The sequence below is a fragment of the Pseudomonas sp. SWRI99 genome, assembly GCF_014270125.1.
Lineage (GTDB): Bacteria > Pseudomonadota > Gammaproteobacteria > Pseudomonadales > Pseudomonadaceae > Aquipseudomonas > Aquipseudomonas hamedanensis.
Window position 1 is genome coordinate 227,555 of the sequence record NZ_JABWQR010000003.1, and the last position, 57,640, is coordinate 285,194.

General features: G+C 59.8%; 52 protein-coding genes (1 of these 52 only partly in view). 28 read left to right on the forward strand and 24 right to left on the reverse strand.

Annotation, left to right across the window (positions count from 1 at the left end):
- Positions 1–457, forward strand: partial view of a valine--tRNA ligase gene (locus tag HU743_RS03995; protein ID WP_186647041.1) — the final stretch only. It extends 2,390 nt beyond the left edge of the window; 457 of the gene's 2,847 nt are visible here — the last part of the coding sequence; its start codon lies beyond the left edge, outside the window; the stop codon is at positions 455–457.
- Positions 458–504: 47 nt separating this feature from the next.
- On the opposite strand, the gene HU743_RS04000 is transcribed toward HU743_RS03995, so the two are convergent.
- Positions 505–693, reverse strand: coding sequence for a hypothetical protein (locus HU743_RS04000; RefSeq protein WP_186630872.1), 189 nt, complete (start codon positions 691–693; stop codon positions 505–507).
- On the opposite strand from HU743_RS04000, the gene rlmF reads away from it, so the two are divergent.
- Positions 692–1,711, forward strand: a complete 1,020-nt coding sequence (rlmF, locus tag HU743_RS04005; protein ID WP_186551286.1) for a 23S rRNA (adenine(1618)-N(6))-methyltransferase RlmF — start codon at positions 692–694, stop codon at positions 1,709–1,711. The two genes, HU743_RS04000 and rlmF, sit on opposite strands and share 2 nt — an antisense overlap.
- 212 nt (positions 1,712–1,923) lie before the next feature.
- Here rlmF and HU743_RS04010 read toward each other — a convergent pair whose 3' ends face one another.
- Entirely contained in the window at positions 1,924–2,205 is a 282-nt protein-coding gene (locus HU743_RS04010) for an HU family DNA-binding protein (protein WP_003221909.1), read from the reverse strand.
- 395 nt (positions 2,206–2,600) lie between these two features.
- Between HU743_RS04010 and yejK the strand changes: the two genes are divergently transcribed.
- Positions 2,601–3,605: a nucleoid-associated protein YejK gene (yejK, locus tag HU743_RS04015; protein ID WP_186618774.1), complete on the forward strand. Its 1,005-nt coding sequence runs from the start codon at positions 2,601–2,603 to the stop codon at positions 3,603–3,605.
- Complete coding sequence (locus HU743_RS04020) at positions 3,605–3,955, forward strand: glutaredoxin family protein (protein ID WP_186647043.1); 351 nt, start codon at positions 3,605–3,607, stop codon at positions 3,953–3,955. Before yejK ends, HU743_RS04020 begins: the two co-directional genes overlap by 1 nt.
- 139 nt (positions 3,956–4,094) lie before the next feature.
- On the opposite strand, the gene HU743_RS04025 is transcribed toward HU743_RS04020, so the two are convergent.
- From HU743_RS04025 to HU743_RS04045, 5 genes are all read right to left on the reverse strand, one after another.
- A complete protein-coding gene (locus HU743_RS04025) occupies positions 4,095–5,030 on the reverse strand; it encodes a glutathione S-transferase family protein (protein WP_186647045.1) in 936 nt (311 codons plus the stop codon).
- A gap of 84 nt (positions 5,031–5,114) precedes the next feature.
- Positions 5,115–5,417: a GIY-YIG nuclease family protein gene (locus HU743_RS04030; RefSeq protein ID WP_186551291.1), complete on the reverse strand. Its 303-nt coding sequence runs from the start codon at positions 5,415–5,417 to the stop codon at positions 5,115–5,117.
- A gap of 39 nt (positions 5,418–5,456) precedes the next feature.
- Complete coding sequence (locus HU743_RS04035) at positions 5,457–5,927, reverse strand: nuclear transport factor 2 family protein (protein ID WP_186647046.1); 471 nt, start codon at positions 5,925–5,927, stop codon at positions 5,457–5,459.
- 206 nt (positions 5,928–6,133) lie between these two features.
- Positions 6,134–7,438 carry a CynX/NimT family MFS transporter gene (locus HU743_RS04040; RefSeq protein WP_186647048.1) on the reverse strand — a complete coding sequence of 435 codons (1,305 nt, stop codon included), beginning with the start codon at positions 7,436–7,438 and terminating at the stop codon, positions 6,134–6,136.
- Positions 7,428–8,087 (reverse strand): FadR/GntR family transcriptional regulator, encoded by a 660-nt coding sequence (locus HU743_RS04045; RefSeq protein ID WP_186618770.1) that lies wholly within the window; start codon positions 8,085–8,087, stop codon positions 7,428–7,430. Before HU743_RS04045 ends, HU743_RS04040 begins: the two co-directional genes overlap by 11 nt.
- Before the next feature lie 166 nt (positions 8,088–8,253).
- Between HU743_RS04045 and HU743_RS04050 the strand changes: the two genes are divergently transcribed.
- Together HU743_RS04050 and HU743_RS04055 are read left to right on the forward strand one after the other, a co-directional pair.
- The gene (locus tag HU743_RS04050; protein ID WP_186551296.1) at positions 8,254–8,565 is read left to right on the forward strand and encodes a type II toxin-antitoxin system MqsR family toxin; all 312 of its coding nucleotides are present in this window, start codon (positions 8,254–8,256) and stop codon (positions 8,563–8,565) included.
- Positions 8,562–9,050 (forward strand): type II toxin-antitoxin system MqsA family antitoxin, encoded by a 489-nt coding sequence (locus HU743_RS04055; RefSeq protein WP_186647049.1) that lies wholly within the window; start codon positions 8,562–8,564, stop codon positions 9,048–9,050. The genes HU743_RS04050 and HU743_RS04055 overlap by 4 nt, the downstream gene beginning before the upstream one ends.
- A 55-nt stretch (positions 9,051–9,105) precedes the next feature.
- Here HU743_RS04055 and HU743_RS04060 read toward each other — a convergent pair whose 3' ends face one another.
- The 4 genes from HU743_RS04060 to HU743_RS04075 all read right to left on the reverse strand — a co-directional run bounded on the left by HU743_RS04060 (position 9,106) and on the right by HU743_RS04075 (position 13,268).
- Complete coding sequence (locus tag HU743_RS04060; protein ID WP_016771581.1) at positions 9,106–9,870, reverse strand: amino acid ABC transporter ATP-binding protein; 765 nt, start codon at positions 9,868–9,870, stop codon at positions 9,106–9,108.
- Between the two features lie 13 nt (positions 9,871–9,883).
- On the reverse strand, positions 9,884–10,978 hold the full coding sequence (locus tag HU743_RS04065; protein ID WP_186618768.1) for an amino acid ABC transporter permease: 1,095 nt from the start codon (positions 10,976–10,978) through the stop codon (positions 9,884–9,886).
- 10 nt (positions 10,979–10,988) lie between these two features.
- Positions 10,989–12,170 carry an amino acid ABC transporter permease gene (locus tag HU743_RS04070; RefSeq protein ID WP_186647051.1) on the reverse strand — a complete coding sequence of 394 codons (1,182 nt, stop codon included), beginning with the start codon at positions 12,168–12,170 and terminating at the stop codon, positions 10,989–10,991.
- 66 nt (positions 12,171–12,236) lie between these two features.
- Positions 12,237–13,268 (reverse strand): amino acid ABC transporter substrate-binding protein, encoded by a 1,032-nt coding sequence (locus HU743_RS04075; protein ID WP_186551300.1) that lies wholly within the window; start codon positions 13,266–13,268, stop codon positions 12,237–12,239.
- 467 nt (positions 13,269–13,735) lie between these two features.
- On the opposite strand from HU743_RS04075, the gene HU743_RS04080 reads away from it, so the two are divergent.
- The 5 genes from HU743_RS04080 (at position 13,736) to HU743_RS04100 (ending at position 19,015) form a co-directional block, all read left to right on the forward strand.
- Complete coding sequence (locus HU743_RS04080; RefSeq protein WP_186551301.1) at positions 13,736–14,392, forward strand: alpha/beta fold hydrolase; 657 nt, start codon at positions 13,736–13,738, stop codon at positions 14,390–14,392.
- A gap of 97 nt (positions 14,393–14,489) precedes the next feature.
- Positions 14,490–15,968, forward strand: a complete 1,479-nt coding sequence (gene rhlB / locus HU743_RS04085; RefSeq protein ID WP_186647052.1) for an ATP-dependent RNA helicase RhlB — start codon at positions 14,490–14,492, stop codon at positions 15,966–15,968.
- Between the two features lie 116 nt (positions 15,969–16,084).
- On the forward strand, positions 16,085–17,038 hold the full coding sequence (locus HU743_RS04090; RefSeq protein ID WP_186647054.1) for an ornithine cyclodeaminase family protein: 954 nt from the start codon (positions 16,085–16,087) through the stop codon (positions 17,036–17,038).
- A gap of 131 nt (positions 17,039–17,169) precedes the next feature.
- Positions 17,170–18,297, forward strand: coding sequence for an FAD-binding oxidoreductase (locus tag HU743_RS04095; protein ID WP_186647055.1), 1,128 nt, complete (start codon positions 17,170–17,172; stop codon positions 18,295–18,297).
- Between the two features lie 91 nt (positions 18,298–18,388).
- The gene (locus HU743_RS04100; protein WP_186551305.1) at positions 18,389–19,015 is read left to right on the forward strand and encodes a PAS domain-containing protein; all 627 of its coding nucleotides are present in this window, start codon (positions 18,389–18,391) and stop codon (positions 19,013–19,015) included.
- Positions 19,016–19,139: 124 nt separating this feature from the next.
- Here the strand turns inward: HU743_RS04100 and HU743_RS04105 are convergent, their stop codons facing one another.
- From HU743_RS04105 to HU743_RS04130, 6 genes are all read right to left on the reverse strand, one after another.
- The gene (locus HU743_RS04105; RefSeq protein WP_186647061.1) at positions 19,140–19,916 is read right to left on the reverse strand and encodes an ABC transporter substrate-binding protein; all 777 of its coding nucleotides are present in this window, start codon (positions 19,914–19,916) and stop codon (positions 19,140–19,142) included.
- Positions 19,917–20,163: 247 nt separating this feature from the next.
- On the reverse strand, positions 20,164–20,616 hold the full coding sequence (moaE, locus tag HU743_RS04110; protein ID WP_186647063.1) for a molybdopterin synthase catalytic subunit MoaE: 453 nt from the start codon (positions 20,614–20,616) through the stop codon (positions 20,164–20,166).
- A gap of 2 nt (positions 20,617–20,618) precedes the next feature.
- Positions 20,619–20,861, reverse strand: coding sequence for a molybdopterin converting factor subunit 1 (moaD, locus tag HU743_RS04115; RefSeq protein WP_186647065.1), 243 nt, complete (start codon positions 20,859–20,861; stop codon positions 20,619–20,621).
- Positions 20,858–21,331: a cyclic pyranopterin monophosphate synthase MoaC gene (gene moaC, locus HU743_RS04120; protein WP_007972660.1), complete on the reverse strand. Its 474-nt coding sequence runs from the start codon at positions 21,329–21,331 to the stop codon at positions 20,858–20,860. Before moaC ends, moaD begins: the two co-directional genes overlap by 4 nt.
- A gap of 177 nt (positions 21,332–21,508) precedes the next feature.
- A complete protein-coding gene (locus HU743_RS04125) occupies positions 21,509–22,903 on the reverse strand; it encodes a PhoH family protein (protein WP_186551309.1) in 1,395 nt (464 codons plus the stop codon).
- A gap of 337 nt (positions 22,904–23,240) precedes the next feature.
- Positions 23,241–24,365, reverse strand: a complete 1,125-nt coding sequence (locus HU743_RS04130) for a polysaccharide deacetylase family protein (protein ID WP_186647067.1) — start codon at positions 24,363–24,365, stop codon at positions 23,241–23,243.
- Positions 24,366–24,681: 316 nt separating this feature from the next.
- On the opposite strand from HU743_RS04130, the gene yaaA reads away from it, so the two are divergent.
- From yaaA to HU743_RS04195, 13 genes are all read left to right on the forward strand, one after another.
- Complete coding sequence (gene yaaA / locus HU743_RS04135; RefSeq protein WP_186647069.1) at positions 24,682–25,461, forward strand: peroxide stress protein YaaA; 780 nt, start codon at positions 24,682–24,684, stop codon at positions 25,459–25,461.
- Positions 25,462–26,272: 811 nt separating this feature from the next.
- Positions 26,273–27,589, forward strand: a complete 1,317-nt coding sequence (locus HU743_RS04140; RefSeq protein ID WP_016771595.1) for a UDP-glucose/GDP-mannose dehydrogenase family protein — start codon at positions 26,273–26,275, stop codon at positions 27,587–27,589.
- 105 nt (positions 27,590–27,694) lie between these two features.
- Positions 27,695–29,176 (forward strand): mannuronan synthase, encoded by a 1,482-nt coding sequence (alg8, locus tag HU743_RS04145; protein ID WP_186551313.1) that lies wholly within the window; start codon positions 27,695–27,697, stop codon positions 29,174–29,176.
- Positions 29,177–29,211: 35 nt separating this feature from the next.
- Entirely contained in the window at positions 29,212–30,381 is a 1,170-nt protein-coding gene (locus tag HU743_RS04150) for an alginate biosynthesis protein Alg44 (protein ID WP_186618756.1), read from the forward strand.
- Positions 30,382–30,390: 9 nt separating this feature from the next.
- Positions 30,391–31,899, forward strand: a complete 1,509-nt coding sequence (gene algK, locus HU743_RS04155; RefSeq protein ID WP_186647071.1) for an alginate biosynthesis TPR repeat lipoprotein AlgK — start codon at positions 30,391–30,393, stop codon at positions 31,897–31,899.
- Positions 31,896–33,377 carry an alginate export family protein gene (locus tag HU743_RS04160; RefSeq protein WP_186647073.1) on the forward strand — a complete coding sequence of 494 codons (1,482 nt, stop codon included), beginning with the start codon at positions 31,896–31,898 and terminating at the stop codon, positions 33,375–33,377. Before algK ends, HU743_RS04160 begins: the two co-directional genes overlap by 4 nt.
- 26 nt (positions 33,378–33,403) lie before the next feature.
- Positions 33,404–34,990 (forward strand): mannuronan 5-epimerase AlgG, encoded by a 1,587-nt coding sequence (gene algG, locus HU743_RS04165; RefSeq protein WP_186551317.1) that lies wholly within the window; start codon positions 33,404–33,406, stop codon positions 34,988–34,990.
- 10 nt (positions 34,991–35,000) lie between these two features.
- On the forward strand, positions 35,001–36,467 hold the full coding sequence (locus tag HU743_RS04170; protein ID WP_186647075.1) for an alginate O-acetyltransferase: 1,467 nt from the start codon (positions 35,001–35,003) through the stop codon (positions 36,465–36,467).
- 8 nt (positions 36,468–36,475) lie between these two features.
- Entirely contained in the window at positions 36,476–37,600 is a 1,125-nt protein-coding gene (locus HU743_RS04175; RefSeq protein ID WP_186647077.1) for a mannuronate-specific alginate lyase, read from the forward strand.
- A 247-nt stretch (positions 37,601–37,847) separates the two neighbouring features.
- Positions 37,848–39,413 carry an MBOAT family protein gene (locus tag HU743_RS04180; RefSeq protein WP_186647079.1) on the forward strand — a complete coding sequence of 522 codons (1,566 nt, stop codon included), beginning with the start codon at positions 37,848–37,850 and terminating at the stop codon, positions 39,411–39,413.
- 10 nt (positions 39,414–39,423) lie between these two features.
- The gene (locus tag HU743_RS04185) at positions 39,424–40,596 is read left to right on the forward strand and encodes an alginate O-acetyltransferase (protein ID WP_186551321.1); all 1,173 of its coding nucleotides are present in this window, start codon (positions 39,424–39,426) and stop codon (positions 40,594–40,596) included.
- A gap of 14 nt (positions 40,597–40,610) precedes the next feature.
- Complete coding sequence (locus HU743_RS04190; RefSeq protein ID WP_186551322.1) at positions 40,611–41,267, forward strand: alginate O-acetyltransferase AlgF; 657 nt, start codon at positions 40,611–40,613, stop codon at positions 41,265–41,267.
- A 101-nt stretch (positions 41,268–41,368) separates the two neighbouring features.
- Positions 41,369–42,820 (forward strand): mannose-1-phosphate guanylyltransferase/mannose-6-phosphate isomerase, encoded by a 1,452-nt coding sequence (locus HU743_RS04195; protein ID WP_186551323.1) that lies wholly within the window; start codon positions 41,369–41,371, stop codon positions 42,818–42,820.
- Between the two features lie 83 nt (positions 42,821–42,903).
- Here the strand turns inward: HU743_RS04195 and HU743_RS04200 are convergent, their stop codons facing one another.
- From HU743_RS04200 to HU743_RS04210, 3 genes are read right to left on the reverse strand one after another with little or no spacing between them, the layout of a single operon-like run.
- Positions 42,904–45,300 carry an RHS repeat-associated core domain-containing protein gene (locus HU743_RS04200; protein WP_186647081.1) on the reverse strand — a complete coding sequence of 799 codons (2,397 nt, stop codon included), beginning with the start codon at positions 45,298–45,300 and terminating at the stop codon, positions 42,904–42,906.
- A 15-nt stretch (positions 45,301–45,315) separates the two neighbouring features.
- Positions 45,316–45,669 carry a hypothetical protein gene (locus HU743_RS04205; RefSeq protein WP_186647083.1) on the reverse strand — a complete coding sequence of 118 codons (354 nt, stop codon included), beginning with the start codon at positions 45,667–45,669 and terminating at the stop codon, positions 45,316–45,318.
- A gap of 38 nt (positions 45,670–45,707) precedes the next feature.
- Positions 45,708–48,539 (reverse strand): RHS repeat protein, encoded by a 2,832-nt coding sequence (locus HU743_RS04210; RefSeq protein ID WP_186647085.1) that lies wholly within the window; start codon positions 48,537–48,539, stop codon positions 45,708–45,710.
- 169 nt (positions 48,540–48,708) lie between these two features.
- On the opposite strand from HU743_RS04210, the gene HU743_RS04215 reads away from it, so the two are divergent.
- Together HU743_RS04215 and HU743_RS04220 are read left to right on the forward strand one after the other, a co-directional pair.
- Positions 48,709–49,173 (forward strand): multidrug transporter, encoded by a 465-nt coding sequence (locus HU743_RS04215; protein WP_186647087.1) that lies wholly within the window; start codon positions 48,709–48,711, stop codon positions 49,171–49,173.
- Between the two features lie 35 nt (positions 49,174–49,208).
- Complete coding sequence (locus tag HU743_RS04220; RefSeq protein ID WP_186647088.1) at positions 49,209–50,033, forward strand: SDR family oxidoreductase; 825 nt, start codon at positions 49,209–49,211, stop codon at positions 50,031–50,033.
- Positions 50,034–50,140: 107 nt separating this feature from the next.
- On the opposite strand, the gene HU743_RS04225 is transcribed toward HU743_RS04220, so the two are convergent.
- The 4 genes from HU743_RS04225 to HU743_RS04240 all read right to left on the reverse strand — a co-directional run bounded on the left by HU743_RS04225 (position 50,141) and on the right by HU743_RS04240 (position 55,090).
- A complete protein-coding gene (locus tag HU743_RS04225; RefSeq protein ID WP_186647090.1) occupies positions 50,141–51,007 on the reverse strand; it encodes an HlyD family secretion protein in 867 nt (288 codons plus the stop codon).
- A 25-nt stretch (positions 51,008–51,032) separates the two neighbouring features.
- On the reverse strand, positions 51,033–51,233 hold the full coding sequence (locus HU743_RS04230) for a DUF1656 domain-containing protein (RefSeq protein WP_186647093.1): 201 nt from the start codon (positions 51,231–51,233) through the stop codon (positions 51,033–51,035).
- Entirely contained in the window at positions 51,223–53,415 is a 2,193-nt protein-coding gene (locus HU743_RS04235; protein WP_186647095.1) for an FUSC family protein, read from the reverse strand. Before HU743_RS04235 ends, HU743_RS04230 begins: the two co-directional genes overlap by 11 nt.
- A gap of 175 nt (positions 53,416–53,590) precedes the next feature.
- Positions 53,591–55,090, reverse strand: a complete 1,500-nt coding sequence (locus HU743_RS04240) for an efflux transporter outer membrane subunit (RefSeq protein WP_186647097.1) — start codon at positions 55,088–55,090, stop codon at positions 53,591–53,593.
- A gap of 295 nt (positions 55,091–55,385) precedes the next feature.
- Here HU743_RS04240 and HU743_RS04245 point away from each other — a divergent pair, with 295 nt between their 5' ends.
- Positions 55,386–56,354, forward strand: a complete 969-nt coding sequence (locus HU743_RS04245) for a LysR family transcriptional regulator (protein WP_186630902.1) — start codon at positions 55,386–55,388, stop codon at positions 56,352–56,354.
- Between the two features lie 417 nt (positions 56,355–56,771).
- Positions 56,772–57,146, forward strand: coding sequence for a DUF6124 family protein (locus HU743_RS04250; protein ID WP_186647099.1), 375 nt, complete (start codon positions 56,772–56,774; stop codon positions 57,144–57,146).
- Positions 57,147–57,640 lie beyond the last annotated feature (494 nt).

The window sequence follows — 57,640 nt, forward strand, 5'->3', positions numbered from 1 at the left end:
CAAGGAACTGATGCTCGGCACGCGCAACATCCGTGGCGAAATGAACATCGGCCCGGGCAAACCACTGCCGATCTACCTGAAGAATGTCAGCGCCGAAGACCAGCGCCGCCTGAGCGAGAACGAAGCGCTGCTGAAAAAGCTGGCGCGTCTGGAATCGATCACCGTGCTGGCGGCAGGCGAAGAAGCACCGCTGTCGGCCACCGCCCTGGTCGGCGAGATGGAAGTGCTGGTGCCGATGGCCGGTCTGATCGACAAGGGCGCAGAACTTGCGCGTCTGGACAAGGAAATCCTGCGTTTGCAGGGCGAAGTTCAGCGCGTGGGCGGCAAGCTGTCCAACGCCGGATTCGTCGACAAGGCTCCGGCCGAAGTCATCGACAAGGAACGCGCCAAACTGGCCGAGGCTGAACAGGCCCTGGGCAAGCTGGCCGAGCAGCATGCGCGGATTGCCAGTCTGTAACGGCGGATCGCAATGAAAAAAGGGAGGCCCAAGTGGCCTCCCTTTTTTTATTTCTGCAACACCTCAAATCCCTTGTAGGAGTGAGCCTGCTCGCGATCGCGGTCTATCCATTGCCATATCTTCGCCTGACACACCGCTATCGCGAGCAGGCTCACTCCTACAGTTTGAACGGTGTTGCCTTTAGATGTGGGACAATACCCGCCACTTTCAGCCATACCCGAATCGACCACGCCCATGAACGCCCCCCGCACCCCAAAACCTGCGCGCAAGAAGCCTGACGCCGCGACCCCGAGCAAAGCCGTCGAGCCGCGCGAGAAGGCCAGCCTGCACCCGCGCAATCGCCATCAGGGTCGTTACGACTTCCCGGCGCTGATCAAGACCACGCCAGAACTGGCGAAGTACGTGATCACTAACCCGTACGGCAAGGAAAGCATCGACTTCGCCAGCCCCGACGCGGTGCGCGTGTTCAACCGGGCGCTACTGAAGGCGTTCTATGGCATCCAGCATTGGGACATCCCGGCAGATTACCTCTGCCCCCCGGTTCCGGGCCGTGCCGATTACGTGCACTTTCTTGCGGACCTGCTGGCGAGCATGAACGACGGCAAGGTCCCGCGCGGGGCGATCGTCAACGTGCTGGACATCGGCATGGGCGCCAACTGCGTATATCCGCTGATCGGCAACAGCGAATACCGCTGGCACTTCCTCGGCTCGGAAATCGATCCGACGGCTGTGGCGGCCGCCAGAGCCATTGTCCAGTCCAACGATTTGAGCAAGGTCATCCAGCTGCGTCAGCAGGAGAATCGCAAGCACATCCTGATCGGCCTTTTGGAGCCGGGCGAGCGCTTTGACCTGACCATGTGCAACCCGCCGTTTCACGCCTCAATGGACGAAGCGACCAAGGGCAGCGAGCGCAAATGGCGCGCATTGGGCAAGGCCGACCCGAAACGCAAACTGCCGGTGCTGAACTTCGGCGGACAGTCAGCGGAGCTGTGGTGTGAAGGTGGCGAAGCGCGCTTCGTGACGCAACTGATCGCCGAGAGCGCCAACTTTCAGCACAAGGTGTTGTGGTTCAGCACGCTGGTGTCGAAGGCTTCAAACCTGCCGGCTATCGAAACCGCGCTGAAGAAGGCTGGGGTGCTGGAAAGCCAGGTCGTGGAGATGTCTCAGGGCCAGAAGCAAAGCCGCTTCGTGGCCTGGACGTTCCAGACCAAATCCGAGCAGCAGATCTGGCGGCGTGAGCGCTGGGTGCGCTAAACAAAGCTATTTCTGAAGGAATGCGAGACTCAAAGTGGGAGCGGGCTTGCTCGCGAATACGGTGTGTCAGTCAATAAACATGTCGACTGACACTCCGCTTTCGCGAGCAAGCCCGCTCCCACTTTGGCCCAGCGAGTCAGTCGCCAAATCACAGACACAAAAAAACCGTGCCCCGGATCACTCCGAAGCACGGTTTTTTTTATCGCTGCGTCTTACTTGTTCACAGCGTCGGTCAGGCCTTTGGCCACAACCAGCTTGATCACTTTCTTGGCAGGGATTTCGATGGCAGCGCCAGTCGAAGGGTTACGGCCGGTGCGGGCAGGACGCTCGGTCACTTTCAGCTTGCCGATACCTGGCAAGGTGATTTCGCCGCCATTTTCCAGCTGATCGGCAACGATTTGGCCCAGTTGGTCCAGAGCGTTACGCGCGGTGGTTTTCGGCGCGTCGATAGCTTCAGCGATGTCGGCGATCAGTTGGTCTTTAGTAAGAGCCATGTAGTGTTCCTTCCCTATCAAATTCATATGGATTGCAGAGTGCAGTGTCAGCCATCGAGCCCGATCTTCTGGATCTGGCACCCTCGGCGATAACCACGACGAGTCGGGTTATAGATGCCGAAATCAGGGTTTGGTTCGACCTGACAAATGCTGAATGCACGCTTAACGCAGTGACTTCGCGTAAGACCGGGCAAAACTAGCACAACGCCTGTTAAATATCCGCCTCTAGCTACCCATTTGGTCAGCTTTATTGCGCTAAATCGGTAAAAAACTGCATAAGGCCGGGCCCGCGCCCCGGTTTCGCCCTGCAACCCACGCCAAAACCAGTGGTTGCGGTACACTGAGCGCTTTTTCGGGGGAGCCCGCCCTCCTCCCTTCCAACAGCCGAGAAGCCCATGCCGATCCGTCATTGCATCGTCCACCTGATCGACAAAAAACCCGACGGCACGCCCGCAGTTCTGCACGCACGTGACACTGAGCTGGCCGAGTCCGCAGCCATCGAAAACATGCTCGCCGACCTCAACGAGAGCTATAACGCCAAACAGGGCAAAGCCTGGGGCCTGTTTCATCCGGAATCCGGCGCGTTCCCGTTCAGCGGCTGGCTGAAGGAATACATGGAAGGCGGTCGCGACTTCACCGCCTTCAGCAAAGTCGCGGTCGAGCATCTGCAAAAGCTGATGGAAGAATCGAACCTGTCGGTCGGCGGCCACGTGCTGTTCGCCCACTACCAGCAAGGCATGACCGATTACCTGGCGATCGCGCTGCTGCACCATAGCGAAGGCGTGGCGGTGACTGAGGAGCTGGACGTGACGCCATCGCGCCATCTCGACCTTGGCCAATTGCATCTGGCGGCGCGGATCAACGTTTCCGAGTGGCAGAACAACAAGCAGTCCAAGCAGTACATTTCGTTCATCAAAGGCAAGAACGGTAAAAAGGTCTCGGAATACTTCCGCGACTTCATCGGCTGCCAGGAAGGCGTTGACGGCCCCGGCGAGACCCGCACCTTGCTCAAGGCCTTCAGCGACTTTGTCGAAAGCGAAGACCTGCCGGAAGAATCTGCCCGCGAGAAAACCAAGACCCTGGTCGATTACGCCAGCAGCCAGGCCAAGCTCGGCGAACCGATGGGCCTTGAAGAACTGTCGGAGCTGATTGACGAAGAGCGGCCGAAGGCGTTCTACGATCACATCCGCAACAAGGATTACGGCTTGTCGCCAGAGATTCCGGCAGACAAACGCACCCTCAATCAATTCCGCCGCTTCACCGGCCGCGCCGAGGGCCTGTCGATCAGCTTTGAAGCGCACCTGCTGGGTTCGAAGATCGAGTACGACGAAGAAAACGGCACGCTGATCATCAAGGGCCTGCCGACATCGCTGACCGATCAGTTGAAGCGGCGCAACTGATGCTCGGCAAGGTGCTGAAGAAGGTTGCCCTGATTCTGCTGGTGGTCGTGGTTTACCAGAACTGGGGCAAAATCGAGCGGGTGTTCAATCCCTCGCAAATGGTCTCGGAACAAACGCGGGCGCAGGCCAGTGTCGTGCTCTACGCCACCGACTGGTGTGGCTACTGCAAGCAGACCAAACGCTTTCTCGACAGCAAGGGCATACCGTTCAAGGAGTTCGATATCGAGAAAGATGCCGAGGCGCGCAAGGCGTACGAGGCATTGGGCGGGCGCGGGATTCCGCTGATTGATGTAAACGGCACGTTGATTCGCGGGTTTGACCCGGAAGAAATCCTCGCGGCCCTGAAATAACGCATAGCCTGTGGCGAGGGAGCTTGCTCCCGCTCGGCTGCGCAGCAGTCGTAAAACCTGCAAACGTGCTCTCGCCTGAAAAGCGAGGGCCGCTTCGCCGCCCAGCGGGAGCAAGCTCCCTCGCCACAACAGCTGTCAATCACTTGGCTTCGATACGGAAACCAAAGCGCGGGAAGTGCACATGCACCACGCCACCCCGCTCGTCTTCACGGCGAACAATCAACTCCTCGCGCCCGGCAAACAAAAGCTCACCTACCACCGGATCGACGCCGTAATCGATAGCAGCGATCGCCACTTGCTGCCCTGCCTCAAAACCATTCGGATCAACGAACCGCTCCTCCGGCAATGCCGTCGGCGTCGCATTACGCGCCACCGTCAGCGCTTCCTCGGAAGACATCTCGCTCGCCGCACCATGGCCGAACCCCAGCACCCGACCCAACCATGCCGCAACCGCAGGATATTCATCCACCAACGGTGCCGTCACGTGGGTCGCCTTGAGGAACCACAGCGGATGCGCCAGGGCGAAGTCGGCAATCGACGGTTCGCTAAAGAGGAAGTCGCCCTGCTCGCGCTGCAACTGCTGCTCCAGCCGCGCCATGATCGTCGGCCACTGATGCCTGGCTTGCTCGGCAGACAGTCGCGTGGCGCTGCCACCGCTGAACAACCCGGCGCGGTCAGCCAGAAAGGCCTTGATCGCTTCCGGCGGCAACTTGCCGAAGCGCACCGCCACCGATTCTGGCTGGAACACCAGACTCACCGCATGTTGAAACACCACCGAGTCCGCCCACATCGCAAAGCTTGCGGTGGTCATTTCCTGACCTTCGGGAAAGAACGCCGGCAGGGCTTTTTCCTGTTCCAGGCGTCGGGCGATCAGTGCCGTGTCGCAATAAATATCCGCGCCGATCTGCAGCACCGGGGTCTTGCGGTAGCCGCCGGTCAGAGCGGTGAGGTCCGGTTTCGGCATTACTGGCGAGATATGCACCGAGCGCCATGACAGTCCCTTGAAACCCAGCAGCAGGCGGGCCTTTTCGGCGAATGGAGAGGTCGGGTAATGGTGCAGAATCAACTCGGACATGCTCGGCTCCGCCGCTGGAAAAATGAATCCGCAGCTTAGCGTGCATTGCCAGACAGGCCTACAGATCTGCCTGATGGGAACCCATCAGTCAGATTGATAAGACGCGACGAGACATTCCTTGGCGCTTTTGCGTAGCTTTTTGATCAGCCGTTCCTGACGCAGCGCATCGCTTTTGTCCAGGCAGCGCTCGGTGTAGACGAGGGCCATGGCCGGGCTGGAGAGAAAGAAACGCGCACCTTTGCCGCTCTGATGCTTGGCAAAACGCCGCACCGGATCGTCGCTGATCCCGCAGTACAACGAGCCATTCGCTGCACGCACGAGGTAGACGAACCAGGATTTGCTCACCGGTTCGGCAATATCGACAGATTTTTCGCTAAGGCTGGTCACTTCGAAATCAAGACATGCAGAAGACAGGCCGCGATCTTATCAGCGACCAGCCTGAAATGCCTTCAGTCCCTTACGCGCCTGAGCCCGCACGGCATTGCGCACCAGCGGCGTCCAGCCCAGCAGCAGACCTTTGAAGCCCAGCGCCTGACGCGACCAGCGCCACAGGTCGAAATGATCGTGGTGTTCGCAGATCTTGCCGTCGCGAAACACGAAGCGTGCCTGGATATCGTTGACCACGACGTTGCCGGTCTGGCTGAACAAGTAGGTCGCCACCCAATGCGCGCCGCCCGTGCGTTCGTCGGCGCGGACGTTGTCGAAGGTCAGTGAGAAATCCTTGGCGCGAGTGGTGAGCATGCGCCACATGTCACCGGCATCGCGGCCGCGCAGTTCGCCGAACGCCGGATCGCTGAAGACCACGTCGTCCGTATAGCAGGCCGCAATGGCTTCGGCGTCGAGGCGCTGGAAGGCTTGGTAGAAACGCGTGATCAGGGCGCTGTGGGCTTCGCTCAAGGCAATCTCCAAAGAAAAGAGGTACAGATTGCCAGCACCATAATCTGCGGAGCGGAGAAACACTATCGGCATTCGCGTACCGAATACCCGTATCCACACCCTCCTGTAGGAGTGAGCCTGCTCGCGATACCTTTCTTCCAGTCAACATTAGTGCTGACTGAACTACCGCGATCGCGAGCAGGCTCACTCCTACAATTTGAACCGCGTCAGATCTTTTCGCTTGTGACCTGCACATACAGCGCACGCCCGGCACCCAGCCCAGCAAGGATCGCACCCGCGCCAATAATGCCGAAAATCCAGCCCACGGCATTCCAGCCGCCGGTCCAGTCATGCACCACACCGACCGCAAACGGCCCCATCGACGCCAGCGTGTAGCCAAAGCCCTGAGACATGCTCGACAGGTTCGCCGCTACGTGGGAATCGCGCGAGCGCAGCACGATCAGGGTCAACGCCAGACTGAACGTGCCGCCCTGCCCCAGCCCCAGCAGAATCGCCCAGCCCCACAACCCTTCGATCGGCGCGTACAGGCAACCGAACAGACCGCCCAGGGTCAGCGCCATGACCACGACGATCGCCAGGCGTTGATCCTTGCCACGCGTCGCCAACCACGGCGCGGCCAGGGAACTGGCGAGCTGGATGATCACCGAACCGGACAGCACCAGCCCGGCCTGGGTCGGTGTCAGCCCGCGCCCGATGAGGATCGACGGCAACCAGCCAAATACGATGTACGCCAGTGACGATTGCAGCCCCATATACAACGTTACTTGCCAGGCCAGCGGATCTCGCAGCAGTCCGCGCACGCGATAAGCCACGTTGTGCGCGCCGTGCTTCGGCCCGACCTGCGGCAGCCAGAACACCGCAGCCACCAATGCAGGAATCACCCAGAAACCCAGGCCCATCGCCCAGCTGTTATCGAAGTGCTCGCTCAATGGCACGGTCGAACCCGCCGCCATCGCCGCGCCCAGGCACAGCGCCATGGTATAGACGCCGGTCATGGTGCCGGCATGTCTGGCGAAATCGCGTTTGACGATGCCCGGCAGCAGCACGCCGACGATGCCGATGCTGGCGCCGCCCAGCACGCTGCCGGCGAACAGGCCGATCTCGCCGAAGTTGCTGCGCAGGATGATGCCGCCGGCCAGGGTCAGCAGAATCCCCAGGACCACCCGTTCAGCGCCAAAGCGCCGTGCCAGAATCGGTGCCAACGGTGCGAACAAGCCCAGGCACAGCACCGGCAGCGTGGTCAGCAGTCCCGCCTGCGCCGCAGACAGTCCGAGACTTCTGGAGACCTCGCTGAGCAATGGCGCCATGCTCGACAATGCCGGGCGCAGGTTCAACGCCACCAGAATCAGTCCGAGCAGCAACAGCCACGGGCGTTTTACCAGCGGCTGGCTTTGCTGCACTTGCTCGTCATCGGCCTCGGCATCGATCAACAGCTCTTCCAGCTCGGTGGTGCGCTTCGATGCTGTGGATAACTCAGTGCGGGACATGGTTTTCTCGGTTTCAAGGTTCATTGATCAACTGCCTCGACAAGGCTTTGGCCCGTTCCGGGTCGCGTTGCTCGACTGCATCGAGCAAGTCGATATGCAGGTCGAACACTTCCTGACGGCGCGGGGAGATATTCAGGGTCTGGCGCAATTGCGCGCCGACGATGCTGGAAAAATAGCGATACAACTCGCTGAGGGTCGGGTTGTGTGCGGCATCGACCAGACGACGGTGGAACACCAGATCGCAGGCGATATAGGTGTCGAGATCGCCATGATAGTGACTGCCGCTGGTGCCGAGCGCTTCACGCAGGGCGGCAAGGTCCTCATCGGTGCGGCGCAGCGCCGCCAGGCCGATGGCTTCCACTTCAAGAATGTGCCGGGTCTCCCGGGCCTGTTCCAGCGAACAGCGGGACAGCGCCTTGAGCGTGTCCAAGGGGTCGACCACCGCGCGCAGATAACTGCCGTCGCCCTGACGGATTTCGATCAAGCCCGAAAACGCCAGAACGCGCATGGCCTCGCGCACAGTGTTGCGGCTGATGCCCAACTCGGCGCACAGCTCAGGCTCGGTCGGCAAACGTTCGCCCACCTGCCAGGCGCCGCTATTGATGCGCTGGCGCAATTGATCCAGGGCCTGATCGACCAGGGATCGTTTAACCAGAGGAGAAATTTCAGACATGAGCCTCGCCTTTTCATCCAATCATAGGATGAATTTTCTGACATGTTAGTCAGACCCATGTAGGACGGCAACCACCTAGGGTCAATCGGAGACACATGAAGCGGCATTTTCGATTGGTCAAAATTACCCTTTAAGGGTAATTTCAGGGACAGGGTTTTGGTTTCTTATGGAGAAGAACACACCCCATTACGACTTGGCGGTGATCAAAGCTGAGGTGAGGCGGCTCGGCAAAAAAGCTTTCACCAAGACCTCGATCGATTCCGCGGAAAAGTTAGGTTTCAATGTCGTTGAGATGCAAGAGACCGTTTTCGGTCTGCAAAAAAAGATGTTGTACAAGTCGATGACTACCTACATCGATCATCGGGTCTGGCAGGACGTGTATCACACCCATTCACAAGATCAGGAGATTTATATCAAGGTGACATACCGCCCCGGCGGCAGCCCACCGGTAATCTCCTTCAAGGAGAAAAACCCATGAAAACCCGGCAATGTGTCAGCTGCGGTGCGTGTGAGGGAATGAGGCATTTTCACGGTCGTGGCGAAACCCTGAGAGTCAAAGGCATGGAGCGTCGTGTTGATAATCTTTCTGGCTGGGAGTGCCAGGACTGCGGTGAGATCGAATGGGATGCCGACACCGATAGTGCGGAACGTTATTGCGATGCTGGTGATGAGCTGGTTATCGCTGCCAGACAAATGATTGGTAACGAGATGAAGCGTATCCGTCGCAAATTGCACCTGACGCAAAAAGAGACGGTGCAGCTGCTGTCTGGGGGGGGGCATAACGCATTTTCTCGCTATGAGCGCGGTGAAGTATTACCGCCCAAGGCACTCATACTGTTGATGCGTTTATTGGATCGTTACCCATACTTGCTGACCGATGCAAAGACTCTCGGCGAAGGTGCAGATTTGAGAGGTTTCGAGCACATAGTGCATAAAGAACAGGAATCCCTTTCCGTCTCCTGAGATCCCAAAAAACAAACCCGGCACGTGGCCGGGTTGGTTTTTTACACATAAACCGTCAATGCAAAATCTGACTCAAGAACAGCTTCGTCCGGTCGTTCTGCGGATTATCGAAGAAGTCATTCGGCGCGGCCTGCTCAACGATCTCACCCTTGTCCATGAAGATCACGCGATTGGCCACGGTGCGGGCGAAGCCCATTTCGTGGGTCACGCAAAGCATGGTCATGCCGTCTTCAGCCAGACCGATCATGGTGTCCAGAACCTCTTTCACCATCTCCGGATCGAGGGCTGAAGTCGGTTCGTCGAACAGCATGATTTTCGGCTTCATGCACAGCGCGCGGGCGATCGCCACACGCTGTTGCTGACCGCCGGACAATTGCCCCGGGTACTTGTGCGCCTGTTCCGGAATGCGTACGCGTTCCAGATAATGCATGGCGATTTCCTCGGCCTTGCGCTTGGGCATCTTGCGTACCCACATCGGCGCCAGGGTGCAGTTCTGCAAAATGGTCAGGTGCGGGAACAGGTTGAAGTGCTGGAACACCATGCCGACTTCGCGGCGGATCGCTTCGATCTGCTTGAGGTCGTTGGTCAGTTCCACGCCATCGACAACGATGCGGCCCTGCTGGTGTTCTTCCAGACGGTTCAGGCAGCGAATCGTGGTCGATTTACCGGAACCCGACGGGCCGCAGAGGACAATACGCTCGCCCTGCTTGACGTTGAGGTTGATGTCTTTGAGCACGTGAAACTGGCCGTACCACTTGTTCACGCCCTGCATCTGAATGATGCCTTCCGGACCCACTGGCTTTTTGATTGCTTCGCTCATTTACAGAGAACTCCTAACGCTTGTGGCCAGTGTCGAGCTTGCGTTCCAGATGCATGGAATAGCGCGACATACCAAAACAGAAAATCCAGAAAACCAGGGCGGCGAACACGTAGCCTTCGGTGGCCATGCCCAGCCATTTCGGGTCGGCAGCGGCTTGCTTGACGCTGTTGAGCAGGTCAAAGAGGCCGATGATGATCACCAGGCTAGTGTCCTTGAACAGCGCGATGAAGGTGTTGACGATGCCGGGGATCACCAGCTTCAGGGCTTGCGGCAGAATCACCAGGCCCATCGAACGCCAGTAACCGAGGCCCATCGCCGCAGCCGCTTCGTACTGCCCCTTGGGAATCGCTTGCAGACCGCCGCGCACCACTTCGGCGACGTAGGCCGACTGGAACAGGATCACGCCGATCAGCGCCCGCAGCAGCTTGTCGAAGTTCATGCCTTCGGGCAGGAACAGCGGCAGCATCACCGAAGACATGAACAACACCGTGATTAACGGCACGCCGCGCCAGAACTCGATGAAGGTCACGCAGACCACACGAATCGCCGGCATGTTCGAACGACGCCCCAGCGCCAGAACGATCCCAAGCGGCAAGGCGCCAGCAATGCCGACGGTGGCAATCACCAGGGTCAGCATCAGACCGCCCCACTGACTGGTCGGCACGGTGGTCATGCCGAAACCGCCGTGCAGCAGGATAAAGGCGATGATCGGGTACAGCACCAGGAAGCTCAGTCCGTAGATCGCTTTACGCGGCACTCGCGAAATAAACAGTGGTGCCGCGCCAATCACCGCCAGCCACACGGTCAGGTCGACGCGCCAGCGCAGTTCCGTCGGGTAGTAGCCGTACATGAACTGGCCGAAACGCTGCTGAATGAACACCCAGCAGGCGCCTTCCTTGGTGCAGTCGGCGCGCGTGGTGCCGACCCAGTTGGCATCAACGATCGCCCAACTGATGATCGGTGGCACGACGAGGTAAATCAGATAGAACGCAAACAGCGTCAGCAGGGTGTTGAGCCAGCTGGAGAACATGTTCGCGCGCATCCACGCCACCACGCCGATGCTGCTGTTGGGTGGAGGCATGTCGGGTTTGAAAGTATGAGTACTCATGCGCTTTTCCTTACCGCTCGATCAGCGCAATGCGCTTGTTGTACCAGTTCATCAGCAAGGAAATGCTGATACTGATCGCCAGGTACACGCTCATGGTGATGGCAATCACTTCGATGGCCTGACCGGTCTGGTTGAGCACGGTGCCAGCGAACAGCGAAACCATTTCCGGGTAACCGATACCGGCGGCCAGCGAGGAATTCTTCGCCAGGTTCAGGTATTGGCTGGTCAGCGGCGGGATGATCACGCGCAGGGCTTGCGGAATGATCACCTTGCGCAGGGTCGGGCCGTTGCGCAGGCCGAGCGAACGCGCCGCTTCGGTCTGGCCGTGACTGACCGATTTGATCCCCGAACGCACGATCTCGGCGATAAACGCCGCGGTGTACACGGTCAGGGCCAGGGTCAACGCCAGCAGTTCCGGAATCAACACCCAGCCGCCGACAAAGTTGAAGCCCTTGAGCTCAGGCATTTCCCAGTGCAGCGGGGCGCCGAAGATCAGCGCGCACAAGGTCGGGATCACCAGCGCAATCGCCAGGCCGACCCAGAACTTGTGGAACGGTACGCCGGTTTCTTCGAAGCGCTTGTTAGCCCAGCGGCACATCAGCACGATGCCGACGATGGCCAGCACGATGCTGGTCACGAACGCCCAGAAGCCATCAGCGGCCAGTGCGGCCGGCATGTTCAGGCCCCGGCTGCTGACAAAGAAAGTGTCGCCGAAGTTATGGCTGTTGCGCGGCCCCGGCATGGTCAGGAACACCGCGAAATACCAGAACAGGATTTGCAGCAGCGGCGGAATGTTGCGGAACACTTCCACATACACCGTCGCCAGTTTGGCAATGATCCAGTTCGGTGACAGCCGCGCTATACCGACGATGAAACCAAGGATCGTCGCCAGGATCACGCCGATGAAGGTCACCAACAGAGTGTTGAGCAGGCCGATGACAAACACCCGCGCGTAGCTGTCCGCTTCGGTGTAGTCGATCAGGGTTTGAGCGATGCCGAACCCGGCACTGCGCTCCAGAAAGCTGAAACCGGAGGTGATACCCCGGTGCTGAAGGTTGGTTTGCGTGTTGTCGAACAGGTACCAGCCAAGCGAGACCACCGCCACAACAGTGATGATCTGGAATAGCCACGCACGCACTCGTGGATCGCTGAGGCTGAGCCTCTGCTTTGGTGCGCCGATAGAATTTTGCATGAAGTGCCCCGGATGAAATGGAACAAGAACATCACCCGGCGGTTGGCCCGCCGGGTGATAGAACCATTAGCGCACTGGTGGTGCGTACTGAATGCCGCCGTTGTTCCACAGGGCGTTCAGGCCACGGTCGATTTCCAGCGGAGTGCTCTTGCCGAGGTTTTTCTCGAAGATTTCACCGTAGTTGCCGACTTGCTTGACGATCTGCACAACCCAGTCTTTCGGCAGTTTCAGGTCTTTACCGTATTCGCCGTCAGCGCCGAGCATACGGGCCACGTCCGGGTTCTTGGTCGACTTGGCTTCAGCTTCGACGTTTTTCGAAGTGATACCGGCCTCTTCGGCATTGAGCAGTGCGTAGCCAGTCCAGCGCACGATGGCCAGCCACTCGTCGTCGCCGTTACGCACGACCGGGCCCAGTGGTTCCTTGGAAATGGTTTCCGGCAGAACCACGTAGTCCTTCGGCGAGGCCAGCTTGCTGCGCTGGGCGAACAGCTGGGACTTGTCGGAGGTCAGCACGTCGCAACGACCGGATTCCAGCGACTTGGCGCTTTCATCGGAGGTGTCGAAGGTGATCGGGGTGTATTTCAGACCGTTGCCACGGAAGTAGTCGGAAACGTTCAGCTCGGTGGTGGTACCGGCCTGGATGCAGATGGTTGCACCGTCCAGTTCCTTGGCGCTCTTCACGCCCAGCTTGTTGTTCACCAGAAAGCCGATGCCGTCGTAGTAGGTAATGAAGCCCGGGAATTTCAGGCCCATGCCCGCGTCACGGGAGCTGGTCATGGTGGTGTTGCGCGACAGGATGTCGATCTCGCCCGATTGCAGCGCGGTGAAGCGCTCCTTGGCGTTCAACTGACTGAATTTGACCTTGGTCGCGTCGCCGAAAACGGCAGCGGCCACAGCGCGGCAGACGTCGGCGTCGATGCCGAGGATCTTGCCGGTTGCATCCGGTACCGAGAAGCCTGGCAGACCGTCGCTGACGCCACACTGCACGAAACCTTTCTTCTGTACCGCATCCAGGGTTGCACCCGCCTGAGCGAACCCGCTGACGCCGAGTACTGCTGCAGCAGTCACGACCGCCAGAGTGGATTTCAACATCTTCATTCAAACCTCCAGTTTTGCTCTTGTTGTGTCGGAGCTTGAGTCCAGTCGCACCCTTTTGAGGCGTTGTTGACCCGTGCTGGCTTTTTTTGGGGTCAACCGACGTAAGACCTTCGCTATGAGTCTAGTAGGAGAAAATCCACATCATGGACCACTCACTTCTCACCAATCGGCCGAACGGGCTGTAGCCCTTTCACGTTCGCTAAGCCCGTAGCGGCCATTGGCGAACATCCATCACCGGATTCGTTGCTATCCCATCGCGCGACTGACACTGATAGTGTTACCGCCACGCGTAGGACGCTTCGTACGCAAAGCCCATAGCAAAGCCCGTACCACACCGCTTGCGAAGTCGATTCATGCACACGTCAATAGCAAAACTTGTAACCTTGCGACATCTTCTTAACGGATCAACCGGGCGCGCACTCAGATCACGCACTCAATGAGAGCGCCCGCACATTTTTGGAGCAAACATGACCGAGCCCTTGATTCTTCAGCCTGTTAAGCCCGCAGACGCCTGCGTGATCTGGCTGCACGGCCTCGGCGCCGACCGTTACGACTTCCTGCCGGTGGCTGAAGCGCTGCAGGAAAGTCTGTTGAGTACGCGCTTTGTGTTGCCGCAGGCACCGACGCGTCCGGTGACGATAAATGGCGGATATGCCATGCCGAGCTGGTACGACATCAAAGCCATGAGCCCGGCGCGGGCAATCGACCGCGACGAGCTCGAAGCGTCGGCTGATCGCATCATCGAATTGATCGAAACCGAGCGCGCCAGCGGAATAGACGCCTCGCGGATTTTCCTCGCCGGTTTTTCCCAAGGTGGCGCGGTGGTGCTGCACACCGCATTCCTGAAGTGGCAGGGACCTTTGGGTGGGGTTCTGGCGTTGTCGACCTACGCGCCGACCTTCAGCGATGAACTGGAATTATCTGCCAGCCAGCAGCGCATTCCGGTGCTTTGCCTGCACGGTCAGTTCGACAACGTGGTACAGAACTCGATGGGACGCAGCGCTTATGAGCATTTGAAGAAGCATGGTGTCACCGTGACATGGCAGGAATACCCAATGGAGCACGAAGTGTTACCTGAAGAGATTCGCGACATCGGTACCTGGCTGAGCGAACGCTTGCGCTGATTTCGCGGCCAATGTCGGCCCATTGATCCCTCCTACTACGCCGCGCCCGTTTCTTGCATTACACTGGCCGGCGTACATTCCTTAACCAATTGATGAGATGACCGTGCTCAAAGCACTCAAGAAAATGTTCGGTAAAAGCGAGGCTGAGCAGCTCGCGCCAGTTTCCAGCGCGCCGTCGCCCGCCCCCGGTCATCGCAACGATGCCCCGGCAGCCGACCGCCCCGCTCCCGTCGCCCCCCCGAAACACTCGCCAGAACTTGCCACGATCGCGCCAGACGCCGCCGAACCGGCTCGCAGCGAAGCGCCGAAAGCGGTAAAACCGCGTCGCGAACCGAAGCCCAAGGCTGCCGTCATCCCGTGGAAACTCGAAGACTTCGTCGTCGAACCGCAGGAAGGCAAAACCCGCTTCCATGATTTCAAGCTCGCCCCCGAACTGATGCACGCCATCCAGGACCTGGGCTTTCCATATTGCACGCCGATCCAGGCGCAGGTGCTCGGCTTCACCCTCGCCGGCAAAGACGCCATTGGCCGCGCGCAGACCGGCACCGGCAAAACCGCCGCGTTCCTGATCTCGATCATCACGCAGCTATTGCAGACCCCGCCACCAAAAGAACGCTATATGGGCGAACCGCGTGCACTGATCATCGCCCCGACCCGCGAGCTGGTGGTGCAGATTGCCAAGGACGCCGCTGACCTGACCAAGTACACCGGCCTCAACGTGATGACCTTCGTCGGTGGCATGGACTTCGACAAGCAGCTCAAGCACCTCGAAGCGCGCCATTGCGACATCCTCGTCGCGACGCCGGGTCGCTTGCTCGACTTCAACCAGCGCGGCGACGTGCACCTGGACATGGTCGAAGTGATGGTGCTGGACGAAGCCGACCGCATGCTCGACATGGGCTTCATCCCGCAGGTGCGCCAGATCATTCGCCAGACGCCGCCGAAGGCCGAGCGCCAGACATTGCTGTTCTCCGCGACCTTCACCGAAGACGTGATGAACCTGGCCAAGCAATGGACCACCGACCCGTCCATCGTCGAGATCGAATCACTCAACGTCGCCAGCGACAACGTCGAGCAGCACATCTATGCCGTTGCCGGTGCCGACAAGTACAAGCTGCTCTTCAACCTGATCAACGACAACGGTTGGGAGCGCGTGATGGTGTTCGCCAACCGCAAGGACGAAGTACGCCGTATCGAAGAACGCCTGGTGCGCGACGGTGTGAACGCTGCGCAGCTGTCAGGCGACGTGCCGCAGCACAAACGCATCAAGACCCTGGAAGGTTTCCGCGAAGGCAAGATCCGCGTGCTGGTGGCCACGGATGTGGCAGGTCGCGGTATCCACATCGACGGCATCAGCCATGTGATCAACTTCACCCTGCCGGAAGTCCCGGACGATTACGTGCACCGCATCGGCCGTACCGGTCGTGCCGGCGCCGATGGCGTATCGATCAGCTTCGCCGGTGAGGACGATTCCTACCAGTTACCGTCCATCGAAGAAAAGCTCGGTCGCAAGATCAGCTGTGAAACGCCGCCAACGCATCTGCTGCGTGCGGTTGAGCGCAAGCGCCCGCAGTAAGCGCCACGCAATGAAAAAGCGCAGCCGGAAACGGACTGCGCTTTTTTTACGCCTGGCGGTTGCTCAACAGAACTAAAAGTCCATAATGGAAAATAAGTTTAGTTTTGGAGCGCAAAATGTCCAGTACACCTTACGTGATCGACCAAGCTCAGGCCCGAGACCTGCTGGCGCGCATCGACGTGCCGCAGATCGTGCGCAAGCTGTTTCGCGATCTCGCGGCAGGCAACGCCGTGCAACCGGCGCAGCAGCTGGTTGAATTCCCGCAGGGTGCCGGCGACTTCATCAACTATCTGGGTGTGCTGTCCGGGGACGGCGTCTACGGCGTAAAGACCTCGCCGTACATCGTTCGCGAGCAAGGCGCACTGGTGACAGCGTGGACGCTGTTGATGTCGATGAAAACCGGGCAACCGCTACTGCTCTGTGACGCCGGCGAACTGACCACCGCGCGCACCGCCGCGACCACGGCAGTGGCGGTCGACGCCCTCGCCCCGTTGGACGCCCAGCGACTGGCAATCATCGGCAGCGGCAAGGTCGCTCAGGCGCATCTGCATTACGCCAAAGCGCTGCGCGACTGGCATAACATCAGCCTGTATTCGCCATCGCTGCTGGAAGATGCGGAAACGCAGGCCGTATTGAAAGCTATCGCGCCCGATCTGAAGATCGCTGAAAGCCGCGAGACCGCCATCGCCGATGCTGACGTGATCATGCTCTGCACCTCATCGGCCGGGCCGGTGATCGATCCTGCACATTTAAGCAAACTGGCGCTGATCACCTCCATCAGCACTAACGCCCCCCGTGCCCACGAAATCCCGCCGCAGCGCCTTAACGCTATGCAGGTGTTTTGCGACTATCGCCTGACCACACCCGGGTCGGCGGGTGAGATGCTGATTGCTGCCGAGCAGCATGGCTGGCACCCGGACTCGATCGTTGGCGATCTCGCCGAGCTGCTCAGCGAAAAAGTCCCGCGTCCGGATTACGACCGCCACGTGTTCTTCCGCTCGATCGGTTTGGGCCTGGAAGACATTGCCTTGGCCAATGCGGTTTATCACCTCAGCACAAATCCCTTGTAGGAGTGAGCCTGCTCGCGATAGCGGTTTGACATTCAATATTGATGTCGGCTGATCGACCGCTATCGCGAGCAGGCTCACTCCTACAGGGGTCGGCGTAATTTCTCGATATTGTGTACACACCGGAGACCTTCATGAACCACGCAGATTTCATCATCATCGGCGGCGGGATTGCCGGCGCTTCCACCGGTTTCTGGCTGTCGCCGCGCGCCAGGGTGATCGTGCTCGAACGCGAATCCCACCCGGCCTATCACTCCACCGGGCGCTCCGCCGCGCTGTTCACGGCGGCTTACGGCACGCCGCAAGTACGGGCGCTGACCCAGGCCAGCCGGGCGTTTTTCGACCATCCGCCGACAGGCTTTTGCGAACACCCGCTGCTGACCCCGCGCGGCGAAATGACCGTGGATTTCATCGGTGACCCAGCCGAACTGAACAACCAATACCTCAGCGCCAAAGCCACCGTGCCGCAGATGCAATTGCTCAGCGCCGACGAAGCCTGTGCGCGACTGCCGATCCTGCGGCGGGAAAAAGTCCATGGTGCGATCTATGACCCAACAGCCTGCGACATCGATACCGACGCGCTGCATCAAGGCTATCTGCGCGGCATCCGTCGCAACCACGGCGAAGTCCACACCGATTGCGAGGTGCTCGGCTTGAGCCGTAACGACGACGGTCTATGGCAGGTGCAGAGCAATGGCCGGACCTTCAGCGCGCCCGTGATCATCAATGCCGCCGGTGCCTGGGCCGACCAGATCGGCGCACTGGCCGGCGCGCAGCCGCTGGGCCTGCAACCGAAACGTCGCGCTGCATTCATCTTCGCCGGGCCTGAAGGTGTGGATATTCATCATTGGCCGATGCTGGTCAGCCTCGACGAATCGTTCTACATGAAACCCGATGCCGGTATGTTCCTCGGCTCCCCGGCCAACGCCGACCCGGTCGAGCCTCACGATGTGCAGCCGGAAGAACTCGACATCGCGATGGGCATTTATCAAATCGAAGAAGCCACCACGCTGACCATCCGCAGGCCGACCCGAACTTGGGCGGGCCTGCGCAGTTTCGTCGCCGATGGCGATTTGCTTAGCGGATTCGATCCGCAGGTGCCGGGGCTGTTCTGGGTCGCCGCGCAGGGCGGCTACGGCATCCAGACGTCACCAGCGATGGGCCAGGCCAGTGCGGCTTTGGTGCGCGGCGAACCGTTGCCCGAGCACTTGCAAGAATTCGGGCTCGACAGCGCAATGCTCTCCCCTGCCCGGCTGTCCTGAACGCACCTGCGGATGACTCACCGAAAAGATTGCGGCACACTCGCAGCGCCCCTGCTCACGGGGCGCTGACGCTGCCTGGAGCTCCACTGTCATGACCGCCTCTGAATTCGACCCGGCGCTGGATAACTTCCGCGCCATCGCCGATGCCATCGCCACGCTGTTCTTTCCCCATGCCGAGGTGGTGCTGCACGACCTGCGCACGCAAAAGGTCGACTACATTGCCAACAACCTGTCCAAGCGCGAGATCGGCGACGACTCTTCGCTGGAGGACATGCTCAGCGAGGACGTCAGCGAGCGCAACATCGGCCCGTACGAAAAGCTCAACTGGGATGGTCAGAAAATTCGCAGCCTGAGCAGCGTGCTGCGCGACAGCGAAGGCCTGCCGCTGGCGGTGCTGTGCATCAATCTGAATATTTCGCTGTTCGAGAATGCCAAGGCTGCACTGGATCTGTTTCTGTCGCCGAGCAAGTTGATTGCACAACCGGACTCGCTGTTTCGTGATGACTGGCAGGAACGCATCAACACTTTTCTCCACGCCTGGCTGCGCGAACGGCAATTGAGCCTGAATCTGCTGACCCGCGACCACAAGCGTGAACTGGTGCTGGCACTGCATGCCGAGGGCGCGTTCAAGGGCAAGAGCGCCTCGAACTATGTGGCCAATGTGCTGAACATGGGACGGGCGACGGTGTACAAGCATTTGAAGGAATTGAAGGGCTAGACTTTGGCGGTGATAGATCTGGCCCCATCGCTGGCAAGCCAGCTCCCACAGTAATTGCGTTACACACAAAATTGGTGTCCACCGCCGACCCAGTGGGAGCTGGCTTGCCAGCGATAGCTAACTATCAGTCGCCGTAGATGTCGGACTTGAAATACTTCGCGGAAATCTTCTGATATTCGCCACTCGCGCGAATTCCGTCGATAGCGCTGTTCAACTGGCTAACCAGCTCGGCATTGCCCTTGCGCACCGCGATCCCCGCGCCCTCGCCGACATACTTCGGATCCTTCAGCTCCGGTCCGACAAACGCATAGCCCTTGCCGCGCGGCATCGTCAGAAAGTCATTGAGCGGAATGGTGTCGGCGAAAATCGCATCGAGACGCCCCGCCGCCAGGTCCATGTAGATTTCTTCGTTGTTGCTGTAGCGCTTGACGTTGATGCCCTTGGGTTCAAACACTTCAGTGGCGAAACGATCCGTGGTAGTCGCGCGCTGCACACCGACATTCTTGCCTTTGAGGCTGGCGTACTGATCGTCGACGCTGGCGCCTTCCTTCATCACCAGGCGCGACGAAGTGAAATAGTACTTGTGGGTGAAATCCACCGATTTCTTGCGGTCTTCGTTAATGGTCATCGACGACAGGGCCATGTCGATTTTTTTCACTTTCAGCGAGGGAATCAGCCCATCGAACTCACCTTCGACCCACACGCACTTGACCTTCATCTGCGCGCACAAGGCATTGCCGATGTCGTAGTCAAAGCCGACGATTTCGCCCTTGTCGGTTTTCGAAGCGAACGGCGGATAAGCCGCTTCGATGCCAATGCGTAGGGTTTTCTCGGCGGCGAACACACAGGTCGACGCCAACAGGCTGAGGGCCAGGCCGGTGATGAGGGGGAGTTTCTTCATGTTCGTTCTCTCGCGGGTTGTTGTTGGTTTGGCGAAGAAGAGCAGCTACAAGCGGCAAGACAGAAGCTGTTTTTATACTTGTAAATCCATATTGGACTCACATGTACAAATCGTCAATCGGGGAAACAGGAAGGATTTTGGTGTTGCGGATGGCCTCTTCGCGAGCAAGCTCGCTCCCACAGGGGAACCCATTTCAACTGTGGGAGCGAGCCTGCTCGCGAAGACTGACTTGAGGGCGCTACAGAACTTATTTCTTCCAGCGATCCGCCGCCGCATGATCACTGTCGCGCCCTTCAACCCAGCGCGGTCCGTCGCGGGTGTTTTCTTTCTTCCAGAACGGTGCGCGGGTTTTCAGGTAATCCATGACGAAGGCGCAGGCGTCGAACGCGGCCTGGCGATGGGCGCTGGCGGCGCCGACGAAGACGATCGGCTCGCCCGGCTCCAGCGCGCCGATGCGGTGCAGCACTTCCAGTTTCAGCAGCGGCCAACGCTGTCCGGCTTCGACGGCGATCTTGCCGAGGGCTTTTTCGGTCATGCCCGGGTAGTGTTCGAGGAACATTCCGGCCACGTCGCGGCCGTCATTGAAGTCGCGCACGTAACCGACAAAACTCACCACTGCACCGACGCCGACATCAGCCGCGTGCATCGCATTGACTTCAGCGCCCGGATCGAACGGCGTGGCCTGCACCCGAATCGCCATGCTCAGCCTCCGGTCACGGTAGGAAAGAACGCCACTTCATCGCCGTCGAACACCGGCTCGTCGAGTTGGCAAAGCTCTTCGTTGCGGGCGCACATCAGGTTCTGCTCGCTCAGCACTTCGGCGCCATCTCGTTGCGCCAACAGTGCACGCACGTCGTCGACCGTGGCGAAATCGCCCTTAACCTCCAGCGAATCGACGCCGAGCGCTTCGCGATAACGGGCGAAAAACCTCACCTTCAGCTTCATGGTTGCTCTGCCTGAAAGTGGCCGCTCTTGCCGCCGACCTTCTCCAGCAGGCGCACGCTTTCGATGGTCATGCCGCGATCGACGGCTTTGCACATGTCATAAATGGTTAGCGCGGCGACGCTGGCGGCGGTCAGCGCTTCCATCTCCACACCAGTCTGCCCGGAGAGTTTGCAGCGGGCGACGATACGCACACTGTCGTCACCTTCGGCGCTCAGCTCGACTTTCACGCCAGTCAGCATCAGCGGATGGCAGAGGGGAATCAGATCGCTGGTTTTCTTTGCCGCCTGAATCCCGGCGATGCGCGCCACGGCGAACACATCGCCCTTGGGATGGCCACCGCTGACAATCATTTGCAGCGTTTCGGGAAGCATGCGCACCAGCGCCTGGGCCGTCGCTTCACGGAACGTCACGGCTTTTTCGGTGACGTCGACCATGTTGGCGCGACCTTGGGAATCGAGATGAGTCAGCACGGGGGCCTCCTTGAGGCAGCTGCGAGCGACAAGCTACAAGCGGCAAGTTAAAAAGCGCGGTAGGCAGGCGTCAGGAAAGCTCGCATTTAAACAGCCGAAAGCCGCAAGCTTCAAGCGGCGAGTGAAGTTTACTCGGACCACTTGTAGCTTGCGGCTTGACACTTGTAGCTGCTCCTCTTAGAGGTGAGACTCGGCGTATTCGGCCAGGATCGAGCGCGGCACCCCTTGCAGGGTGATGTGCACACCGTTGGGGAAATCCTTGAAGCGTTCGGTCAGGTAGGTCAGCCCGGAACTGGTCGCGGACAGGTAAGGAGTGTCGATCTGCGCCAGGTTGCCCAGGCACACCACTTTGGAACCGGCGCCCGCGCGGGTGATGATGGTTTTCATCTGGTGCGGCGTGAGGTTCTGGCATTCGTCGATCAGGATAAGGCTCTGCTGGAAGCTGCGACCGCGAATGTAGTTAAGCGATTTGAACTGCAACGGCACTTTGCTGAGGATGTAGTCGACGCTGCCATGGGTGTTCTCGTCATCCATGTGCAAGGCTTCGAGGTTGTCGGTGATGGCGCCCAGCCACGGCTCCATTTTTTCCGCTTCGGTGCCGGGCAGAAAGCCGATTTCCTGGTCCAGGCCCTGCACGCTGCGGGTGGCGATGATCCGCCGATAGCGCTTGCTGACCATGGTCTGCTCGATCGCAGCGGCCAGCGCCAGAATGGTTTTACCGGAACCTGCGGCACCGGACAGGTTGACCAGATGAATGTCCGGATCAAGCAGCGCGTACAACGCCAGACTCTGATAGATGTCGCGCGGCTTGAGCCCCCAGGCCTCTTGATGCAGCAGCGGTTCCTGGTGCAGGTCGAGGATCAGCAGCTTGTCTTGCTGAATTTCCTTGATCCAGCCGACGAAGCCTTGTTCGTCGATGATGAACTCGTTGATGTGCACCGCCGGCAGGTTGTCGATCAGTTGCACCTGATGCCAGGTGCGGCCGTGGTCCTGACGGGTTTCGACCTTGCTCACGCGGTCCCAGAAAGAGCCGGTCATGTTGTGGTAGCCGTTGGGCAACAGGGACACGTCGTCGACCAATTGGTCGGTGCTGTAGTCCTCGGCATCGATGCCACAGGCACGCGCCTTCAGACGCATGTTGATGTCTTTGGTGACCAGCACCACGGGCTTTTTCGGATCGCGGCTGTGCAGGTCGATCAACTGGTTGATGATTTTGTTGTCGTTCAGGTGCTCGGGCAGAATCAGGTTCGATTCGGCTTGCTTGCTCATCAGAATTGACAGCAAGCCCTTTGGCCCACCCTTGCCGCGCTGGATCGGCACACCCAGTTCGACGTCTTCCGGGGACGCATCGCCCAGGGTCTTGTCGATCAGCCGGATGGCCTGACGGCATTCAGCGGCCACGCTGTGATGCCCGCTTTTGAGCTTGTCCAGCTCTTCAAGCACGGTCATCGGAATCGCGACGTGGTGTTCTTCAAAGTTAAGCAGGGCGTTTGGATCGTGAATCAATACGTTGGTATCGAGTACATAAAGGATTGGCTGGTTGGAGGAAGGGCTACGTCCGTGATCATCCATACTCGGTCACCTTTGTCAGAGCCAGTAGACGCAATACCTGAGCGGTGCTGCGCCTCGAAGTGACTGCCGAACTCCCACCTGCGGAGATTCAAGTGACTGCAAACAAACGGGTCTTGGAAGACGCCACCTGTGTTGCAGGTTTCGGCGGTCTGTCTTGGTAATACTCCAAAACCCATGACATAAAAAAGTACTTTGACGGTTTTTTTAAGTTTATTTTGCAGAGTGACGAAAAGCCCTTGGCGGACTCCCCAGACCCCGCTAAAGTCGGAAGTCCGCCTGCATCGAATCTTCCGAAAAATTCAGCCAAAGCCCAATGTTTCCGGGCCTTTTCCGTTTTTCAGCGAAACCCGTCCTGACAGTCTTCCCAACCGATGCCGCTCTGCGCGGTTTGCGAGAGCAGCCACGGCAACGAAGTCTTCACCGCGTCCTGTTTCAGGTTGAAACTGATCACCCCGTGGCGCCACAACAGCATCAGCGTCAGCACCCGTTGCGCACTCGCTGCGCCCTTGAGTTTGCCGGCGCTGTCCTGGGCATCGATGTCCCACAGCGCTACATGCAGGCCCTGAGCGTTGAAGAAACCCTGAGCATCGCTGCGTCGCTGTCCTTCCGGCGGACGGAACAGCGGCACGTAGTTTTCCGGCAATTTGTTTTTCACCAGATCGGCGCTGCGGCGCACCGAGTCCTGCCAGTCCTGCCAGTGGCTGTGGGAACGGAACTCCCAGCCCTGCACGCCGACGCATTGCTGTGAAAACATCGCTTGCAGGCTGCTGACCGAACGATCGCTCAGGCGCGTCTGAATATCCTTGCCCAGTACAAAGAACGTACCGCTCAGGTTCGACTTGCGCAGGTATTCGGTGAGCCAGCCGGTGTTGTCCGGTTGCACATTGGCGGCGCTGTCGAAGGTCAGCAAAAACAAGCGGTCGTGCATGTCATCGCCATTGCGCTCGTAGTCGCCGAAACGATCGATTTCGCTGCTGGTCTGCGGGAACAGCGCGGCCTTGCGCAGCAGCTCGTCCAGGTAGTGCAAATGGAAGATCCGGCTCGGCTCCGCCCACTGGGTGTAATAACTGTCGTCACTGACCACGAACTTCGCGGCCTGCTCGCGCAGAGTAGGCAGGTCTTCGACGAGGAAGCAGAAGGAAGCGTCCTGATCACAACTTTGCTGGGCATGGTTGTAATTGGCCAACAGACGCTGCCAGAGGCGCAGGCGCAACTGATTGACCGCATCGATATTGACCGTGCGCAGGCCCAGGCGCTGGGCCAGGGTCGCCTCGTCGAGCGCCTCGCTGCCCAGCAGGCCGCGGGCGAACATCAGAATCTCCGCTCGCGACGCAACGTCGAACAGGGTCGGATTGCCGAGCGCCTCCGGCCAGGTGCTGCGGTCCAGCGTCGCTACATCGCCTGGCGCCGCGACGGCACCGGCGCTCAGCAGCCACGCGGTGAATAAAAGAACAATGCGCAAAGGGATGTCTCCATAACAAAACCCGCGCGGCACTATAGCTGATAAGCCACCCAAACCTGCTGGCGGATGGCGCATTCTGTGGCGAGGGAGCTTGCTCCCGCTGGGTTGCGCAGCAGCCCCAAATGCAGCCATTGCATGCCTCCAACGAGGGCGCGTCTACCGGATTTGCGAGCGCTGCGCACTCGAGCGGGAGCAAGCTCCCTCGCCACAGGGTCAGGCGCAGGATGCTGCTGCCGTCGATCACCTATGGACTTGATAGCTGGAGTCAACCCGGCCAACCCCCTAGAATCGCCCCACGATTAAAGGAGACGACTTCATGCTGATGGTGATTTCCCCCGCCAAGACCCTCGATTACGAAACACCGCCGGCGACCCAGCGCTTTACCCAGCCGCAGTACCTCGACCATTCCCAGGAGCTGATCCAGCAACTGCGCGAACTGACCCCGGCGCAAATCAGCGAGCTGATGCACGTATCCGACAAGATCGGCGGCCTCAACGCCGCGCGTTTCGGCAGCTGGACGCCGGCGTTCACCCCGGACAACGCCAAGCAGGCACTGCTGGCATTCAAGGGCGACGTTTACACCGGTCTCGATGCGCAATCATTCAGCGAAGCCGAGTTCGATTACGCGCAGAAACACCTGCGCATGCTTTCCGGTCTCTATGGCCTGTTGCGCCCGCTTGACCTGATGCAGCCTTATCGTCTGGAGATGGGCACCAAACTGGCCAATGCACGCGGCAAGGATCTGTACGCGTTCTGGGGCACGCGCATCAGCGAATGGCTCAATGAAGCGCTGGCCGATCAAGGCGACGATGTCCTGCTCAACCTTGCTTCCAACGAATACTTTTCAGCGGTCAAGCGCAGCGCCTTGAACGCGCGGATCATCAACACCGAGTTCAAGGACCAGAAGAACGGCCAGTACAAGATCATCAGCTTCTACGCGAAAAAGGCCCGCGGCTTGATGAGCCGTTTCGTGATTCAGGAAAAAATCAACGATCCGGCCAAACTCAAGCAGTTCGACATGCAGGGTTATCGCTACAGCGCCGAACAGTCGAAACCCGACAATCTGGTGTTTCTGCGCGACCACGCCCCCGAATAAAGCATGCCGTTTGCACGACTCTTTTCAGCAAGAGTCGTGCACCGCGCACGATGTCAGAAATTCCCCGCCGCATTTCGCCAGTTTAATGGCGCCAAAAAAACATCCGTGTTTTTTCTAAGATTAGTTTCACTCGACACTCGTCAGTTTTTTCAGTAGTGGCACCTAAATTTTTTTCAGGTAGTGGCACAAAACTATCTAGCGCATTTTAAGGCCCGAAACTAAAGGGCGAAAGCGAGCGTGCTATCAATTTGAAAGCAGTGCCATCTTTACCAATATTTCAAAAAATTTCAGTTGGCACGATGAGCGGACAGGAACTATGTCCAAATGCGTAGCTCATACCACCGGTAACGATTCTCGGCGAGTATGTACGAGATAACTTACGCGGAGCAGATAGCCATGTAACCAAGTTGCCACAGCAACTTGACCACGTGACTAACGGGTCTCAAAACGAAACGATGGGCAGGAGATACGCACCATTGATATCCCCTACAAAGGCCATGGTCGTACCCCTTTAAATGTGCTCGCCTGAGCACTGAACCGCTTGATTTACAGGGATTTTCATCCCCGCATCAAGCGTGCAAGACGATTGCACAAGAGTCTTCCGAAAAGAAGATCCGCTGCATAACAGGGCAAGTCATAACTATAAGGCCTGGTTGCGCACATCTTGAGTGCACTTATTTAGACACTCGAAACTTAGTATGCCTGCACACGGCATTGTGGCGCCTGTAAGCCACAGTTTCGGGTGCACTAGTGTCCGCTGAACACCATTAACTCCGGCCTCTTTGGCCTGATATATACAGAGGTAATTGCGATGCGCATCAGCATATTTGGTTTGGGTTACGTTGGCGCAGTATGTGCCGGTTGCCTGTCTGCACGGGGCCATGACGTAGTTGGCGTCGATGTTGCCAAAGACAAGATCGACATGATCAACGCCGGTAAATCGCCGATTGTTGAACCGGGCCTGGGAGAACTTCTGCAACAAGGAATCCAGACCGGTCGACTGCGCGGTACGACCAACTTCGCCGAGGCGATTCGTGATACCGACCTGTCGATGATTTGCGTCGGCACGCCGAGCAAAAAGAACGGCGACCTGGAACTGAACTACATCGAAGCGGTATGCCGCGAGATCGGTTTCGTCCTGCGTGAAAAAACCACTCGCCACACCATCGTCGTGCGCAGCACCGTCCTGCCGGGCACCGTGGCCAACGTGGTCATCCCGATTCTCGAAGACTGCTCGGGCAAAAAAGCCGGCGTCGACTTCGGTGTGGCGGTCAACCCTGAGTTCCTGCGTGAATCCACCGCCATCGCCGACTACGACCAGCCGCCGATGACTGTGATCGGTGAGTTCGACACCGCGTCGGGCGACGTTCTGCAATCGCTGTACGAAGAGCTCGACGCGCCGATCATCCGCAAGGACATCGCCGTTGCCGAGATGATCAAGTACACCTGCAACGTCTGGCACGCCACCAAAGTGACCTTCGCCAACGAGATCGGCAACATCGCCAAAGCGGTCGGCGTCGATGGCCGTGAAGTGATGGAAGTGGTCTGCCAGGACAAGACGCTGAACCTGTCCCAGTACTACATGCGCCCGGGCTTCGCCTTCGGCGGTTCGTGCCTGCCAAAAGACGTGCGCGCCCTGACCTACCGCGCCGGTTCCCTGGACGTCGAAGCGCCGCTGCTCAACTCGCTGATGCGCAGTAACGAATCGCAGGTGCAGAACGCCTTCGACATCGTTGAAAGCCATGAAAAACGCAAAGTCGCCCTGCTCGGCCTGAGCTTCAAGGCCGGCACCGACGATCTGCGCGAAAGCCCGCTGGTGGAACTGGCCGAAATGCTGATCGGCAAAGGCTACGACCTGAGCATCTACGACAGCAACGTCGAGTACGCCCGTGTCCACGGTGCGAACAAGGACTACATCGAATCGAAGATTCCGCACGTGTCGTCTTTGCTCAATTCGGACTTCGACTCGGTGATCGACAACTCCGACGTGATCATCCTCGGCAACCGCGACGAGAAGTTCCGTTCGCTGGCCCAGGAAGCGCCGCAGGGCAAGCAAGTCATCGACCTGGTGGGCTTCATGTCCAAGGCCACCAGTGCCGGTAGCCGCACCGAAGGTATCTGCTGGTAAAGCAGCCCTGAGCGACAAGCCTCGAGCTGCAAGCCAAAGCGTTTCGCTTGCAGCTTGCAGCTTGCAGCTCGAGGCTTGAAGCCTTCCCACCTTCGGATGACGGTTATGACCAAGCTCAAACATTTTTTTCTGCAATCAGCCGGCTGGCTTTTTTATCTCAGTCTGCTGATGGGCCTGGCCTTGATGCTGCCCACGTCCACATTCGACGCCGAGTCGAAGGACTTCATTTTCCTGATTGGCGCCGTGGGTATCTGGCGCTACTCGATGGGTGCGACGCACTTTGTGCGCGGCATGATTTTTCTGTACATCGTCTACCCGCACCTGCGCCGCAAAGTGCGCAAGCTGGGTAAAGCGGCCGACCCGTCGCATGTGTTTCTGATGGTCACCAGCTTTCGTATTGACGCGCTCACCACAGCGCAGGTCTACAGCTCGGTGATCCGCGAAGCCATCGACTGCGAACTGCCGACCACCATTGTCTGCTCGATCGTGGAAATGTCCGACGAGTTGCTGGTCAAGGCGCTGTGGGCGCGGATGAATCCGCCGGAGCGGGTCAAGCTCGACTTCGTGCGCATTCCCGGCACCGGCAAGCGCGATGGTCTGGCCTTCGGTTTCCGCGCCATCTCCCGCCACCTGCCGGACGACCGTGCCGTGGTGGCCGTGATCGACGGCGACACCGTGCTCGGCGAAGGCGTCGTGCGCAAGACCGTGCCGTGGTTCCAGCTGTTCGGCAACGTCGGTGGCCTGACCACCAACGAATTCTGCGAAGTGCGCGGCGGCTACATCATGAGCGAATGGCACAAGCTGCGTTTCGCCCAGCGCCACATCAACATGTGCTCGATGGCCCTGTCCAAGCGCGTGCTGACCATGACCGGTCGTATGTCGGTGTTCAAAGCGTCCGTGGTGACCAACCCGGAATTCATCGCCGACGTCGAAAGCGACTCGCTGCAGCACTGGCGTCTGGGCCGCTTCAAGTTCCTCACTGGCGACGACAAGTCGAGCTGGTTCAGCCTGATGCGCCTGGGCTACGACACCTTTTACGTGCCGGACGCGGCGATCAACACGGTTGAACACCCGCCGGAAAAGAGCTTCATCAAGGCCAGTCGCAAGCTGATGTTCCGCTGGTACGGCAACAACCTGCGCCAGAACTCGCGCGCGCTGGGCCTGGGTATCCGCCGTCTCGGTGCGTTCACCTCGGTGGTGCTGTTTGACCAGCGCGTGTCGATGTGGACCTCGCTGCTCGGCCTGACCGTGGCAATCATCGCCAGCTTCAAGTACGGCACCGCGTTCATCCTGGTGTATCTGCTGTGGATCGGCATCACGCGGCTGATTCTGACGCTGCTGTTGTCGTGCTCCGGTCACCGCATCGGCCCGGCTTATCCGGCGATTCTGTATTACAACCAGATCGTTGGCGCGCTGGTGAAGATCTACGTGTTCTTCCGTCTCGACCAACAGTCCTGGACTCGCCAACCGACCGCCCTGACCCGTGATCTCGCCAGCTTTCAACGTTGGTTCAACACCTGGTCGTCTCGGACCATGACCTTCTCCGCCGGCAGCATTTTTGTCGCCGTGTTGCTGATGATGGTCTGAACCGCCCCTATTGAATTAACAAGGAAATCGCCCCTATGAATACCGCCGTCAACGTCAACGTAGTGCATGAATCCGAAGCCCAGCGCCAACACGCCCGGGTCAAAATCCCGGCCAAGCTGCGCTTTTTCGGTCCTGACCGCACGCCGGTCGAAGCTCGGGTCATCGACCTGTCTGCCGGTGGTCTGGCGTTCAACGCCGGGCAGCTGCAGTTGACGGTCGGCCAGGTGTACAAGGCGCGCCTGCAATTTGTCATCGACAACCTCGGCATTGCCATGGACGTCGAGCTGCAAGTGCGCTCCTTTGATCGCCAGACCGGCCGCACCGGTTGCCAGTTCCAGAACCTGGAGCCGCAGGACATTTCCACCCTGCGCCACCTCATCACTTCGCACCTGGCCGGCGACATCGTCAGCATCGGCGAAGTACTGGCGACCCTGCAGCGCGACAACTTCACCAAGGCGCGCAAGAACAAGGACAGCGGCAATGGCATGACCGCGTTCGGACGCCTGAAAGCGGTGACCTTCAGCGCCGGCATTTTCGCCGTCGGTCTGGTGGCGGCCGGTTTCATTTTCAAGTCGGTGTACGGCATGTACTTCGTCAGCCACGCCCAGGCCGGTCTGGTCAGCGTGCCGGGCATGAACATCACCATGCCCCGCGACGGCACCGTGCAGAGCCTGATCAAGTCGGACGGCGTCGCCGCCAAAGGCGCCCCGCTGGCAACCTTCAGCACCAGCATGCTCGACGTACTCAAGGGTCATCTGGCGGAAGATCAACTGGCCCCGGCCAAGGTTGAAGAACTGTTCGGCAAACAAATGACCGGCACCCTGACCTCGCCGTGCGACTGCACCGTGGCCCAGCAACTGGTGGCTGACGGTCAGTACGCGAGCAAGGGCGACGTGATCTTCCAGCTGGTGCCGCGCAACACCCAGGCCACCGTCGATGCGCGCTTCTCCTATCGCCAGTTCGGCGACGTGCGTCCGGGCACCCCGGTGAGCTTCCAGATCGCCGGCGAAGACAAGACCCGCACCGGCAAGATCGTCAGCAGCACCAGCCTGAAGAGCGCCGACCTGTCTTCCGACATCCGTGTGCAGATCCAGCCAGACGAGCCGCTGGACAGCAGCTTCGCCGGCCGCCCGGTGGAAGTGAACAGCGACCGCGGCCCTAACCTGAACTGGCTGATCGACAAAGCCATGGCTGCCGGTCTTTAAGTCGAGGACATGCCTGTGACTATCACCAATCTCTTCAGAACGCCGCGATCCCTGTGGGAGCTGGCTTGCCAGCGATTGGATCAGTGCGGTCTTGCTGAAACACCGAGTCGCCTGAATCGCTGGCAAGCCAGCTCCCACAAGGGCCCCATGTGTGCCTTGGCGCTGGCAGTGTCTCTGGCCGGTTGCGCGGGTCTGCCCGACCAGCGTCTGGCCAACGAAGCGCTCAAGCGTGGCGACACCGCCACTGCGGCGCAGAACTACCAGCAGCTCGCCGAACTGGGCTACAGCGAAGCGCAAGTGGGCCTGGCCGATATCCAGGTCGACAGCCGCGACCCGGCGCAGATGAAACAGGCCGAAGCGACTTACCGCGCCGCCGCCAGTGTTTCGCCGCGCGCCCAGGCCCGTCTCGGTCGCTTGCTCGTAGCCAAACCGGGCGCCACCGAAGCCGAGCACCACGAAGCCGAAACCCTGCTGAAAAAAGCTGCCGCCAACGGCGAAGGCAATACGTTGATCCCGCTGGCGATGCTCTATTTGCAGTACCCGCACAGCTTCCCCAACGTCAACGCCCAGCAGCAAATCGATCAGTGGCGCAAGGCCGGTTACCCGGAAGCCGGTCTGGCTCAAGTGCTGCTGTATCGCACCCAGGGCACTTACGATCAGCACTTGGATGACGTGGAGAAAATTTGCAAGGCCGCGCTCGCCACCACCGACATCTGCTATGTCGAACTGGCCACGGTCTATCAGAAACGCGGCCAACCCGAGCAGCAGGCCGAGCTGATCAAGCAGATGCAGGCCGGTTACAGCCGTGGCACCGTCACTGCGCAACGGGTCGATTCCGTGGCCCGCGTGCTGGCTGATTCGACTCTGGGCAAGACCGACGAGAAAACCGCGCAGTCGCTGCTCGAGCCGATCGCTCCGGGCTACCCGGCGTCATGGGTCACCCTTGCGCAACTGCTCTACGACTTCCCCGAACTGGGCGATGTCGACCAGATGATGAAGTACCTGGACAACGGCCGTGCCGCCGATCAGCCCCGCGCCGAGCTGTTGCTGGGGAAGGTTTACTACGAAGGCAAAGTGGTTCCGGCAGATGCCAAAGTCGCCGAGGAACATTTCCAGAAAGCCGTTGGCCGTGAGGTCGCTGCCGACTATTACCTCGGCCAGATTTACCGCCGTGGTTACCTGGGCAAGGTCTATCCGCAGAAGGCCCTCGATCATCTGCTGACGGCTGCGCGCAACGGCCAGAACAGCGCCGATTTCGCCATCGCCCAGCTGTTTTCCCAAGGCAAGGGCACCAAGCCCGATCCGTTGAACGCCTACGTGTTCAGCCAATTGGCCAAGGCGCAAAACACCCCGCAAGCCGATGAACTGGCGGCCACGCTTGAGGCGCAATTGCCGCCCGAGCGCCTGCCCGAAGCCCGCCGCCTGCTGCAACAAGAGCAAGCCAGCCGCGGCGCCCTGAACCCGAACACGCTGCAACTGCACGCCCTGCAAGAAGAAGACGGCGAGGAAAAATTATGAAGTTGAATCCATTTGTGAAGGCTGGCATTGGCCTCACGTTCGCGCTGATCTGGTCTTGCCCGACACTCGCCGCGATGACTGAAAGCAAGAACTTCGGCCTGGAAGTGAAACTCACCGGCCAGTCCGAAGACGACCGCGACCTCGGCACCGCCCGTGGTGGCGACGTCAATGGCGTCGGCCTCGACCTGCGTCCGTGGGTCTACGGCGAAAGCGGCGCGTGGAGCGCCTACGCCATGGGCCAGGCCGTGACTTCGACCGACATCATCGAGACCGACACCCTGCAACAATCCGACGGTGCGCAAGCCACCGACAGCGGTGATCGCGAAACCAAGAAAAACTACCTGGCGATGCGCGAGTTCTGGGTCGGCTACAGCGGCTTCACGCCCTACCCCGGCGAGATCCTCAAGTTCGGTCGCCAGCGCCTGCGCAATGACGACGGTCAATGGCGCGACACCAACATCGAAGCGCTGAACTGGACCTTCGACACCACCCTGCTGCGTGCCAACGCCGGTGTCGCCGAGCGCTTCAGCGAATACCGCACAGACTTGAAAGAGCTGGCGCCGAAAGACAAGGATCGTCTGCACGCCTACGCCGATGCGGCTTATCAGTGGACGCCGGGCCAGTGGGTCGGCATTCGTGGTCATCACACCCACGATGACGGCAAACTCGATTACGCCGAGCCGGGCGTCCCACGCGACTCGCTGGACAAGACCGAGAACGGCGACATCAGCTGGATCGGCCTGACCGCCGACAGCGACGCCTACAACTGGCGCAACACCAACACCGTCAACTACTGGGGCAGCATCACCGGCATGAGCGGCGACCGCGACACGGTCAACGCGCTGAACGCCGATGGCAGCCGCCCTGCACAGGCCAAACGCAGTGATGACATCAGCGGCTGGGCGGCCGATGTCGGTGTGCGTCTGCGCCTCGATCCGCAATGGCAAGTCGGCGGTGCCTATGCCCGCGCCAGTGCCGATTACGAACAGAACGGTCTGGAGAGCAACCGCTCCAACTACACGGGCACCCGTTCGCGCGTGCACCGTTTCGGCGAAGCGTTCCGTGGCGAAATGAACAACATGCAGACCGCCACCCTGTTCGGTTCGTGGATGGTCAACGACGAGTACGACGCCAGCCTGATCTACCACAAGTTCTGGCGTGTCGACGGCAACAAGCCGGTGGGCAGCAACGGCATCAACGCCGTGGAAAACAACACCGACGACGTCACCGGCGCGATCCTCTCCAGCACCTCGCTGCCGCTTGAAGACGGCAACAAGGACCTGGGTCAAGAGATGGACCTGGTGGTCACCAAGTACTTCAAGCAAGGCCTGTTGCCGGCGGCGTTGAGCCAGTCGGTCGATGAGCCTTCGGCGCTGGTGCGCTTCCGTGGCGGTGTGTTCAAACCGGGCGATGCCTATGGCAGCCAGGTGGATTCGTACATGCACCGTGCGTTCATCGACGTGATCTGGCGCTTCTGATGCGAGCCGCCAAGGGAGTGCCCGACATGATCAGCACCCGGACAGGCTCACTCAGCCTGCTGGCCGGCGCGATGCTGCTGGCCAGCGCTGGCGCCTTCGCCAATGTTGAGGCCGCTGCGCCTCAACCAGGCAAGCCCGCGACCATGACCAAAGAGCTGCAGCAGGCCAAGACTTACACGGTCAGCAGTGCGCCGACCGAAGCGCTGGAACTGGCCAAGCCGAAACTGCCCGACCTTTCCGGCTACACCGCCGAGGCCGCGGCCGCGAAGATCGTGCGCAGCAAAGCGGGCAAGATCAGCGTGCGCCGGATGATGCAGGAAAACGCCCTGAAGGACTTCATCGGCGGCGATAACAAGATGGCCGAATGGGTGGTGCGTCAGCACGGCATCCCGCAGGCGATCTTCATCGACGACGGCTACATGAACCTCAAGGATCTGGCGAAAAAACTACCCAAGCAGTATTTCAGCGAGACCTCGCCGGGCGTGTACCTGGCCCGACTGCCGATCGTGGTCGGCGAGAAAGGCATCCTCGACATCGACGGTCAGACTCAGGAACTGCGCCTCTCGCAAGAGGCCGGTGCGTTCCTGGTCAACGACGGCCAGTTGTTTGTGCGTGACACCAAAGTCACTGGCTGGCGCGAGAAGGACAACGGCCCGGCAACCTTCCGTTCGCCGAAGGAATTCCGCCCGTTCCTGCTCGCCTGGGGCGGCACGCAGACCTACATCGTCAACAGCAAGATGGCCAGCTTCGGCTACGCCAACAGTAAGTCGTACGGGGTGAGTATTTCCCAGTACACGCCGAACATGGCCAAAGTTCTCAAGCGTCCCGAGCCGACCGGCTGGATCGTCGGCTCCGAGTTCTCGGACATGTGGTATGGCTTCTACTGCTACGAAACCAGCGACTTCGTGGTCAAGGGCAGCACCTACAAAGACAACATCGTCTACGGCATCGACCCGCACGACCGCTCGCACCGCCTGATCATTGCCGAGAACACCGTTTACGGCACGAAGAAGAAGCACGGGATCATTATTTCCCGTGAGGTCAACGACAGCTTCATCTTCAACAACAAGAGTTTCGACAACAAGTTGTCGGGCCTGGTGATCGACCGTAACAGCGTCAACAACATCATTGCCTACAACGAGATCTACAAGAACCACACCGACGGCATCACGCTCTACGAGTCCGCCGACAACCTGCTGTGGGGCAACAAGGTTATCAGCAACCAGCGCCACGGCATCCGTATTCGTAACAGCGTGAACATCCGCCTCTACGAAAACATTGCCATGGCCAACGGCCTGACCGGTGTCTACGGCCACATCAAGGACCTGACCGACACCGACCGTGACATCAAGCTCGACCCGTTCGATGCCCAAGTGTCGCTGATCGTCGTCGGCGGTGAACTGGCGGCCAATGGCAGCGGCCCGCTGTCGATCGACTCGCCGTTGAGTGTCGAGCTGTATCGCGTATCGATGCTGGCGCCGACCAAATCCAGCGGCATCAGCTTCAACGGCATCCTCGGCGAGCGCCAGGATGAAATTCTCGACCTGCTGGTGCGCCAGCAGAAAGCCGTGCTGATCGACCCTGTCGAACGCCAGACCGAAATGCAGGACTGAGGATAATTTTATGCACCCACACATGATCAAACTGCTCAGCCTCTCGGCCCTGACCCTTGGCATTCTCGCCGCCGGCAATGTGCGCGCCGACGCTGGCGGTGCAACTGCCGCGCCACCGAAATTCACCGCCGAGCCATGCTGCAACCTGTGCCCGGCGGCCCATGACGCGAAGAACTACACCACGCGTTATCAGCAGAACTTCACCACCCTGGTGCAGGCGCAAGGCGACTGGCTGTTCCGTACCCAGGAAGACCTGCGCACCGAGTTCAACACCACTGCGGCCGGCTACAAGCGCCTGCAACAGCTGCACGATGCGTTCAAGAGCAAAGGCGTCGAGCTGGTGATTGTCTACCAGCCGACCCGAGGCCTGGTGAACCGCAACAAGCTCAACCCGCAGGAGAAAGCAGCGTTCGATTACGACAAAGCGCTGAGCAACTACAAGACCATGCTCGGCCGTTTCGCCCAGATGGGTTACGTGGTGCCGGACCTGTCGCCGCTGACCAACGAATCGCTGCCGGAGACCCTGCCCGCTCACGATTTCTACTTCCGCGGCGACCAGCACTGGACGCCATACGGGGCCCAGCGCACGGCGAAAATCGTCGCCGAGAAGGTCAAGCAGATCCCGGCCTTCGCCGACATTCCCAAGCGTGAATTCGAGACCAAGCGCTCCGGGCGCATGGGCAAGACCGGCACCCTGCACAACATGGCCGGGCAACTGTGCGGCACCAGCTACGCGATCCAGTACATGGACCAGTTCACCACCGAGCCGAAAGGCGAGGCAGGCGACGGCGACCTGTTCGGCGATTCCGGCAATCCGCAGATCACCCTGGTCGGCACCTCGCACAGCGGCAAGAACTACAACTTCGCCGGCTTCCTCGAAGAAGCCATCGGTGCCGACATTCTCAACGTTGCGTTCCCCGGCGGCGGTTTCGAAGGTTCGATGTTGCAGTACCTGGGCAGCGAGGAATTCCAGAAAACCCCGCCGAAAATTCTCATCTGGGAATTCTCGCCGCTGTATCGCCTCGACCAGGAAACCATCTATCGCCAGATGATGGCGCTGCTCGATAACGGCTGCGAAGGCAAAGATGCACAGATGTCCGGCAGCGCCACGCTGAAGCCGGGCAGCAAACAGGAACTGATGGTCAACAGCAAAAACCTCAACCTGCAGAACGGCAACCATCAGGTCGACATCCGCTTCGCCGACACGTCGGTGAAAACCCTGCAAGCCACCCTCTGGTACATGAACGGTCGCCACGAGGACATCAAGATCGAGAAACCGGAAACCTCCGACACCGACGGTCGTTTCGCCTTTGAGCTGCGCACGGACGAAGACTGGGCCTCGCAAAACCTGCTCGCCGTTGAAGTCCAGGGGCCTGAAGCCAAGCCCGGCGCCGCGCCACAAAAAGTCGAAGCGAAAATCTGCAAACGCAACGTATTCCCGGGCGCCGGTCAACAGACCGCGCAGCTCGGGCAATGAGGTCTGCTATGCGAAATCGAACGATCAAACACCTGCTTGCGCCATCCTTGCTGACCCTGGCGATGTTCGCCGGGGCCACCCAGGCCGCCGCGCCACTGCGTCCACCGCAGGGCTACTTTGCACCGGTGGATAAATTCAAGACCGGCGACAAGAGCGAAGGCTGCGACGCGATGCCGACGCCCTACACCGGTCCGCTGCAATTTCGCAGCAAGTACGAAGGTTCCGACAAGGCACGCGCAACGCTGAACGTGCAGTCGGAAAAAGCCTTCCGCGACACCACCAAGGACATCACTACGCTGGAGCGCGGCACCGCCAAGCGCGTCATGCAATTCATGCGCGACGGTCGCCCGGAGCAGCTCGACTGCACCCTCGACTGGCTGACAGCGTGGGCCAAGGCCGATGCGTTGATGTCGAAAGACTTCAACCATACCGGCAAATCGATGCGCAAATGGGCGCTGGGCAGCATGGCGTCCTCCTACCTTCACCTGAAGTTCTCCGACTCGCATCCACTGGCCGAGCATCAGCAGCAAGCGCAGCTGATCGAGGCCTGGTTCAGCAAAATGGCCGATCAGGTGGTCAGCGACTGGGACAACCTGCCGCTGGAAAAAACCAACAACCACTCGTACTGGGCCGCCTGGTCGGTGATGGCGACTGCCGTCGCGACCAATCGCCGCGACCTGTTTGACTGGGCCGTGAAGGAATACAAGGTCGGCGTCAATCAAGTCGATGCCGACGGCTACCTGCCCAACGAACTCAAGCGTCAGCAACGCGCCCTCGCCTATCACAACTACGCCCTGCCGCCGCTGGCGATGATCGCCAGTTTCGCCCAGGTCAACGGTGTCGATTTGCGTCAGGAAAACAACGGCGCGCTGAAGCGTCTGGGTGATCGGGTGTTGTCTGGGGTGAAAGACCCGGACGCGTTCGAAGAGAAAAACGGCAAGAAACAGGACATGACCGATCTCAAAGAGGACATGAAATTCGCCTGGCTCGAACCGTACTGCACCCTCTACACCTGTGCGCCGGATGTGCTTGAGAAGAAGCGCGACATGCAGCCGTTCAAGACTTTCCGCCTCGGCGGCGACCTGACCAAGGTCTACGACCCGGCGCATGAGAAGGGCAACAAGGGTTCGTAACGCTGACGGTATTGCCCTGTGGCGAGGGAGCTTGGTCCCGCTCGGCTGCGAAGCAGTCGTAACCCAGTGAACGCGGATCGACTGATACACCGCGCGATCAAGCTTCAAGGGGCGCTTCGCACCCCAGCGGGAGCAAGCTCCCTCGCCACAGGCAAGTGCGCAGCATGCAATACAACCACCCCGTTTCAGTGGGGGGTTTGGGGGGGCTTTGGCCCTTGACTGTTGATTCAAACATGGAGAGATCGGGATGGTATTTTCATCCAACGTGTTCCTGTTTCTGTTCTTGCCGATCTTTCTCGGCTTGTACTACTTGAGCGGGCAACGCTATCGCAATCTGCTGCTGCTGATCGCCAGCTACGTGTTCTACGCCTGGTGGCGGGTGGACTTCCTCGCGCTGTTCGCAGCCGTCACGCTGTGGAACTACTGGATCGGCCTGAAAGTCGGTGCCGCCGGCGTCAGGACCAAACCGGCGCAGCGCTGGCTGTTGCTCGGCGTGGCGGTCGACCTGTGCATCCTCGGCTACTTCAAGTACGCCAACTTCGGTGTCGACAGCATCAACGCGATGATGACGTCGGTGGGTCTTGAGCCGTTCATCCTCACCCACGTGCTGCTGCCGATCGGTATTTCGTTCTACATCTTCGAATCGATCAGCTACATCATCGACGTGTACCGTGGCGATACGCCGGCAACGCGCAATCTGATCGACTTCGCGGCATTCGTGGCGATCTTCCCGCACCTGATTGCCGGCCCGGTCCTGCGTTTCCGCGATCTGGCCGACCAGTTCAACAACCGCACGCACACCCTCGACAAGTTCTCCGAGGGCTGCACGCGGTTCATGCAGGGCTTCATCAAGAAAGTTTTCATCGCCGACACCCTCGCCGTGGTCGCCGACCACTGCTTCGCCCTGCAGAACCCGACCACGGGCGATGCCTGGCTGGGCGCACTGGCCTACACCGCGCAGCTGTATTTCGACTTCTCCGGTTACAGCGACATGGCCATCGGCCTGGGCTTGATGATGGGTTTCCGCTTCATGGAAAACTTCAAACAGCCGTACATCAGCCAGTCGATCACCGAGTTCTGGCGCCGCTGGCACATCAGCCTGTCGACCTGGCTGCGTGACTACCTCTACATCACCCTCGGCGGTAACCGTAAAGGCACGTTGATGACCTATCGCAACCTGTTCCTGACCATGCTGCTCGGTGGTCTGTGGCACGGCGCGAACATCACTTACATCATCTGGGGCGCCTGGCACGGCATGTGGCTGGCGATCGAGAAAGCGCTGGGGCTGAACACCTCGCCGCGCAGCCTCAACCCGATCCGCTGGGCGCTGACGTTCCTGCTGGTGGTGATGGGCTGGGTGATCTTCCGTGCCGAGAACCTGCACGTCGCCGGACGCATGTACGGCGCAATGTTCAGCTTCGGCGACTGGTCGCTGTCGGAACTCAATCAGGCCAGCCTCACCGGTCTGCAAGTGGCAACCCTGGTGGTGGCTTACGTGACCCTGGCGTTCTTCGGCCTGCGTGACCTCTACACCCATCAGCCGCCCGCCAAGACCAAACCCGACGTCAACGTCGAGGCCGATGGCCCTGCCACCGCGACCCCGGGAATGATCAAGGCAGCCCCCGGCGAAAACCCGGCGGCCATCCACGAGCCTGGCTACACCGTTGGCGTCGAAGCCCAGGTGCAGCCGGCCTACTGGACCGCTGACTGGTCGCGCTATGTGATGCGCGGGCTGATCCTGCTGCTGTTCATCGCCTCGATTCTCAAACTCTCGGCGCAAAGCTTCTCGCCGTTCCTTTACTTCCAGTTCTGAGGGATCTGACATGACCCGCTCATTACGCATCTTCTACATCGCCCTGTTCCTGGTGACGCTGTTGGTCCTCGGTCTGTGGTCGATTCGCAGCTTCTTCGGCTTCAGCACCAACGCCGACGCGACGGTGCTCAACGGCCGCTGGACCAAGGCTGTGGAGACCCATTACGACGAGGAATTCCCGATCAAGCGTCTGGGCACCAACCTCTGGGCCGCGCTGGATTTCAAACTGTTCAACGAAGGTCGTCCGGGCGTCGTGCTCGGTCGCGACCAGTGGCTGTACAGCGATGAAGAATTCAACCCGATCGTCAATGAAGAGCTGAACCTGCAAGGCAACTACGCGCTGGTCGAAGGCGTGCGCCAGACCCTGAAAGAGAAAGGCGTGAAACTGGTGATGGCGATCGTGCCGGCCAAAGTGCGTCTGTATCCGGAGCATCTGGATGAAGTGAAGCCTTCGAGCATTCACCAGAACCTCTATCAGGACTTCCACGCCCGCGTCGCTGCCGACAAGATCCTCGCCCCTGACCTGCTTGGCCCGTTGCAACAGGCCAAGCAGAACGGTCAGCAAGTGTTCCTGCGCACCGACACCCACTGGACTCCAGAAGGCGCCGAAATCGCAGCCAATGCCCTGGCGAAAACCATCGCCGAGCAATCCCCGCTGAGCGGCGAGCCGCAGCGCTTCGTCACCACCCCGGCGGAGAAAGTCACGCACAAGGGCGACCTGCGTCTGTTCCTGCCGCTCGATCCGCTGTTCGAAAACATGATGCCGGCGCCTGAGCCGCTGCTGAAACGCAACACCGTTGCCGCCGAGCAACCTGCCGGTGACGACGCCCTGTTCGCCAACAGCGAAGTGCCGGTGGCGCTGATCGGCACCAGCTACAGCGCCAACCCCAACTGGAACTTCGTCGGAGCGCTGAAACAGGCGCTGCACAGCGACGTCGTCAACTACGCCGAAGACGGCCACGGCCCGATTCTGCCAATGCTCAGCTACCTGAAAAGCGATGACTTCAAGAACAGCCCGCCGCAAGTGCTGATCTGGGAGTTTCCTGAACGATATCTGCCTGTGAACAACGAAATCGGCGACGCCGACCCGCAGTGGGTCGCAGAGCTTAAACAAGCCGGCGCCCGCCAACAAAACGTAGCCATCAACACTAAATCCGAGACGCCCGATCGGGCGCAAAACTGAAAGAGAGGTACACCATGACTTTCACTACTACTCCTCGTCGTCTCGCTAAAAGCTTCGCACTGGTTGCTGGCCTCAGCGTACTTTCCGTCCCAGCCTTCGCCGGTGGCGACGCCGCGCTGTACGGCCCGACCGCACCGAAAGGCTCGACCTTCGTGCGCATCTACAACGCCAGCAACGCTGAAGTCAGCGCCACCGTCGGCAGCACCAGCCTGAACGATGTTGCGCCATTGGCCAGCAGCGACTTCAGCTTCATGCCGGGCGGCGATTACAGCGCCAAGGTCGGCAGCCAGACCCTGCCTGTGAAACTCGCCGGTGACCACTACTACACCCTGGTCAACAACGCTTCCGGTGCGCCGCAACTGATCGAAGAACCGCCCTTCAAGAACAAGCAGAAATCCTTGGTGCGCGTGCAGAACCTCAGCGACAAGCCACTGACCCTGAAAACCGCCGACGGCAAGACCGAAGTGGTGCCGAACGTCGCCGCCAAGGGCCGTGGCGAACGTGAAATCAACCCGGTGAAAGTCAGCCTGGCGCTGTACGAAGGCGACAAGAAAGTCGGCGACGTGAAACCGGTCGCCCTGGAGCGCGGTGAAGCAGCGGTGCTGTACGTCACCGGCACCGGCAGCAACCTGTCGCCAGTCTGGGTGAAACGCCCGGTGTCGACGCGCTAATCGCTTGAGCTATCAGCTACTGGCTTCAAGCTGCAAGTGAAGTGCTTCTAACTCACCGCTTGCAGCTTGCAGCTCTCAACTGCATTTATGGAGTAAACATTATGATTCCGGTGATCTTGTCAGGTGGTAGCGGTTCGCGTCTGTGGCCTCTTTCGCGCAAGCAGTTCCCCAAGCAATTTCTCGCCCTGACCGGCGAACACACGCTGTTCCAGCAAACCCTCGAGCGCCTGGTGTTCGAAGGCATGGACACCCCGATCGTGGTCTGCAACAAGGATCACCGTTTTATCGTCAACGAGCAGTTGGCCAACCGCAATCTGGAATGCCAGCGCATCCTGATGGAGCCGTTCGGGCGCAACACCGCGCCGGCCGTGGCGCTGACCGCGATGATGCTGGTCAATGAAGGTCGCGACGAGTTGATGCTGGTGCTGCCGGCCGACCATGTGCTGGAAGACCAGAAAGCCCTGCAACGCGCCCTCGCCCTGGCCACCGTCGCTGCCGAGAACGGCGAAATGGTGCTGTTCGGCGTGCCGGCAACCAAACCGGAAACCGGCTATGGCTACATCAAGTCCACTGCCGATTCGCTGCTGCCTGAAGGCGTCAGCCGGGTCGCGCACTTCGTCGAGAAGCCGGACGTCAAGCGTGCCACCGAATACGTCGAATCCGGTGGCTACTACTGGAACAGCGGCATGTTCCTGTTCCGCGCCAGCCGCTTCCTCGAAGAGCTGAAAAAACACGATCCGGATATCTACGACACCTGCCTGCTGACCCTTGAGCGCAGCCAGCAGGACGCCGACACCATCACCTTCGACGAAGCCACCTTCGCTTGCTGCCCGGACAATTCCATCGACTACTCGGTGATGGAAAAAACCCAGCGCGCCTGCGTCGTGCCGCTGACTGCCGGCTGGAGCGATGTCGGTTGCTGGTCGTCGCTGTGGGAAGTCAACGAGAAAGACGCCAACGGCAACGTCAGCAAAGGCGATGTGGTGATCCAGGACAGCAAGAACTGCATGATCCACGGCAACGGCAAACTGGTGTCGGTGATCGGCCTGGAAAACATCGTCGTGGTCGAAACCAAGGACGCGATGATGATTGCCCACAAGGACAAGGTCCAGGGCGTCAAGCAGATGGTCAACACCCTCAACGCCCAGGGCCGCAGCGAAACCCAGAACCACTGCGAAGTCTATCGTCCGTGGGGCTCGTACGATTCGGTGGACATGGGCGGGCGTTTCCAGGTCAAGCACATCTCGGTCAAACCGGGCGCGTGCCTGTCGCTGCAGATGCACCATCACCGCGCCGAACACTGGATCGTGGTCAGCGGCACCGCCGAAGTGACCTGCGACGACAACGTGTTTCTGCTCTGTGAAAACCAGTCGACCTACATCCCGATCGCCTCGGTGCATCGCCTGCGCAACCCGGGCAAGATCCCGCTGGAAATCATCGAAGTGCAATCGGGCAGCTACCTGGGCGAAGACGATATCGAACGCTTCGAAGATATCTACGGCCGCTCCACCCCGATCGAACGCGGCGTGTCGGTGAAAACCATCGCGCAGTAATCGCTCGCTGAAACAAGAAGCCCTCGTCCAGCCCGTTGCGTCCCCTATCCGCAGCGGGTTGGGCGGGGGCTTTTTTATTTATGCTAGTAAGGCCGAGGATCCCCCCACCCAAGGGCCATCGCCTGGGAACGAGGGTTAATAGCCTGTGTTTTGATTTTCGTCAGATGTACCGTCTCGCTCACTTGATTCAACGCGTTCATAGTCAAGTATGTTCCAGCACCTTTCAGACTTGCTGTATTTTTGGCCGCCCCCAGCGGGTCATCGAGTTTCTGCAATTGTTCTGCGGTCAGTTGGGAGCCCGGATTGATAACGGTAAAATTCACCGTCAGCTCGGCATCATTATTTTCTGAGGGAAATGCCAATGTCATCATGGTGACGCCGTACACATTACGGTCGCCAGGTTCTTTGTCACGATCCGTCTTCTCTAACAATGCAAACAATCGCGTATCAGGCCTTTTCGCTAACATAAGATCAAGTTCTCGAATGCCCTCACTCTGGTTCACGGAGTCTGCCATGTGCGTAGAAACATACGCGCCTGCTTTGAAATTCCAAATTTGTTTAGCGGCGTCTTTGGCCTTGGTCACAGCCGGAGACTTCGCTAAATCCGAATATTTTTGCCGGTAGTCTTCCAATACAGCTTTAAGTTCATCGGTGTCCATGTAGCCCGGCTCCTGTCGAACGCGCTGCTCCTGCCTGGAGCCTACTCCAATTTCAACAACCTCAAAATTATCGGATCTTTTATACTCGCCGGACGAAGCATCAAAGGTACTCACCTCTTTTTTAGGCAACTGGGTTTTAAAGAAAAACATATTGAACGTATTAACTTCTATCTCCATTTCCTTGACAGAGCCAACCATAGTCGCCAGCTTGGCTGGAATTGAAACTCGACCGTCCGTATCCCTGCTGCCGATCGGATTATTTCGAACCATGGAATAAAAATTGAGCCCGTCCACCGCTCCGGCAGGATCCGGATTCAGCCATCGCTGCCATTCAGGCAGGTAATAGCGAAACCCATAGTAATAAAGCCCCGTTGCATCCCGCTCCTTGCCCGAATAGCGCACCGTTTTATAACTGACTTGCACGGCATCACCGTCCACCCACGCCGTGCCGCCAAATGGGTAATAGGCTTCCCGCGAGATGATGCTGGCGTCCTGATCGAGCTCCAGCGTGATTGAACCCAGATGATCCGTCAGGCTGAAACGTTGTTGATTGTTGGCAAGCTGCTCCGGCCTTTTCGTCACCCAGTGCAACACTCGTACACTCCCGCGCCCGGTCTGCACGTCAATCACCTGCAGGTTTTCACCCGTGCCGCTATGGGTGCGTATTTCCAGACCTGGCAAGTAAAGAGTTTCGATGAAATTGGTTTGCGATTTGCTCAGCAATGAACGGAGCTTGCGCACGCGTTTGCCTGCGGCGTCGTAGCTATAGCATTCGTTATCGTCAGCTCGCTCCGCTCTGTCATTGCGCACGACTGTGCGCACTTCGCTGAGTTGGTTTCGCAGGTTCCAATGCAGTGCTTGTCCCGGTTGCAGACTGAGCAGATTGCCATTGCCGTCGAAACCGTTCCGAAAGTCTTCTTCGCTCGGTTCCACGCCTTCGCGTACGGGCAAACAGCGGTTGCTGCGGACATCGGCGACCAGCCGGTGGCCGGGGCTTTGCGCTCCGACGTGGGTCAGTTCAAGGAGATTGTTACCTTCGTCATAGCGGTAGGTCTGGCAGTAATTGGCCAGACTGCCCGAGCGCTCGGACAGAGGGCCGTGAGTGGACGTCAGCGCCTCAAACCCGGTCGCCTTAATCAGTTGCGACAGCGTGTCGTAGACAAAACGGCGAGTCGGCTCGATACGCTGATTGGCGAAATAACGGATCGGCAGCGCCGCTTCTTCGATGCTCAGCACATTGCCGAGCGCATCGTACTCGAAACGCTGGTCCTGCAACGGTGCCTGCTGGCCGAGCCGGGACAGCAACCGTCGCAGCCGACCGTTTTCAGCGTCGTATTCAAGAAGGGTCACTACGCCGTTACCCGCCACCTGTGTCTCAACCTGACCGGCAGCGTTGCGGGCAATGGCGCCGACCATCGGCAACCACTGCGTGGTTCCACCCAAACGTAAATCCACGGCGGCCAACTCGCCGTCCAGCGAATGACTGAATCGCTGCTCGTTAGCCTGGGCATCGGTTTGCGACTGCAGATTGCCCAGCGGACTCATGCGCATGCGGGTGACGAAACCGGCAGTCGCCCCTGCGGTGAGACGGCGTTCCTGCTCCAACACCGCACCGGTCAGTCCATAATCGTTGAACAGTAGCGTGCCCGCCGGATCATCGTGGCGGATCAAGCGTCCACATTGGTTGCGTTCACCCAACGCTGCATCGCCATAGGCAAGCTGCTCAGTGATTGCTCCATTTTCGGTAATCGCAACCGGTCTCGTCTGGTCGTCATACTCAAGCTTGCGCCAGGTGCCGCGGCCATCCCACTCCTCCAGCAACTGGCCACTCTCGCCTCATAAGCCGACACGCCATCCGGCATCGACCGAGAGTTTGCCCGTAACCTTCGCAGACAACGAGTTCACCGTGACCACATTCGGCTGCACTGCCTGCGCGAACCGTGGGTCCCACTGCGCAGTCATTCGACCGAGCGAATCATGGGCCACGCGATTGATCCGCGCCTGCGCGGGACGGCTGTCCTGACGCCAATAATCCACGGCACGAATCGTCAAGCGGCGTGGGTCGAAGGCTGTTACCTGTGGCGTAAGGCAATGAATGAGCATGGCTTGCGGCATTGTTGAATGCTCCTCGGGCAACCCGCCCCTTGCAGATCCGGTCACGCACGCCGGGTCATATCCGTTGATAGTCAATAATCTTTTCCTGCCCGCTGTGGCTGAGTGGGGCTTTTTCAGCTGTGGGTGTTCTGCCGTCGTGGTTTTGGCCGGGCATAGCCGCCCATTGATTGCTGCCTCCCCGCGTAGGGTTTTGGCGCCACCAGGCCAATGAAGTCCTGCGTACGCTCCAGCGCTTGAACGGTGCTCAATGTCTGAATGGACAGGTCGGATACTGCTTCGAAGAGTTCAGCGTCCGGATTGCCGGCAGTTGCCAGCTCGGTCACGATGGCCTGCGTTCGGAAGGTTGCCATATCAATGTCTGCCGGAATGTGTTCCCACGTTTGACTCAACGCCTCTGCATTCAGTCCTCGGGCTGCAAGGGCAAACTCGCGCCCCGTCTTCATCAGCCCCGGTGCCTGCGATCCAAGCGTGTCGCCGACGACCGACATCAGCTTGTCCTCAGCCTTGGTGCGAGCGATTTTTACCAGCCTTGATCGTCCCGCTGGCGTACGAGGATCATGTGCGACCAGTTGCAGTTTCACTTGGGCAAGACTTTGCTGTTTTTTGGGTTCGACGCTTTCGACGAAAGCCTTGGGGTTCATCTCCCGCCCGGTGAAGTTGATCGAGCGGTCCAACTGATAGGTATCCACGACTTTACCAATGGCAGCATCCGCCAACTTGCCCCCGGCTTTAGCACCCAACTTTGTCCCCAGCGCACCTCCCATCGGCCCGAGCGCCCCACCCAATCCGCCGCCTATAGCCCCGCCTAACGTTTGAGCGCCCGCGCTCACCGCGTGGCTGGCCAACTGCGTAACGACTCGCCTGCCAAGCGCCCGAAAGCGATGTCGCGGCTGGGTATGGTTGAGCAACGCGTTTCTGACGTCAGCGGCTGCCGAAGTCATTGATTCGAGCAAAGCGCTTTGCTTCTGTGCACTGCCTGCCAGCGCTGAGGTATCGGCCTTGCCGCCGCCATCACTGTCCACGTAGCGGATGGGCGAGTTGCCGACCATTTGGTAAAGGTTCGGCCCATCGACAAACCCTTTGGGGTCAGGATTCAACCAGCGCTGGCGCCACGGCATGTAATAGCGATACCCGTAGTAATAAAGCCCGGTGGCGTCGCGTTCCTTACCGCAGTAACGCACGGTTTTGTAGCTGACATCAGGCTCGTCGGCCCATGCAGTCGCACCAAATGGATAGAAGTGCTCGCGGCTGATCAGCTGTGCATCAGCGTCCAGCTCAAGGCTGAGCGAACCCAGATGATCGCTGAAACTGTATCGGTAGAGATCATTGGCGCCCGCCGGTGGCGGACTTGCCCAATGCAGGACGCGGACGCTGTTGAGTCCGGTCTGAACGGTGATCACTTGCAAGCTCTCACCCGTGCCAGTGTCTGTGCGCAACTCCAGCGACGGCAGATAACGCACCTGCGCCAGAAGACTGCGCGCACCCGTCTGTGACGAACACGTTTTGCATACCCGCTGACCGGCGCCGTCATAGCGATAGCTTTCGCAATCGTCCGCGCCTGATTGACGTTGCACGGTCACCACTGAATGGAGTTGATTGCGCAGATTCCACTGCAACTGGCGTCCCTGATCCAGCACCAGCAAATTGCCAAGTGCGTCGAACGCTGCGCCGATCTCTGCCTCATCGGGCGGCTCGCCGTTGCGCCATGGCAGGCAACGATTGCTGTAGCGCGCGGCCTGCATATCATGACCGGGACTTTGCGCGCCGACATGGGTCAGCGTGAGCAGGTTGCCGCCGGCATCATAACGATAGTTCTGCGTGTAATTGGCCACGGCTGTCGGCCCGCCACCACCCGCGCCGGCCTCCCAACCCGTGGCTTGGCGCAACTGGTAAAGCGTGTCGTAGCGGAAACGACTGATCGGCTCGATGCGCTGGTTGGCGAAGTGGCGAACCGGCAATGCCAGGTCTTCAATGCTTGTTACATTGCCCATCCGGTCATAGGCATACAGCAAGTGTTGCAATACGGTGCCCAGTCGGTCCTGAGCATGACGCGTGAGCAACCGGCCGTCTTCGGGACGGTAACTCAGCGCGGTCAGTACACCGTTGCCCGCCCGTTCCTGGGTGACCTGCCCTTCGGCGTTGTAGCGAATATCGCTGACCAGCGTATGCGCCTCGGCGTGAGATTCGAGCTGCAGATCAACCGCCCGCAGCCCCCCATCCAGGGTCAGCGCGAAGCTCTGCCGATGACCACGGGCATCCACCTGTTCGAGCAGCGATCCCTGCGGCGCAAAGCGCCACTGTGTGGTTGCCCCTACTCCGGGTTCAAGCAGCTTCTGCCGATCAGCCACCGCTTCAGGCCAATCCGGGACAACCAACTCGGCGCTGAAGTGACGGGTGTTTTCGCTGCACGGCCCGGTGATTGCAAACTGCGCGAAGAGGACACTGCCTGCCGGATCGTCATGGCGAATCAACTCACCGAGCTGATTGCACAGCGGGTCGCCCGCGCCAGGTCGGCCATAGATAAAACGCTCGGCACAGCGGCGCGGCACGCCAATGCCTGCCTCGAACACAGCGACCGGTCGCAGCAAGTTATCGTATTCAATCTCGCGAAGCGTGCCCCGGCCATCCCAGCCAAACAGCATCTCGCCAGCCAAGCCATGCAACTGGACGTGAGTTCCCGCATCGGTACTGTCCGAGCGCAGAAGCCTATCGTTCAAGCCATGGACGGCGCGGAGGCTGGCAGGTGCCTGCGGATCAGTCGCTTGCAGCGCCCAGAGGCGCGCATCCCATTGTTTGACCGCACGCCCGCCAGCGTCGCGCAAGGTTCGCTCGATCCGGGTTGCAATGGTTTGAGTCTCCTCAGCCCGCCAGTAATTTACTGCCGCAATGTCCAGCCCGCGCGGATCGCTCACCGCAAGCGTTGGCGTGTTGCTGTGGATGCCCATAGTCCATCAACGTCCCTGAGTGCCTTCGCCCATAAGAGCAATAACAGGCCGGGACGCCCACTGTCAGAAATTACAGTTCCGACGGGCGGTGCGTGGGTAACCGTCGCGAATATCCATTGTGCGACGCCTTCGGTAGGATGGGGCTCATTCACCGACGGAGCGTTCAAGCATGTTCATCGGCATCCTGCTGGTCATCACCTGGCTGATCCTGTTGCTGCGCTATCCGGCCAAGGCCCTGCCTGTTTCGGTGGCGGCGGCGATTGGCCTGGGCTTCGTGGCGATGTGGGTGGTGTGGCTGGACCATCGCGAAATCAAGCAACTGGCGCGCCTGGAATTACGCATCGCCTATGCGCCCGAGCAATGCCCGGCGGATCGCCCGTTACAACTGAAACTGAGCAATGGCAATAGCGTGCCCCTGACCGAATTGCGCTGGCGCATTGCGGCCTATGCCCCCGGCGACACGGTCAACCTGGCCGATAATCAATACACCGCGCCACGTTACCGCGGCCCGGGCGAATTGCAGGCCGGCGGCACTTGGGAAGACTGTTTGCCACTGCCGCCGCTGCGCCCCGGTTATCGGCCGCAAACCCTGGAGTTTCGCGCCGAGCATTTGCAGGGTAGTTTCTCCGACTGATCCCCTCCCCCACTTTTTTGCACAAGGAATGCGCCATGCCCGTTGCGTTGATTACCGGTTGTTCCAGTGGCATTGGCCGCGCCCTTGCCGATGCTTTCAAGATGGCCGGCTACCAAGTCTGGGCCAGTGCGCGCAAGCCTGAAGACGTGGCGGTGCTCAGCTCAGCCGGGTTCACCGCCGTGCAACTCGACGTCAATGACAGTGCCGCGCTGGAACAACTCGGCGAGCGCCTCAACCAGCAACATTGCGGCCTCGATGTGTTGATCAACAATGCCGGGTATGGCGCGATGGGGCCGTTGCTCGATGGCGGTGTGGCGGCCATGCAGCGGCAGTTTGAAACCAACGTATTCTCGATCGTCGGCGTCAGCCGCGCGCTGTTTCCGCTGCTGCGCCGGAGCAAAGGTCAGGTGGTGAATATCGGCAGCGTGTCAGGCGTGCTGGTCACGCCATTTGCCGGTGCCTACTGCGCCTCGAAAGCGGCGGTGCATGCGTTGAGCGATGCCCTGCGCATGGAACTCGCGCCATTCGGTATCCGTGTGATGGAAGTCCAGCCCGGCGCGATCGAATCGAGCTTTGCGAAGAATGCCGGACATGAAGCGGAACAGTTGATTAATGAGCAATCGCCGTGGTTTCCCTTGCGTGAAGGCATTCGCGCACGAGCCAAGGCCTCGCAGGACAAACCGACACCGACGGTTGAGTTTGCTGCGCAGTTGCTGCAAGCCGTGCAGCGGAACAAGCCGCCACGGCTGATCCGCATCGGTAACGGCAGCCGGGCGTTGCCGTTGCTGGCGGCATTAGTGCCCAAGGGTTTGCTGGAGTCCACACTGATGAAGCGCTTCGGCCTGCGCGCGAAACTCTGAGTCCGTGTCGCGCCCTTCGCGAGCAGGCTCGCTCCCACAGGGGTTTTCGGTGTGACGCAGATCGCGTGTGGGAGCGAGCCTGCTCGCGAAGGAGGCGACTCGGTCTGTCAGAGGTTCGTCGGAGTCTGATTCACCACCACCGTGCAAGTAATCCCCGCCGCCAGCAACACCCCCTCCGGCACTTCATCAATATGAATCCGCACCGGCACGCGCTGCGCCAACCGCACCCAGTTGAACGTCGGATTGACGTCGGCGATCAGCTCGCGACTTTCCGGGTTGTCGCGGTCATAGATACCGCGGGAAATACTCTCCACATGGCCCTTGAGCACTTCGCCGCTCATCAACTGCATGTCGGCTTTGTCACCGACGCGAACGTGCGGCAGTTTGGTCTCTTCGAAAAAGCCATAAACCCAGAACGAGTTCATGTCGACCACGGCCATTTTCGCCTCGCCGATGCGCGCGTAGTCGCCGCGATGCACGTTGAGGTTGGTCACGTAGCCGTCCACCGCGGCGCGGACTTCGGTGCGTTTGAGGTTGAGTTCGGCAGCCTCCAGTTGCGCCTGGGCGTGTTGGTAGTCGGCCAGCGCGGCGGCGGCGATGTTGCTGGCGTCGTCGCGGTTTTCCCTGGAGATCACCAGGTTGTCCAGATCGGCGCGGCGATGGGCGTTGACCTTGCGCATCTCCCAGGTCGACTTGCGCGAAGCGACCAGCGACTGCGCCTGCTTGACGGCGATGCGGTAATGCTCGGGATCGATGCGCATCAGCAAGTCCCCCTTCTTCACCAACTGATTGTCACGCACCGGCACTTCGACCACTTCGCCGGTAACGTCGGCGGCGATGTTGATGATGTCGGCGCGAACACGGCCATCGCGGGTCCACGGCGTGTTCATGTAATGCTCCCACAAGGTGCGGCCGATCCACAGCGCCAGGGCCAGCACCAGCAGGGTCGCGAGCAGGCTGAAAAACTTTTTCATCAGAGCCTTCTTTAGAGACAGAGAGTCAACGGTAGATAGTCAGCGCCATGGCGCCAAACAGACAGGTAAACAGGCTCAGGCGCAGCAGCGCCGGGTGCCAGAAAAAGCGGTACAGCTCGAACCCCGAAAGAAACCGATCCACCGCCCAGGCCAGTGCCGCAGCGATGAAAAACATCAGAGTCATGGTCGGCATGTACACGCCGTGGAAGGCGATTTCACGAGGCATGGGCAAGTCCTTCGGGCCTGGCGGGAGCGAATTCGGCGAGCGGTGATTGCGGGTCGAGCAGCGAGGTGCGGATGAAATGCAGATAGCTTTTCACCCGGCGCAACGCCGACGTGTCGAAGTGCGGCGCGAACGGCTCATCGGTGGCGGCGACGCGGCTGATGGCGTGATCGACGGCGACCAGTGCGCGCTCAAGATTGCTCGCGTTGGGTTGCAGAAACAGACGCACCAGCGCCCGGCCCATCACACGAATTGCCTGGCGCCACGGCTGCGACTCGGCATAGGCCGGGTGCACCGGCAGGATCGCCTGTTCCTTGCGCAACTCAATGATCGCGTGGCCGACTTCCAGCACCACGAACATCCAGCGCAGAAGACGTTTCTGCACCTTCGGTTGCCCGGCCGCGAGGCCATAAGCCTGGTGCAGCAAATCGCGGGTACGGCTCTCGAAACTCGAAGCCAGGCCTTTAAGCTTGCCGCTGATCGCATAGACCACTTGCCCGCGCAAATCCTGCTCCAGGCGTTGCCACAACCAGCGGCTGTTGGGCGGCAGAATAATCGCCCCGGCGGCCGCGCACACCAGCATGCCCATGACCATCGCGATGTAATCGTTGATGAAGGTGTAAGGGTTGTAAACAGTCAGGTTGTCCGGCACCGAACCGGTGCTGAAAAAGATCAGCAAACCGAGGCCGACACCGGCGTATTGTGGACGCGAAGCGAGGAACGAGCCGAACACGATCACCGGTGCGAGCATCACGCATAGCAAAGGAAAACCATCGATCCACGGAAAGATGAAAAACATCTCGACGAAGCCAATCAAGGCGCCGAGAAGCGTCCCGCAAGCCATTTGAAAGGCCATGCGTTTCGGGTTTGGCGTCGCCGCGGACAAGCCGACAGTCGCCGCGGCAATCAGGGTCATGGTGGCACCGCTCGGCCACGCGGTGGCGACCCAGTAACTGCCCAGCACGATCAGGATGAATGAAGCACGAATCCCCGAAGCCGCAGCCGCCCACCAGTTGGTTTGCGGGGTGAACGGTTCGTCCCAGCGTTCCCGTTCGTGGCGATGATCGGCCAACGACGCGTGGGTCTGTGCATAACTGTGCAGGTCATCAACGAAGCGATACAGCAATTCGTAGGCGGTGTGAAAATCCAGCTGCTCGGCCTCGCTCGGCTCGCTCTGCTGAAAAATCCCCCGCAAGCTGCGCACACGTGCCGGCAAGCCTTCCTTGTAGGTCGCAAGCGCCGTGGCCAAGCGTGCCGCATCGGGGCTGGTCAAGGCACGACCGCTAAAGCCGTCGAGCACTTCGGCGAGATCCTGCAACCCCGGTTTGATCGCCGCCACCACGTGTTCTTCAGCGTTGCCGCGCAGGCGTTCGAGCAATTGATGAAGTGCGTTGAACCGCGTGGTGATGCCCATGAACTCACTGTTCAAACGGCTCAGGCGACCGTTGCGCCGGCGCATGTGCGGGTCTTCGAACACGGTCACGCTGCGCAGCCCTTCCAGGCCCACCGCTTCGGCGATGAAGCGCACGTTGCTGGCTTCGAAAGACTCGGCTTTGCTGCGCCCACGCAGGCCATCGGTGACGAACAACGCGAACACGCCGAAGCGCTGATACAAGGCGTTGCGCATCGCCGCACTGGCGGTTTGCGGCAGGATCGCGGCGCTGATCAGCGTCGAGCAAAGAATCCCCAGCGAGATTTCCAGCACCCGCCAGACCGCCGCCATGAAGGCGCCGTCCGGGTGCGCGAGCGCCGGCAAACCGACCATCGCCGCGGTATAACCGGCGAGCACAAAACCGTAGGCGCGAAAGTTACGGCAGCGCGCGGCACCGGCCGAGCAGAGGCCGACCCAGATCGCCAGCGCGCCGAGAAACAGTTCGGTGTTCTGTGCGAACAAGGCAATCAGCGTGACCATCACCGCCGACCCGGCCAACGTGCCGAGAAAGCGGTAGAAACTCTTGGCAAACACCTGACCACTCTGCGGCTGCATCACGATGAACACGGTGATCATTGCCGTGCGCGGCTGCGGCAATTCCAGACGCATCGCCAGCCACAGCGTGAGGAACGCTGCGATCAGCACCTTGAAGATATACACCCAGGTCACGCCATCGCTGCGTGCCCAGTCGAAGAAACCGCGGCGCCATTCCAGGGAGTGGAGCCAGCGTAAAGGGGTGGGCAAAGAGGTCATTAAATCCTGCTCAATAAATGAGAGTAGGGGGATTTTCTGTGATGGATGCCATGCCTGTGGCGAGGGAGCTTGCTCCCGCTCGGGTGCGCAGCGCTCGCGTTTTTTTGGGGGCCGCTTCGCAGCCCAGCGGGAGCAAGCTCCCTCGCCACAGAGGGTGGGAATAACAGGAATGAGTTCATCGCAGGAGTGCCGGTTTTTTTGGGGCCTGGGTCTGCTCGGTCGTCGGCACGTCATAACCGGCACCCAGTCCACCGCCCAGCGCCGTCACCAGCTCGGCATGCGCACTCAGGCGCGCCGCCTGCACCTGCTGCTGCACTTGCTGCTGTTTGAACAGCAAAGTCTGCGCATTCAGCACATTGAGGTAACCGGTCAGTCCGCGCCGATACGCGATCATCGCGATGTCGTAAGTCTTCTGCGCTGCGGCTACGGACTCGGCGGCAAACGCCTGCTGTTTGTCCATCGACTCGCGGCGAATCAACTGGTCGGAGATGTTTTTCAGCGCGTTGACCAACGTCTGGTTGTAATGCGCCACGGCGACGTCGTAGCCAGCGGACGCTTCACCCAGTTCAGCGCGCAGACGCCCACCGTCGAAGATCGGCAACGAAATCGCCGGGCCGACGCTGTAGTTGAGTTTCTTGCCGGTCAAGAACTCCAGCGCCCCGCCGCCGGTGGCCATGTAGCCGAGGCTGCCGACCAGATCGACGTTGGGATAGAACCCGGCATGAGCGACATCGATGCCACGGGCTTGCGCCGCCACTTGCCACCGGCTGGCGACCACGTCCGGGCGTTGCCCGAGCAATTCGGCAGGCAATGCCGACGGCAACTTCAACGGTGCCGCGAGGGACAAAGTCGGGCGCTGCAACTGCGCACCGGCGCCCGGGCCTTTCCCGGCCAGCGCGGCAATCTGGTTGCGGCTGAGGGCGATTTCTTCATCGAGCGCATCGAGTTGGCGATGGGTTTCCGGCAGCGGTGCTTCGGCCTGGCTGACTTCGAAGTGAGTGCCGATGCCGCCACTCAGGCGTTTCTGCGCCAGGTCGAGAATCTGCTGTTGCTGCTTGAGCGTCGCCGCGGCGATGTCGCGCTGAGCGTAATGCAGCGACAGCTCGATGTAGGCACGCACCAGGTTGTTCTGTAACTCCAGCTGCGCCTGCCGCGCCTCGGCGGCGCTCACGTGCGCCAGATCCACCGCGCGTTCGCTGGCATTGCTTTCGCGGCCCCAGAGGTCAAGGGCGTAGCTCAAGCCCAGCGCGGCGTTGTTGTCCCAGGTCGTGCTGTTGGCCAGCTCACCCGGACCGTAGAACTGATCGGTCGGCCAGTTGTGGCGCTTAAGCGTCGATTCGCCGCTTACTTGTAATGATTCGGCCGCTTCGGCGACACCGGCCATCGCCCTGGCCTGACGCACCCGCGCCGCCGCCATGGCCATGCTCGGGCTGCCCTGCACGGCGAGGTCGATCCAGCGATTGAGTTGCGGGTCGCCAAACGCTTGCCACCATTGCGCAGTGGGCCAGTGGGCGTCTTTGGCGGCCTCGGCAATGGCTGCATCGGTGGCCAGTGAATCGGCCTGCAACGCCTTGCCTTGCGGGGCAATGCCTTGGGTTGAGATGCAGCCGCCGAGAGCCAGGGAAAAAACCAGAACACTGAGCGGCAAAAGCGCTCTGTTGATGCGACGCGGCACAGCTGCGAATTCCTGAGAAGAGGATAAGGCGGGTCGGGGTCCCTGTAGGAGCTGCCGCAGGCTGCGATCTTTTGATCTTGCTTCCCTTAAAACAAAATCAACAGATCGTCCGATCGCGGCCCGAGCCTTCGGCAGCTCCTACACAAGACCGGCGCAATTCTATGGAGCTGCCCTGACGGCGATAAGCTGGGATTTCTGTGAATCTTTGTTACGGTTAACGAGATAATCCCTTGGTCGGGGGTCTCAGCCCCTGAAACTTCGTGTCACAATTTGCCATCTCCCTTGAGAGCCCCCCATGGACACTTTGCAAAACATGCGCGCCTTCAGTTGTGTCGCCGAAGCCGGCAGCTTCACCGCCGCCGCCGTGCAACTCGACACCACCACCGCCAACGTCTCGCGCGCGGTTTCCAACCTCGAAGCCCACCTGCAAACCCGCCTGCTCAATCGCACCACGCGGCGCATCGCCCTGACCGAGGCCGGCAAACGCTACCTGTTGCGCTGCGAACAGATCCTCGCCTACGTCGAAGAAGCCGAAGCAGAAGCCAGCGACGCCCACGCGCGCCCGGCCGGGCAATTGAAAGTGCACACCATGACCGGCATCGGTCAGCACTACGTCATCGACGCCATCGCGCGCTATCGCAAGACCCACCCCGACGTGACCTTCGACCTGACCCTGGCCAACCGCGTGCCGGACCTGCTCGACGAGGGTTACGACGTATCGATCGTGCTCGCCAGCGAATTACCGGACTCAGGTTTTGTCTCGCAGCGCCTGGGCATCACCTACAGCATCGTCTGCGCCTCCCCGGCCTACGTGAAAGCCAACGGCGCCGCGCAGAAACCCAGCGACCTGCTCAACCACGCCTGCCTGCGCCTGGTCAGCCCGGTGATCCCGCTGGAAAAATGGGCCTTCGACGGCCCGGACGGCCAGGAAATGGTCACCATCAACAGTTCGCCGTTCCTGGTGAACTCCGCCGACGCGATGAAAACCGCCATCACCAGCGGCATGGGCATCGGCGTGCTGCCGGTCTACGCCGCGATCGAAGGCCTGCGCAACGGCACGCTGGTGCGGGTGATGCCGAACTACCGCTCGCAGGAACTCAACCTGTATGCGATCTACCCGTCGCGGCAGTATCTGGATGCGAAGATCAAGACATGGGTGGAGTATCTGCGCGGATCGTTGCCGGAGATTCTGGCGGCGCATCAGGCGGAATTGGCGGCGTATGAATTGAGCGGGAGTCTGGCAGGCGTCCGCGTCGCCACCTGAGTTTTAAACACTCGCAGGTTTCGTGTAGGAGCTGACGAGTGCAACGAGGCTGCGATCTTTTGATCTTGCTGTTTAAAAATCAAAAGATCGCAGCCTACGGCAGCTCCTACATCGCATTGTTTTCACGGAAGTTTCCGACAGGTTTTGCAGGTTGTCCGTCGGAAGTGCGCTGGCTAGGATTTGGCGGTTGCTGACGAATCAGCGACCGGGTCTGGAAAACCCGCAGGATCACAGCGCATGACATAATGCCGCGCTCTTTCAGCGCCGGTATTCAAGTTATGGCGGCTGTACGTGGGAGACCTTCGGGTCTGCCGGGTTTGATCCTTTGCCGGTTTTTCCAGTCCGCGTACAGCTGCCACCCCTTTCGCCTGGAAAACGAAAAAATGGCAGCTCCATTAATCCAAAAGGATCTTTGCCATGTTCAAACCGACACCCAATCCACCCGAATCAGAAAGCACCTCCCCTTACCAATCCCCCGATTCAAAAAGACTCCACGCCGCCGCCGAGCGTGCGCTGGACCACTACCTCAAACCGTCCGCCAGCGCGCAGCAAAGCCACAAACCCAGCACCCTGTTCCAGGTCGCCCCGGACCAGGACAACGAAAGCCTGCTGGCCCACGCCTGCGAATCCCTCGCCTCGGCCAGCATCATGAGCAGCGACATTGCCGCCTACGTCGACAGCCCACAGCGGCACACGATATTGGCCATCCAACAGGTGATCATGCTGGCGGAACTGGCAGTGAACCGGGTGCTGGATAATTACGAAATCCAGCAATCGCCGACACACAATTAAGCCTCTGTGGAGCGAGCCTGCTCGCCAAGGCTTCGGCACATTCAACATTCGGGTGTCTGATAAACCACTTTCGCGAGCAGGCTCGCTCCCACAATTCTGGATCGTGTACATCAGCAAGATATGTGTCGCTGTGAGGCCGCCTTCGCTGGCAAGCCAGCTCCCACAGGGACAGGGTGAATCTGGCAGAGATAGGTTGGCTGTGAGGACGCCATCGCGAGCAGGCTCACTCCTACAGTTGGAATGCATACACCAGTGATAAACAGGTCGAATGTCAGATCGCCTTCGCTGGCAAGCCAGCTCCCACAGGGACAGGGTGAATCTGGCAGAGATAGGTTGGCTGTGAGAACGTCATCGCGAGCAGGCTCACTCCTACAGTTGGAATGCATACACCGGTGAGAAACAGGTCGGCTGTCAGGCCGCCTTCGCTGGCAAGCCAGCTCCCACAGGGACAGGGTGAATCTGGCAGAGATAGGTTGGCTGTGAGAACGTCATCG

Coding starts and splice junctions, on each gene's coding strand:
- rlmF (WP_186551286.1), top strand. CDS start 692: ATGAACGCCCCCCGCACCCCAAAACCTGCGCGCAAGAAGCCTGACGCC.
- HU743_RS04000 (WP_186630872.1), bottom strand. CDS start 693: ATGGGCGTGGTCGATTCGGGTATGGCTGAAAGTGGCGGGTATTGTCCC.
- HU743_RS04010 (WP_003221909.1), bottom strand. CDS start 2,205: ATGGCTCTTACTAAAGACCAACTGATCGCCGACATCGCTGAAGCTATC.
- yejK (WP_186618774.1), top strand. CDS start 2,601: ATGCCGATCCGTCATTGCATCGTCCACCTGATCGACAAAAAACCCGAC.
- HU743_RS04020 (WP_186647043.1), top strand. CDS start 3,605: ATGCTCGGCAAGGTGCTGAAGAAGGTTGCCCTGATTCTGCTGGTGGTC.
- HU743_RS04025 (WP_186647045.1), bottom strand. CDS start 5,030: ATGTCCGAGTTGATTCTGCACCATTACCCGACCTCTCCATTCGCCGAA.
- HU743_RS04040 (WP_186647048.1), bottom strand. CDS start 7,438: ATGAACCTTGAAACCGAGAAAACCATGTCCCGCACTGAGTTATCCACA.
- HU743_RS04045 (WP_186618770.1), bottom strand. CDS start 8,087: ATGTCTGAAATTTCTCCTCTGGTTAAACGATCCCTGGTCGATCAGGCC.
- HU743_RS04050 (WP_186551296.1), top strand. CDS start 8,254: ATGGAGAAGAACACACCCCATTACGACTTGGCGGTGATCAAAGCTGAG.
- HU743_RS04055 (WP_186647049.1), top strand. CDS start 8,562: ATGAAAACCCGGCAATGTGTCAGCTGCGGTGCGTGTGAGGGAATGAGG.
- HU743_RS04060 (WP_016771581.1), bottom strand. CDS start 9,870: ATGAGCGAAGCAATCAAAAAGCCAGTGGGTCCGGAAGGCATCATTCAG.
- HU743_RS04065 (WP_186618768.1), bottom strand. CDS start 10,978: ATGAGTACTCATACTTTCAAACCCGACATGCCTCCACCCAACAGCAGC.
- HU743_RS04070 (WP_186647051.1), bottom strand. CDS start 12,170: ATGCAAAATTCTATCGGCGCACCAAAGCAGAGGCTCAGCCTCAGCGAT.
- HU743_RS04075 (WP_186551300.1), bottom strand. CDS start 13,268: ATGAAGATGTTGAAATCCACTCTGGCGGTCGTGACTGCTGCAGCAGTA.
- HU743_RS04080 (WP_186551301.1), top strand. CDS start 13,736: ATGACCGAGCCCTTGATTCTTCAGCCTGTTAAGCCCGCAGACGCCTGC.
- rhlB (WP_186647052.1), top strand. CDS start 14,490: ATGACCGTGCTCAAAGCACTCAAGAAAATGTTCGGTAAAAGCGAGGCT.
- HU743_RS04090 (WP_186647054.1), top strand. CDS start 16,085: ATGTCCAGTACACCTTACGTGATCGACCAAGCTCAGGCCCGAGACCTG.
- HU743_RS04095 (WP_186647055.1), top strand. CDS start 17,170: ATGAACCACGCAGATTTCATCATCATCGGCGGCGGGATTGCCGGCGCT.
- HU743_RS04100 (WP_186551305.1), top strand. CDS start 18,389: ATGACCGCCTCTGAATTCGACCCGGCGCTGGATAACTTCCGCGCCATC.
- HU743_RS04105 (WP_186647061.1), bottom strand. CDS start 19,916: ATGAAGAAACTCCCCCTCATCACCGGCCTGGCCCTCAGCCTGTTGGCG.
- moaE (WP_186647063.1), bottom strand. CDS start 20,616: ATGGCGATTCGGGTGCAGGCCACGCCGTTCGATCCGGGCGCTGAAGTC.
- moaD (WP_186647065.1), bottom strand. CDS start 20,861: ATGAAGCTGAAGGTGAGGTTTTTCGCCCGTTATCGCGAAGCGCTCGGC.
- HU743_RS04125 (WP_186551309.1), bottom strand. CDS start 22,903: ATGGATGATCACGGACGTAGCCCTTCCTCCAACCAGCCAATCCTTTAT.
- yaaA (WP_186647069.1), top strand. CDS start 24,682: ATGCTGATGGTGATTTCCCCCGCCAAGACCCTCGATTACGAAACACCG.
- HU743_RS04140 (WP_016771595.1), top strand. CDS start 26,273: ATGCGCATCAGCATATTTGGTTTGGGTTACGTTGGCGCAGTATGTGCC.
- alg8 (WP_186551313.1), top strand. CDS start 27,695: ATGACCAAGCTCAAACATTTTTTTCTGCAATCAGCCGGCTGGCTTTTT.
- HU743_RS04150 (WP_186618756.1), top strand. CDS start 29,212: ATGAATACCGCCGTCAACGTCAACGTAGTGCATGAATCCGAAGCCCAG.
- algK (WP_186647071.1), top strand. CDS start 30,391: ATGCCTGTGACTATCACCAATCTCTTCAGAACGCCGCGATCCCTGTGG.
- HU743_RS04160 (WP_186647073.1), top strand. CDS start 31,896: ATGAAGTTGAATCCATTTGTGAAGGCTGGCATTGGCCTCACGTTCGCG.
- algG (WP_186551317.1), top strand. CDS start 33,404: ATGATCAGCACCCGGACAGGCTCACTCAGCCTGCTGGCCGGCGCGATG.
- HU743_RS04170 (WP_186647075.1), top strand. CDS start 35,001: ATGCACCCACACATGATCAAACTGCTCAGCCTCTCGGCCCTGACCCTT.
- HU743_RS04175 (WP_186647077.1), top strand. CDS start 36,476: ATGCGAAATCGAACGATCAAACACCTGCTTGCGCCATCCTTGCTGACC.
- HU743_RS04180 (WP_186647079.1), top strand. CDS start 37,848: ATGGTATTTTCATCCAACGTGTTCCTGTTTCTGTTCTTGCCGATCTTT.
- HU743_RS04185 (WP_186551321.1), top strand. CDS start 39,424: ATGACCCGCTCATTACGCATCTTCTACATCGCCCTGTTCCTGGTGACG.
- HU743_RS04190 (WP_186551322.1), top strand. CDS start 40,611: ATGACTTTCACTACTACTCCTCGTCGTCTCGCTAAAAGCTTCGCACTG.
- HU743_RS04195 (WP_186551323.1), top strand. CDS start 41,369: ATGATTCCGGTGATCTTGTCAGGTGGTAGCGGTTCGCGTCTGTGGCCT.
- HU743_RS04210 (WP_186647085.1), bottom strand. CDS start 48,539: ATGGGCATCCACAGCAACACGCCAACGCTTGCGGTGAGCGATCCGCGC.
- HU743_RS04215 (WP_186647087.1), top strand. CDS start 48,709: ATGTTCATCGGCATCCTGCTGGTCATCACCTGGCTGATCCTGTTGCTG.
- HU743_RS04220 (WP_186647088.1), top strand. CDS start 49,209: ATGCCCGTTGCGTTGATTACCGGTTGTTCCAGTGGCATTGGCCGCGCC.
- HU743_RS04225 (WP_186647090.1), bottom strand. CDS start 51,007: ATGAAAAAGTTTTTCAGCCTGCTCGCGACCCTGCTGGTGCTGGCCCTG.
- HU743_RS04230 (WP_186647093.1), bottom strand. CDS start 51,233: ATGCCTCGTGAAATCGCCTTCCACGGCGTGTACATGCCGACCATGACT.
- HU743_RS04235 (WP_186647095.1), bottom strand. CDS start 53,415: ATGACCTCTTTGCCCACCCCTTTACGCTGGCTCCACTCCCTGGAATGG.
- HU743_RS04245 (WP_186630902.1), top strand. CDS start 55,386: ATGGACACTTTGCAAAACATGCGCGCCTTCAGTTGTGTCGCCGAAGCC.
- HU743_RS04250 (WP_186647099.1), top strand. CDS start 56,772: ATGTTCAAACCGACACCCAATCCACCCGAATCAGAAAGCACCTCCCCT.